Below are 57,671 nucleotides of genomic sequence, written 5' to 3' on the forward strand. Positions count from 1 at the left end.
GGCATCACCGGCTGGGCCCAAGTCAACGGCTACCGCGGTGAAACCCGGACGCTCGACAAGATGCAGGCGCGCATCGATCACGATCTCGACTATCTTCGTAACTGGTCGCTGCGGCTCGACCTGCACATCATCCTGAAAACCGTCATCGTGGTCTTCAAGGATCGGGCCGCGTACTGAGAGTTTCAAACTCTCTCCAATAGCTCCTATGGGCTATTGTATGTGACCAATACCTCCGTTACCTTCGTTGCGGCCAGGATGACGCCCTTTGCGGTTTATTCTTGCTTGGAAAGATAAAACTATCGATAAAAAATGTTGCTGCTGAATCTTTCCCATTATTATCGCCGTTGGCTGGCAATTGCCATCTTGATAATGCTACCGCTATTTGCCCGAAATGCCGAGGCTGATGCTAGAGACACGTTCAATCTGAATGTTGGTACAAATATTATGTACGACAGTAACGTTTTTCGTTTATCACCCGTTATCGATCCAGTTACTATTTTAGGCCAACCTACTAAATCCGATCAAATCATCACTTCCACGGCGGCACTCAGCCTGAACAAATTTTATGGATTGCAGCGTTTCGAGGCTAATGGCAGCATTGTCGATAATCGCTACCATAATTTTGATTTTCTGAATTTTATCGGAAAAAATTATTTAGCGGCGTGGCATTGGCAACTTACTCCTTATCTTCATGGTAAATTGAGTAGCGATTACAAAGAGTCACTTAACAACTTCGCCAACCTTACGGGATTCATCAACTCGACTAACCGCAATCTTCGTACTGACACTAATCAGCGTTTTGATGGCGTTTTCGAAATCAACCGCGCTTTACATGTTGTCGGCGGCGTTTCCGAAGCCAAACTAGAGAATAGCCAGCTTACGGTGCAGGATTTTGACAATAAAGTTCTTTCCGTCGAGGGAGGACTTCGTTACGTCTTCCCCTCCGGCAGCTCGCTTACCTATAAAACGAGAATCGGTGACGGGGATTTCTTTAAACGACCGCAGCCGATTACCTCCAGTCTCTTCGATACCGGTTTTAAGGAAACGGAACATGGACTCCAATTAATCTGGCCGGTTACTATCAAGACTTCCATTGATGCACGGATTGCACATTTAGATCGTAAACACGACCATTTTTCCCAGCGCAATTTCGCTGGTTTCATAGGTAATTTTGATTTCAACTGGAATGTCACCAGCAAAACCCGGCTTACCGCAAGTTGGACGCGTACTCTCTCCAATTTTCAGACCGCAGCGACCTTCCAGCTTACCCAATTCCAGCCTTTCTCCAGCAGCTATGCAGCAACTAATCGCCTCTCTCTGATGCCCGTCTGGCAGATTAGCGAAAAAACAACATTGCGTCTTCGCTACGATTATATAACCCGTGACTTCCTTGGTGCCGTCATTCCCATCCCTGGCGATCACCGCACCGACACGCAGCATACCGGCCTCATCGCGATGGACTGGCAACCATTGAACTCGCTCTTCGTTAGCGCCTCGCTACAAAGGGATCATCGCTCGTCCAATCTCGAAACCTACAAGTATGACAATACTATCGCCACTATTTCGGCTAGACTCAATTTTTGATAATCGGTTAGGCCAGATCCATCAATGATCGATCTGGTGGAAACTTCTAAGACCGTTACTTGATTTTCCTTTCCAAAACTCAAGTAGTACTTTGTAATCATTTGCTGGATAGTTTAATTCGTATATCGTAGTGACAATTATTTATATAATGAGTTTGCGACGTATGCCATACTGACCTGTCAGTCACGCTAACTGCTACACCCGGATGATAGATCACAAAATAGTCGCAATGGCGAATCATCCCATTAATTTAAATAGAATCGACTGGTTGCAACAAAAATCCTTACCAACCCGATCTAATTTTTCTCAAAGTACTCAGAGTATCTTTATTAAATTCTCAAATATTGCGTACAGACTACATTGACGGTTATTATTGTATCTCGGGTATATGTTCTTGTACCTTCTTGCATTTGCCAATTACCCACTGGCATCGCAACCAATGTTCTGTAAGCAACAGTCACGAGCACGTAACACTATAAACCTAAAATACCTAGTTAAACGTTTTCGAGCCTGGCTGGATAGTCCGATGCCTGGCCATGTAACCGATTAATAGAATTGTCAGGCGTATAATTTGAATTTTAAATATTGCGGACATCAACATCATTTCATTTAAGGTACACATGCAAGTCATTCGTCAAAAATTAATATTCCCAACACTATTTGTGTCACTTGCGCTTGGGCTTGCCGCCTGTAACAGCAAGGAGGCCGAAAAGCCCGCCAGCCAGATTGCGGCAAAAGTCAATTCGGGGGAAATCTCGGTACACCAGATCAATTACATACTTAGCCGCACGGGTGCCGGGGCGAGCACCCCTGAAATGGCGCCTAAGATGCGTCGGGAAGTTCTCGACAGGCTTGTGGATCAGGAACTGGCCGTCGAACAAGCTATTGAGAAAAAACTCGATCGCTCGCCTGACGTTCTCATGTCCATCGAAAATGCACGTCGGGAAATCCTTGCCCGTGCCTACGTTGAGCAGGTCGCCGCGGCGATGGACAAGCCAACTGTCGATGAAGCAAAGAAATACTACGCTGAGCATCCGCAGCTTTTTGCCGAGCGGCGCATTTACAATATCCAGGAAATTGTGCTTCCCGCAACACCCGGAATTGCGGACGAGTTACGTGAGATGCTCAATGGTGGCAAATCAATGGAGGATATTGCCAACTGGTTAAAAGGTAAAGACATAAAATTTGCGGGCGGGAGTGCCGCACGTTCAGCCGAGCAGATTCCGCTTGAATTGCTCCCCAAAATACACCCGCTCAAGGTTGGGCAAGGCTTACTTATGGAAGGTCCCCAATCCATTACGGTCATGCGACTTGCCGCTTCGCAGTCGGTTCCGATATCCGAAGATGCCGCACTACCGCGCATCCAACAGTTTCTCGGCAACCAGCGCACGGCGGAAGCGGCCAAGCAAGAGATCAAAGCGCTCAAGGCCAAAGCCAAAATTACCTATATGGGCGAATTCGCTGACGCGGGCGGCACCACATCTCAGGCAGCCGTTGCGCCAGCCGCTGCACCTGCTGCAGGCCCCGTCGCATCGAAGTCTGCTGTTGACATCAATGTTGAAAAAGGTGTCGCCGGTTTAAAATAAAACTTGTTAATTTACTGAATGCATAAGAAAGCATGACATTTATGACCCAGCTACTAATTCGAACACTAATTGTTTTTACCCTGTTAGCGGCAAACGTTTTTGCGGAGAATAATCTCGACTATCCACTCGGTCCGGGAGATGTGCTGCGTATCCAAGTTTTTCAGAATCCTGATCTTACGACTGAAACCCGTGTATCTGAAAATGGTTCCATCACTTTTCCGTTGATTGGTGCCGTTGAAGTGGGCAGTCTTTCTATTGCTGCTGCGGAAAAGAAGATTGCCGCCGCACTCAAAAACGGTGGTTTCGTTCAGCAGCCGCAAATTAACATTGTCGTATTACAAATGCGCGGTAACCAAGTGAGTGTACTTGGGCAGGTTAATCGGCCAGGGCGTTTTCCCCTTGAGACGCTGAGTCGAGTCAGCGACATGCTGGCGATGGCGGGGGGAGCCACGATGCTCGGAGATGACCACGCCATCATTACAGGCATACGGAATGGCAAGCCCTTCCGTAAAGTTATAGATATTCCCGCACTCTACCTCAAGGAAACATCGGACGAAGATATCTTTCTCGCCGGCGGGGATATTATCTACGTGCACCGTGCCCCGGTCTTTTATATATATGGTGAGGCCCAGCGGCCGGGCCCATATCGTATCGAACGTGGCATGACGGTAATGCAGGCACTGGCTCAAGGCGGCGGCCCCACCGCGCGCGGTAGCGAATGGCGATTGCGTCTCCACCGGAAGAATAACGAGGGCAAGGTCGAGAATATTTCGCCAGAGATGACCGATGAGGTGCAACCCAACGATATTATCTATGTACGCGAAAGCATTTTTTGACAGTCAATAAGTCATGACATTCCAGCAATTTCTGCTTATTCTCCGGGCACGCTACAAGGTAGTGGTCTTCACACTATTGATTATTGTGATCGCTACACTTGTGATCAGCCTGCTGTTGCCCAAGCAATATACTGCCAGCACCGCCGTAGTGGTTGATGTCAAGTCGCCTGATCCCCTGGCGGGAATGGTTTTACCCGGCCTCGCGGCCCCTGGCTATATGGCTACGCAGATAGATATCATTAATAGTGACCGCGTAGCTCAGCGCGTCGTCAAATTGCTTCGCATGGATGAGAGCCCTGTTATCCGCGAACAATGGATGGCAGCTACCAACGGTGAAGGCGAGTTAATCGTCTGGCTGGCCGCTCTGCTAAAGCAAAAACTTGACGTCAAACCTTCGCGCGAAAGCAATGTTATCAACATTGATTTCAGTGGCAGCGAACCTGGTTTTGCTGCGGCTGTGGCCAATGCCTTTGCGCAGGCCTACATCGACATCAATCTTGATCTTAAGGTCGAACCCGCCCGTCAATATGCTACGTGGTTTGAAGATCAGATCAAAATACTTCGCGATAAACTTGAAAAGGCTCAACAGGCGCTCTCCGCATATCAGCAAAAAACAGGTATCGTCGCTACCGATGAACGCCTTGATTATGAAGTCGCGAAACTCAATGAACTTTCAACGCAGCTAACCATCGTGCAAGGACAGACTTCCGACAGTAGCAGTAAGCGCAAATCCACAGGCAATCCCGAAACGCTGGCAGAGGTGATACAAAGTCCACTGATTAACACCATTAAATCGGACATCGCTCGTCTCGAGGCTAAGCTACAGGAAGGTAGTGTCAATCTTGGCAGGAATCACCCGCAAACCAAGCGTGCCCAATCCGAACTCGCATCGCTCAGGAGCAAGCTGGCTAGTGAGACACGGCACATTCATGACAGCATCGGGACTTCCTTCCAAGTTGGCAAGCACAAGGAAAAGGAGTTGCTTGAAGCAATGGAGGTGCAAAAAAAACGTGTACTTGAGCTGAACAGGCAGCGGGATCAGGTTAGTGTACTTCAGCGAGATGTCGAAGCTGCCCAACGCAACTTTGAAGGTGTCAGCCTCCGTTCCGCTCAAACCCGGCTTGAGAGTCATTCGGTCCAGACGAATATTTCAACACTCAATCCCGCCTCAATCCCCACCGAACATTCTCGACCCAGGATCCTTCTCAATGTACTGATTTCCATCTTTCTTGGCACGCTACTTGGAGTAGGCCTCGCGTTGATACTTGAACTCGGCAATCGTCGCGTGCGTTCAGTAGAAGATCTCGCCGAGATCATTGATCTGCCAGTACTGGCAATGGTCCCATCCGCAGTTTCACCGTCGACTTTGCGCAGATTTCCCAAGAAACTTTCCCGTCAGAAAGTGTCCAGGCAGGTACTCGGAATTAAGGCCTCCTGATATCAATCGGAATGACTATGAAACCAGTGAGTACCAGCTTCTCCACTCTCAAGCGAAATCAGGCCACGAATTCCGCTGACCCGCTTGTTTATGGAAAGACTCCGCCCATTGGTAGCGGTGGCAGTGCGATTGGAACCATCCTTATTGAAAGTGGACGTCTGTCCGCAGAAAACGCCGAGCGTATCTCGCGGCTGCAAAGCGATCAGGGCAAGCGTTTTGGCGACCTCGCAATCGAACTGGGCCTGCTGACGGATGACGATATACGATTTGCCCTTTCCCGCCAGTTTGATGATCTTTATCTCCCTGCGGATGACACCAGCCTGAATCATCAGGTGGTAGCCGCCTATAAACCATTCAGCCCTGTTGTCGAGAAGCTGCGAGCGTTACGCAGCCAACTTATGCTTCGCTGGTTCAACGCCGAGACGCATCACAACGCTCTTGCCATTATGAGTTCTAGCGTCGGAGAGGGGCGAAGCTTTATTGCCGCTAATCTGGCCGTCGTTTTCTCGCAGCTTGGCGAGCGTACTTTGCTTATTGACGCCGACTTGCGGACACCGTCCCAGCATGAACTATTCAAGCTCGGCAATACTATCGGCCTTTCAGGCATGCTTGCGGGTCGCATCGGTACCGAAGCGATTGCACGCATACCTACTCTACCGGAATTGTATGTGCTTCCAGCAGGGGCTGTGCCGCCGAATCCCCAAGAGTTGTTTGGCCGTGCTGGCTTTGCCGAACTGCTGAAATCACTGATCCGTGATTTTGATATTGTCATCCTGGATACACCGGCTGCAAATGAATACGCTGAAGCTCAAATGATCGCGGCCGGCTCCGGCTCGGCTCTCATACTCGCCCGTAAGAATCAAAGCTCGGTCTCGGAGATGATTAAATTAACCCGGAGCCTTCAGCAGACCCGTACTGCGTTGGTGGGTTCAGTACTTAATGATTTTTGAGCAAAGAAGAAGAATGGAATCGATGCCGGCGCCATATGTTCCGATAAATAATTTCAACCTGAATAGTGGCCCCGTGACGGCGTCGTTTACGGGCAGCTACGACGCTGGATTCACGAGATATCGCTCGTCGCCGAAACAACAATGAGTATGAATTCTCCAGCAACCTTTATCAGACAAGTGGGTCAGCCGAAAGGCTGGACCAATCCGCTGCTTGTCTGGCTACCGATTATTGCCGGATTAATAGTACTTTATTTACCCACCCTGGTTGATTTGTTTCGGGGAGTATGGGGTACCGATCAGCAAGCACACGGCCCCATTGTACTTGGTATTGCTTGTTGGCTTATATATCGCAAGTGGCCACAGATGTGGCAAGTCAGTGAAGGTCAGTCAGCTTCTGCAGCAGCCGGTTGGCCTGTCTTCATTTTTGGCCTGGTGCTTTATATTGTGGGTCGCTCACAAGATATTCTGGTTTTCGAGGTCGGTTCGGTCATCTGGCTGCTTGCCGCCATTCTCTTGTTCATGCGTGGCGTGGCTGCGCTTAAGGCGCTGTGGTTCCCGCTTTTCTTCATGCTTTTCATGGTTCCGCTGCCCGGTGCAGTAGTAGACGTATTGACTATGCCAATGAAAATGGCTGTCTCTTATGTAGCGGAAAATATTCTTTTCTGGGCGAATTATCCTGTTGCAAGGACTGGTGTCATTCTTCAGATCGGGCAGTATAAACTATTGGTGGCGGACGCCTGCGCGGGCCTGCATACCCTATTTACACTTGAAGCACTGGGACTTCTTTACCTTAACATTATTCGGCATGACTCGCTCTTCCGCAACATTGCCCTCGCTATCCTGATCGTGCCTATTTCCTTTACCGCCAACGTTATTCGTGTAATGGTATTGACATTGATTACCTATCACTTTGGCGATGAGGCCGGACAAGGCTTTTTGCACGGGTTTGCGGGCATGGTGCTATTTCTTAGTGCATTGTTATTGATTATTGGGGTGGACTCATTGCTGCAGTTGGGCGTCAAGCTGCGAAGTGCCCGTGATGGCGCGTTGAGAGGAGCGTGAAACGATGAATCTCTGGTTCAGAAATTTTGCTCTTCTGGTCTTGATGCTCGCCGCCTCCGGTCTCGCGCTGGCTCTGCGCCCAACCCACAAGATCGCTGAACAAGGACCGGCCATCGATCTGGAAACAATAATACCGCACCGCTTTGGTGAGTGGTACGAAGATCAGAAGCATTTAATTCAGATGGTTGATCCACAGCAAAAAGAACTCATAGATAAAATCTACACCCAGACCCTTAGCCGCACTTACGTGAATGCCAACGGCTATCGGATCATGCTTGCAATAGCCTATGGCGATAATCAGAGAGACTCCATGCAAATGCACTACCCTGAAGTGTGCTATCCCGCGCAAGGATTTTCGCTTCAGTCAAAGCAAACAGGCGGCCTGGCAACTTCGGCCGGTTCAATTCCAGTAACCCGGATCTTGACCAATCTGGGACAACGCAATGAGCCGGTTACGTATTGGACCACGGTAGGCGATCGTGTGTTTCGGGGGGGAATCCAGAAGAAACTAGCCGAGATGAGTTACGGCCTGAACGGAAAAATTCCCGATGGTATGCTGATTCGTATTTCTTCCATCGACGCTGAAGCTACTAATGCATATAAGATGCAGACTCAGTTTGCCGATCAAATGCTTAATGCTTTAACACCCGAGTACCGCAAAAAGCTAAACGGTAATCTTTCACTCAACTGATCCAATGAAGAAAACTGCACTTCTCACCGGCATAACTGGCCAGGATGGCGCTTATCTTGCTGATTTCCTTCTTAAGAAGGGTTACATCGTGCATGGTATCAAACGCCGTTCCTCGTTATTCAATACTGACCGGATCGACCACCTTTACCAAGATCCGCATGTTTCCCAACGCAACTTTGTTTTGCACTATGGCGATCTGACGGATTCGACGAATCTTATTCGCATTATCCAGCAGGTGCAGCCCGACGAAATTTATAATCTTGCTGCCATGAGTCATGTTGCGGTCAGCTTCGAGACTCCGGAATATACGGCCAATGCCGATGGTATCGGCACGTTGCGAGTTCTGGAGGCCATCCGTATTTTGGGGCTTGAAAAGAAAGTCCGCTTCTATCAGGCCAGCACGTCCGAACTATACGGCCTTGTGCAAGAGACTCCTCAGAAAGAAACAACCCCTTTCTATCCGCGCAGCCCTTATGCGGTTGCCAAGCTCTACGGCTACTGGATCACCGTCAATTACCGCGAGGCTTATGGCTTATACGCCTGCAACGGCATCCTTTTCAATCACGAGAGCCCTATTCGCGGTGAGACCTTTGTCACACGCAAGATTACCCGGGCGCTAACCCGCATCAAGCTTGGCTTGCAGGATTGCCTGTATCTCGGCAATCTGGATGCGCTGCGTGACTGGGGTCATGCTAGAGACTACGTTGAAGCACAATGGCTCATACTCCAGCAGGAAAAGCCTGAAGATTTTGTCATCGCCACCGGTGTGCAGCATACAGTTCGGGATTTCGTCAACCTCGCTGGCAGGGAGCTGGATATCAGCATCGACTGGCGAGGTCAGGGTGTCGGGGAAACCGGTACCGACCAACATGGCAAGGTCATCGTTAAAGTCGATCCGCGCTACTTCCGTCCTACCGAAGTGGAAACGCTCCTCGGCGATTCGACCAAGGCCAAAGAAAAACTTGGATGGGAGCCAAAAACCAGTTTTAAGGAGTTGGTTGCTGAGATGGTATGTGAGGACCTGAAAAGTGCCGAGCGAGATGAGCTGGTAAAGAAACATGGATTCGCTGCCTACGACTATCATGAGTAATAACCCGGTAGCCAGAAATGCCAGGATTTATATAGCCGGCCACCGTGGATTGGTTGGTTCTGCCATTGTTCGGAATCTTCAGGGCAAGGGCTACGATAACCTTCTCACCCGTACCCATACTGAGCTCGACCTGATTGATCCGGTCGCCACCGAGGCTTTTTTTGTACGGGAAAAACCCGATTATGTTTTTCTCGCCGCCGCCAAAGTGGGCGGTATTCTGGCTAACAATCTTTATCCGGCCAACTTCATTCGTGACAATCTCGTTATCCAGACCAACGTTATTCACGCCGCCTACAAAGCTCAGGTCAAGCGCCTCATGTTTTTAGGTTCAAGTTGCATTTACCCAAAACTGGCTCCGCAGCCGATGAAGGAGGAGTCCCTGCTGACTGGCCCGCTGGAGCCGACTAATCGGCCCTATGCTGTGGCCAAGATTGCGGGCATTGAAATGTGCTGGAGCTATAACCGGCAATACGGCACCAAATTTCTTGCCGTGATGCCGACAAACCTCTACGGACCCGGCGATAATTATGATCTGAATAATAGTCATGTAATTCCAGCATTGATTCGCAAATTCCATGAGGCCAAGCAGGCTGGCAGCAAGGAAGTGGTCGTATGGGGCACCGGAAATCCCAAAAGAGAATTTCTCTACAGTGATGATATGGCTGATGCGTGCGTCTTTCTCATGAATCTGCCGGATGAAGATTATGAAAGTCTTTTGGGTGATGATGAATCGAGGACGGGGAGATTTGAGCCGCCACTCGTGAATATCGGAGTGGGCGATGACCTCACCATCAAAACACTGGCTGAGATGGTGAAAGATACTGTGGGTTACACCGGCGAGATTGTGTTTGATACGAGTAAACCAGATGGAACGCCCAGGAAATTAATGGATGTTTCCCGATTACAACGTATTGGTTGGTCTAGCCAAACTTCTCTGGTTCAGGGACTAGGCCGTGCGTATGCAGATTTCCTTCGTGGCCAAAGCTCCGCTTGACCCTGTTAATAGGGATGATGCAACGATATCCCGGAGCACAGTTGCTCACCTTGCGCTCCGTGCTGCTAAGTGGAATTACATCGGTGTAGTATTTCGCGTTGTAATTCAATTGATTGCACAAATCGTGCTGGCACGGTTCCTGGGGCCAGCCGAATTTGGTTATTACGCTCTGTGTTTTATGGTGGTTGGAGTGGGTTATCTCCTCGCCGAAATGGGTTTGAGTTCAGCGTTAATCCAGACACGATCGCTGACCAACAACGACATTCAGCGTGTCTGGACACTGCTTGTGATAAGTGGTCTGCTGTGGGCAGGTTTGCTCGCCGCAGTCGCTGAGCAACTGGCGCTCCTGCTTGGCAACCCGGAAGCGGCGGCATATCTGAGATTTGCTGCCATTCCCCTTTTTCTTCAGGTTATTGCATCTGTTGCTCTTGCGTTATTGAGAAAATCACTCGATTTCAAACGTATTCAACTGGCGCAACTGACAGGAATGATTGTTGGCCAGGTTTTTGTCGGGTTTACCCTTGCCGTGATATTACATACCGCTTGGGCAATGCTTTGGGCCTGGCTAGTTCAGTTGTTGATTTCATGGATACTTATGTTCACTACAGTCAGGCATCGGCTTATCCCCGCTTGGCCCCAAGGCATAAATCATTTGTCCTGGTTTGGTGCGCGCGCCCTTACGACCAATATCGCTAACTGGCTGATAGAGAATCTCGACAATCTTTTGGTGGCGCGTTTCTTTGGTGCTCGTTCGCTGGGATTTTATGCCGTGAGCTACAACCTCGTCCGCTACCCAACCAATCATTTGGTAACGACCTTGCAATCGGTCCTTTTCCCCACCAGCGCCGCTATCCAGAATGATCCCAGTGCCTTGCGTGCGGCCTATCTTGCGACCCTGTCCCTCGTCGCCGTTGTCACGGTGCCTGTTTTTATTTCCGCTGCAATACTTGCAGAGCCTCTAATACTTGTCTTGTATGGTCAGGAATGGAAAGAGGCCATTGCAATGATGCAACCGCTCGCCCTAGCCATGCCTTTGCATGCGATGACAGCCGTATCCGGGCCCCTTTTGTGGGGGATGAACCGTGTGGGGACCGAATCCCTGCTTCAATGGTTCACAGTATTTTGTTTTCTTGGGTTGGTTATTGTTCTTGGTCTGGCTACACCTGTTCAGCTCGCCTGGGTGGTGTTTGGGGTCTACCTTATAAGGGCCTTTTTACTGGTGTTGGCTGTTATGCGTATACTCGATTTGCGGCTGGGTGAAGTGATAGGTTGTTTTCGTGGACCTTTAGTTCTGGCTTGTGTCGCTGCAGGCAGCGCCGTCCTGGCAGTAGCATTTGCTAATGCGCATTACGCTCTAATTCAGATTGGACTTGCTATAGTCATCGCGGGTTCGCTTTCCTTTGCGTTGTTTTGGCTGGCTCCCGGGTGGGTGCTGGCTCCAGGCCTCGCCAGGGTGTTGCGCCGGTTTTCCGGCCGCCTTCCGCAATCTGTTGCGTCACGCATAGAGGCCATTATGCGTGAGAACGAGCATCGGACAAACAGGGAACAGAGATGAGGATTGGTATTATCAGTCCAGTAGCAACAGCAGATGTACGGCATCTTCTTGATGTTGGCGACGTCATGCCCTTGCCACCGGGCTACCCTGGCGCACCTTTTATCGCTACACTTATCACCACATATCTGGGAATGGGTCACGACGTTGTTGCATTTACTTCGGACCGCAGCCTTCATCCATCGAATGATCCTCAATATCTGGATGGACCAGGTTTCCGCCTGTGGCTTTGTCCGGCCCGGCCAAATGGAACGTTTCCTCGCCACGGGCGACTGGGACGAATCTGTGATTTCTTCTCCCTCGAGCGTCAGAAACTGGCACTGGCGGTCGCGCAGGAAAAGATCGATATTCTCCATGCACACTGGACTTACGAATTTGCAATGGTAGCTCAAGAATCGGGTATTCCTGCCATTGCCACAATGCATGACGTGCCTGAAGACATTTTACGTTTTACCTTGAGTCCCTATTATTTCGGCCGCTACCTGATGGCTCGAAGAATACTGGCAAGAGGTCTTCCACTAACAGTTGTTTCCGGTTATCTGGCAGACAGGTTGGCACAAAAAGGTATCAGTCCGGCAGACGTGATTGCAAATCCTTTGCCAGTCTGGCTCAAGGATCTTGAACCGGTGCGGGGAGGATTTCCTGTCAATGGACGGTTCCCGGTTATATCAATGGTCGCAGGATATTGGAACGGGTTTAAAAATCCACTGCCGGGAATAAAAGCCTTTGCGAATATTCGACAAACAACCGGGCAAGCCCCCGAGCTGCATTTGTATGGCCCGGACTTTGGCCCTAATGGGAAGGCCGAGAAATATATACGGGCGGCGGGTGTGCGCCTCGATGGCATAAAATTACGGGGCGGCGTGCCACATCGCAAGCTGTTGGAAAAGTTGTCCGGCTCTGATGCATTAGTGCATACAGCTATTACTGAGTCGTTCGGCATGGCTGTGGCTGAAGCCATGGCGCTGGGAGTACCGATTATCGGCGGAATCCGGTCCGGCGCGATACCCTGGTTGCTGGAGCACGGCGCAGCAGGCCAATTGGTGGATGTGATGGATGTCGCTGCGGTCGAGGCAGCGATACTTCGAGTACTGCAAAGGCCCGATGAGATAAGAGTTCTTGCCAGTCATGCTCAAAAGCGGATATGGCAGATTGCCAGTCCCGAAGCAATAGCCGGGCAGTATCTCAATGCTTATCACCGCGTGCTCAATAACCTTATCCTGCCACATCAGGATACATATCAGGGGCTAGCGTAGTTTTCTGCCGCAGGGTGATTTCCCTCCAGACCTGCGGGCGTCTGTCCAAAAGCAATCATGGGGAAACAGTTATTGTGCAGCAATCTTGATTTATTGATGAGAATGACGGGAAATACGACATGGGATTAAAGCAAGAGCTCCGAAGTTTACTGCGGAAGGCGGGATATGACGTGTCCCGATTTGATCCGGCTTCCCATTCATTGGCACGGAGAAAAAAATTACTGGAGACCTATGCAATAGATACCGTCCTGGATGTGGGTGCCAATATCGGTCAGTTTGCCAGAGAGCTGAGAAGAGACTTGGAATTTTCCGGGAAGATCATATCCTTCGAGCCACAGAGTTCAGCGTTTGAAACGCTGAAGAAAAATGCGGTACGCGATTCAAGATGGGAGGTGAACAATTTTGCTCTAGGGGATGAAGATGGAACGGCGGATATTAATATTGCCGGGAATTCATACAGCAGTTCACTTTTTAATATGTTGCCTTCGCATCTGAAATCAGCCCCCAGTTCAGAGTATATCGGGCGCGAAACGATTTGCGTCAAGACTCTGGATTCCGTGATTGATAGCTATTGTTCATTGAAAAACAATATCTATCTCAAGATCGACACGCAAGGATTTGAGCATAAAGTAATAAAAGGGGCAGATAAGTCTCTCGACCGCATATGCATGATTCAATTGGAAATGTCCTTGGTTCCGCTATACCAGGGGCAGATACTTTTTAATGATTTGAATAGTCTTCTTACTGAAAAGGGTTATAAGCTCGTGTCTATAGAGCATGGGTTTTCAGATAGGGATTCCGGTCATCTGCTACAGGTTGACGGCGTTTATCATCGTAGCTGAAATCTCTCTGGCAGAAGATCGCAGCGAAATATTTAGCAGCATACGAACTGCCAGTTTGCTCCATCCAGATACATCAAGCCAAATTTTCCATCGAATGCCAGTATGGTTGAAACTATCCTGATTTTCTCAAGTTTCGTGCTCGCGGCAGGCTCGATTTTGAGTTTCTTTTCCCTGCAACGAGGGGTCGGATACCTCGGACGCACCCGCTTGGCCTATTTACTGGTTTGGATGATCGGTCTTGGCGGTACCTTCCTGTTTGCGGTTATTCGAATTGGCGGGGGGGAATATGATCCTGTGATTGGCGAAACGGGTGGAGGTGGATTCATTGCTATCGGGGCGATTTGGTTCAAGCGGATAGTGACGGCGCTTTCATTGGTGACGGCCGTTGGTGTGATCGCGCATTTTTCAACTGGAAAAGACCGAGTACTCAAAACCGGCACTGGTTTGATCAGTGCATACTTTATCTTTATCATCGCCAGTTTTGTACTGAGCTCACTCTTTGGCACAGTGCCGGCATTTGTTCCCCAGTTGTTTTACGGTCCCATAATGCTGTTGGCGTTATTCATGCTTAACGATATACCGCTCAAGGGATTCGTTTACCATGTAAAACTGGTGATTGGAGTTGTATTGGTGGGGAGCTTGCTGCTATGCGTAAAACTGGACTGGGCATTTTCTTATACCGCACAAGGGATCCTGATTCCAGGATTATCGGGGCGGCTTGCCGGGTTGACAGCGCATCCAAATCAGCTGGGACCGCTCGCTGTCATTTATTTGTTGCTTGAATGGTATCAACCATCTCGAGCCGGCATCCGTATCTTTTTTTTAGGAGCAGCTTTACTGACGCTACTGCTTGCGCAGTCCAAAACAGCCTGGATTGCCGCGATAGTAGCAGTAGGCGTTCTGGCCGCTTACTATCTGATTTCGTCACGTTTCCTGTCCGAGAAAGGCTCATCAGAAATGCGATTCCGGGCTGCATTAATATTGTCGGTAGCAGGCGTATTCTCCGTTATTGCGTTTGCCGGAGTGCTCTTCTCGGATGAGTTATTGATCAGATCGAGTTTCCGTTATTCCGCACTGGCATCGTTGTCTACCTTTACCGGAAGGACCGAGATTTGGGAGATAACGCTCCAGCTTTGGGAAAGGAACCCGTGGTTTGGTTATGGGCCCACTTTGTGGGGACAGGAGTTTAGAGCGAAGTTTCTGATGCTCTATGTGGGTCAAGCGCATAATCAGGTGATTCAAACGCTGGGTGATTCCGGTTTAGTGGGTCTTGCCGGTCTCCTCATCTATTTGGGTACCCTGGTTGTATATGCGATACGGACAGCGTCGTATACGCGAGGGATATCTCTTGCGCTGGTTTCCTTCTTGTTGCTCAGATGTGGAACCGAAACCCCTATTAGGACTCTCGCGGTTATTGATGCAACGTTTTTTATGCATTTCATGATTTTTGGATTTCTGCTTTTTGCCGCGAACGATTCCTTATCAGATTCCAGGCGTCGCTAAATTATGAAAGTCGCCGCAATACTCACTTGCCATAATCGCCGTGAAAGCACGCTAGCTTGTTTGGAAGCGCTTTATTCGCTGGATAAACCATCTGACTGGGAGCTGACCGTTTATCTTACGGACGATGGCAGCAGCGATGGCACGTATGAAATTGTTCAAGAGTTTTATCCAGAAGTTTTCATTACGCGAACTGACGGAAACGCATACTGGAACGGAGGCATGTATATATCGTTTGAAAAGGCCCTCCAAGGTGGTCATGATCGATTTCTGTGGCTTAACGACGATACGCATCTGGTAAAGGACACATTGCTCAGGCTTGAACACACGCTCAATACAAGGAGTGCAATAAGTGGTGAATATGCTATCGTCGTGGGAACTGTTCAAGATCGCAAGAGGGAAAAGGTAACCTATGGTGGGGTCGTGTTTTCTTCCTGGTGGAAACGCACGACCCCGCAACTGGTGTATTCAGAGACCGAAGCTGTTGCATGCGAGACGGTAAACGGCAATTGCGTATGGATTCCAGTGGCAGTTGCTTCCGTGGTGGGAAATCTGGACACCATATTCGTTCATGGACTTGGCGATTTTGACTATGGTCTTCGTGCCCGGAAGGCGGGTATTGCACTCTGGGTTGCACCTGGATTCGTCGGGGTCTGCGATAGAAATAGAATTGAAGGAACGTTTATGGATAGGAATTTACCTCTCAGAAAACGACTGAAGATTATTTTAGGCCCGAAAGGGCGGCCGCCCCACGCATGGGCGGTTTTTACACGTCGGCATTGCGGTCCTGCGTGGGTATTTTACTGGTTCTTTCCCTACGTCCGGGTTTTCGCGACGTGGAGCATTGCCTGGTTATCCCGGACATTATTTCGAAGGAGAACGATATGACACACCATGTAAATGGAAAATTCTGGCTAGCCGGATTCAAAGTCAAAGCGGCGTATATGATTCTCCTGATGGGTTTAGCTGGCGTTCTGTCATCAGGGGGTGCGGTTGCGGCAGAAAATACAGTTCCCGCAAAGGAAATTGATCGAAAATTTTTTGGGATGCATATCCATCATCTTGATGTGCCATATCCGAAGGGGCAGCGCTCAGGGTGGCCCTTCATACCTTTTGGCTCCTGGAGATTATGGTGGACCTATACGAATTGGTACGAGCTTGAACCAGCTAAAGGTAAATGGGATTTTTCTCGGCTCGATCGGTATGTCGAACTTGCGGAAAAACATGATGTTGACGTGATGCTGACTCTCGGGCGTACGCCTCAATGGGCTTCATCACGGCCAAAAGAGCCATGCGGGCAGGGTCTTGGTTGTGCCGCCGAGCCAAGTGATTTGAACGACTGGGCCAATTACGTTCGTACCGTAGCAAGCCGGTATAAGGGACGCATTTCCGCGTACGAAATCTGGAACGAACCCGCTTTCTCAGAAGTGGAGACAACATTCCGGGACGGAAGAGCCGCGCAATCCTACTCGGGTTCTGCAGCAAAGATGGTTGAACTGGCTAAAGTTGCCTACACAACGCTCAAAGAGGTTGATCCGGCAATTACGGTGGTTTCGCCTTCTGTCACAATTGAAGGCAATGGCTTGAAACGACTTGAAGCATTTCTCAAACTCGGGGGCGGACGGTGGGCCGATGCTATCGGATTCCACTTTTACGTAGCGCCTCCGGAAGTAATAGCTGATGTGGCTTCACGCCTGCGCACCTTGCTGAATACCTATGATTTGCCGAATAAGCCAATCTGGAATACAGAAATGGGCTACCAGTTTGCACGAGCGGACTTGGGTATTCAATCACAAGCGCCTAAAGGCCGCTGGCAGGATATTCTTGATCACGAGCAGGGAGCCGGTTATGTAGCGCGTGCGCTGATTCTTTCTGCGGGCAGCGGTATTCAGCGAGTGTACTGGTTCAATTGGGATGGGGAGCCGCCTCATCCGACAATGGGGCTGGCTGGATCTGCGGGACACAGCCCAACCACTATGAGCATCGCGTACAATAAAGTATTCAATTGGCTGGTGGGCAGCCGGCTCACCGGATGTACACGCAGTTCCCTGGAAGTATGGTCGTGCGGGATTGAACGAGGTTCCCGGCGTGGTGTGCTGGTTTGGTCGGAGAAAGTGGGAGGCGAGTGGAATCCTTCGCCCTTCCGGGCAGTGGCATTTGAGCAGATCGGCCGGGCCGATGCTGCGATTGATCCGGGCCAGAAAATTCCCATTGGCCCAGTCCCGATATTGGTCAAAGCTGAGACGGCGGCTTGGTAGAGTAGTCTTGGAGTTTTCCGGTTGTTGACTGCGGCGTTGAGCTTTACCTACTCGACGTCGCATTGATTCCATGAAGAAGCAGATCATGGTGCCGCAATGCACCTGTAAGATGTTACAGCTACTCATAAATAGCCCTTTGTTATTTAATGGTTAGCTGCATCCAGGGCTGAAAGGGAGCGGTTGAGTCCAGATAGTGGTAGTGGTGGGACACGCGGGCACCCACTCAAGTTTATGGCCCCTGAACCGCGGACAAGTGATCCAAACTTAGCGGTATATCGCCTACCGAATCGTAAATTAACGCGTTTTTGAATCGTCATCCCTGCAACAACAGTAAAAGTTCCTTAGGGATTTTTGACGTATTGCTCTCTTTTTATAGGATGTGGGTATGAAAAAAATTAAAGTAGTTGTTGCCAATCTTGTCTTAGTATTCTTTTGCGGACATGTTTCCGCAGATGTTGTCTTCGACGGCAGATTCAATGAAGGTAATTTTTCCCGCTATGCGGCGGTCGAAGCGAACGGTAAGGCCATTAATGCCGCTTTAACACCTTTTGGCATTCCGGGCCATTTAGAGCGTATGGTCGACCCGGAAGGATCCGGTAAAGTGGTGATGCGGGCAACACGGTGGTTCGGGGACGTATCGACGAGTGGCGGATTTCGCTCCGAAGTGAGCGCCCCGAAGGATCCAATGGGCTCGGAGCGCTGGTACTCATGGAGTTATTTTTTGCCTGATTCATTGCGAAGCGTCAAAAACGAGATCGTTATCGCACAGATCCAAAGCCTTGTCGATGCGGGGGAGAGCAATCTGCGGTACCCTACGCTATCCCTCATTGTCCAAGATGACAGGATAAAGCTTTCCAATTCATTTGATTACGATAGGATTACTTCTCCGCTGGGCACTTCTCCGAAACCGGGTATTGATTTTGAGCGCCGTGAGTTGGCGTCATGGACGCTTGATACAGAGAAATGGACTTCCCTGGATTTACATGTAAAGTGGGCTGCGGACAATACGGGTTTCCTTGAGTTCTGGAAGGATGGCGTGCTGCTTTTTCAGGAAGCGAATCATATCAATACCTTCAATGACGAGTTGGGGTTATGGTTTAAGACGGGTACCTATGTTTTTCCCACACAATCTACTTGGCCATCCGTCACGACATACTCCTCCGGGGTCAAGATCGGAGATGGAGGGGAATCGTTTCAATCCATGTCTATGTCCGTTGTTCCAGAGCCCAGTATCTATTTAATGATGATGGTCGGATTGTTCGGTGTCGGTCTCCGTGTATACGGCCGAGTTGGCCGGCAGGATAGGCTAGGCATATGAAAAGAATATATCTGGTTGCAGGGGCTCGTCCGAACTTTATGAAAATCGCTCCCATCGTGCGTGCTCTACAAGCGCATGGCGGCTTGGCGTTCAAGATAATCCATACCGGCCAGCACTATGATCGGGACATGAACGATGTATTTTTCGAGGAATTGGGCATTCCCCAACCGGATGTCTTCATGGCGGCTGGCGGCGGCAGTCACTCGCAGCAGACGAGTAAGATCATGATCGCATTTGAGGAACTATGCCAGATTGAGCGACCTGACGCTGTTTTGGTGGTAGGGGATGTGAATTCGACACTGGCTTGCTCGATTGCCGCCAAGAAGCTTGATATCCCGGTGGGTCATGTTGAAGCGGGTTTACGCAGCGGCGACATGACCATGCCGGAAGAAATTAACCGCTTGGTCACTGATAGTATTTCAGATTGGTTTTTTGTAACGGAGCCAAGTGGCATTGTACACCTAAAAAAAGAAGGCAAGTCGGACTCAGCGATTCATTATGTAGGGCATGTAATGGTCGATAACTTATTGTATCAAGCAGAAAAGCTGGTCAGTTCCGATGCCTTGAGTTTTGAAACAAGTGGCGTCAAGGTAGCGCATCGAATTAATGGTGGACGATATGGAGTGGTAACGCTACACCGGCCAGGCAATGTCGATAGCATTGAGGCCATGGCACGTATCGGAGAGGCGTTGAAGCAAATCGCCAATGAGCTGCCACTAATCTTTCCGGTACATCCGCGCACGCGAGGCAATCTGGAAAAGTTTGGAATCAATCTCGGGCCGAACATCACATTAATGGGACCACAAGCTTATATGGCCTTTCTCCATTTATGGAAGGACGCTGCCGTGGTGTTGACGGACAGCGGCGGCTTGCAGGAAGAAACCACCGCGCTTGGTGTGCCATGCATCACCATCCGTGAGAACACCGAGCGTCCCGTGACAGTGGAAGAGGGTTCCAACGTATTGGCCGGAACGGATCCCGCACGCATCGTTGTGGAAGTACGCAAGGTGCTGCGAGGCGAGGGCAAGCAAGGTCGTCGCCCGCATTTGTGGGATGGTAAAGCAGCAGAGCGGATTGTTGAGATACTCGCGAGGGAATTGTCATGAGCCGGCGTATCGAAATGATGGGTTGCCAAATCGATAATCTTTCGATGGAAGAAACGCTGCACACCATCGAGAAATTTATCCAAAGTGGGCGCCCTCATCAACATGTGGTGGTCAACGTCGACAAATTGGTTAAAGCCAGCCGCGATGTGGAGTTGCGCCGTATTATCAACGAGTGCCCTCTGATCAACGTGGATGGAATGCCGGTGGTATGGGCCTCGCGCTTGCTTGGCAAGCCGCTCAAAGAACGTGTAGCCGGGGTGGACTTGTTTGAGTCACTCATGAAGCGTTCGGCGGAGAAGGGTTGGCGCGTATATTTGCTTGGCGCCCGGGAGGAGGTAGTTTTGGGAGTAAAGCAGATTTATATGCGGAAATACCCTGGCTTGACCGTGGCTGGCTACCGCAATGGCTACTGGAAGCCGGAGGAGGAGGCCGAAGTGGTCGAGCAGATCAAGGCTGCACAAGCTGATCTATTGTTTGTTGCCATCAGTTCTCCAATGAAGGAACATTTTCTGGGGCGCTATCAGGCGGAGATGAAAATTCCTTTTGCCATGGGTGTCGGTGGAACTTTCGATGTAGCGGTTGGCAAGGTCAAGCGCGCACCGGTTTGGATGCAGGGGGCTGGACTTGAGTGGTTTTATCGATTTCTGCAGGAACCTCGCCGCATGTTCAAGCGCTATTTTGTTGATGATATGTTTTTTTTCTGGTTGTTGTTGAAGGAATACGTGCGTCGATAACATTTGCGCCTGTCAACCACAGATAGAAACAAGTTTTGAACGGCTGTAATTTTTAATCGGGATTTCCATGGTATTTGTTACCGGCGGAGCGGGTTATATCGGTTCGCATACCTGCGTGGAATTATTGAACGCGGGCTTCGATATCACGGTATTTGACAATTTCTGCAATAGTCATCCCGAGGCATTGGCGCGGGTGGAACGTATTACCGGCAAAAAATTGAATCTGGTGCAAGGCGACAGCCGGGACCGTGACGCACTGGTATCAGCCTTGCATGAGAGCGGCGCGAACGCGATCATTCACTTCGCCGGTCTCAAGGCAGTGGGGGAGTCGGTTAAGCAGCCGCTGGCATACTATGATAATAATGTTGTTGGCACCCTTCGTCTGCTGGAAGCAATGAACGAATGTGGTTTGCGAACCCTGGTATTTAGTTCTTCTGCTACGGTTTATGGTGATCCGCAATGGCTGCCGCTAACTGAAGACCACCCACTCTCCGCCACCAACCCATATGGGCGCACCAAGCTGATGGTCGAGGAAATTTTGCGCGACCTGCATCGCAGTGATCCCTCCTGGCGCTGCGGAATCCTGCGTTATTTCAACCCGGTGGGTGCACATGCGAGCGGCTTGATCGGAGAAGACCCGCAGGGTATTCCCGACAATTTGATGCCTTTCGTCGCCCAAGTGGCGGTGGGGCGAAGAGAATTCCTCAACGTATGGGGTGATGATTACCCAACGCCGGATGGTACCGGGGTACGGGATTATATCCATGTCGTGGATCTGGCATTAGGTCACATCAGGGCCCTGGAAGCTCTGGACGTTCTGGAGCGGCAAGGGCAGGGCGGGTGTATGACAGTAAATCTCGGCACGGGCACGGGATATAGTGTGTTGGATATGGTGCGCGCTTTTGAACAAGCAAGTGGACAACCGGTACCCTACAGGATCGCTTCCCGGCGTCCTGGCGATGTCGCCTCCTGTTACGCTGATCCGGCGCTTGCGTTGAATTTACTAGGTTGGCGGGCGGAGCTTGGATTGGATGCGATGTGCGCGGACGCCTGGCGCTGGCAGAAGGCTAATCCCGAAGGATATGGAAATTGAATCAAGGGCAAACAGGAGGGTCGGCGCGTGAGTTCTTGTACTCGACACACCGGGATTAAACCCCTCGAAAACTTGGTTGCATGGAAGAGATTTCTGATGAAGAAAAGATGAATTTAGCCGATAGCATATATTATTCAAACTGGGAATTTTTATGTCATTATTAATTCCGGTTGTGCTTTCCGGAGGTTCGGGCACACGCTTGTGGCCACTCTCACGTGAAAAATACCCCAAGCAGCTTTTGCCCCTGATTGGGGACGACTCCTTATTGCAGGCTACCGTGCGTCGTATGGAAGGATTGGCGGACATAGAACTCGGGGCGCCATTGGTGGTTTGCAATGAAGAATACCGCTTCGTAATCGCGGAGCAACTACGGTTGATAGGCAAGAAAGGTTCGATCCTGCTTGAGCCTGCGGGACGAAACACGGCACCTGCCCTGACTTTAGCTGCCCTGGCGGTAACGCGTGAAGGGGCTGATCCGATTTTGCTGGTCATGCCTGCCGATCATGTCATCGCGGATACAAAACGTTTTCAGTCGGCGGTCCGTAAAGGTGTGACGCTTGCCGATGAAGGCGCAGTGGTCACTTTTGGCATCAAGCCGGATTCTCCCGAAACGGGTTACGGCTATATCCAGTCCGGCGAGCCCATTGACCAGGATGGAATCTGTCGCATAGCGCGCTTCGTGGAGAAGCCCGACCTTGCCACGGCAGAGGCTTATCTTGATGCCGGGTTTTATTTCTGGAATAGCGGCTTATTCATGTTGCGAGCCTCGGTATGGCTCTCGGCCATCGGTTTCTGCCGGCCGGATATTCTGGCGGCGTGCCGTGCGGCCTGGGATCAGGGTGCAATCGATGGTGATTTTTTGCGTGTAAGCAGAGAGGAGTTTATGCAGTGCCCGAGTGATTCGATCGACTATGCGGTCATGGAGCGCATTGCTGCCGGTGATGGTTCGCTGCCTATCGGCGCGGTCATCCCGCTCTCGGCCGGCTGGTCCGATGTGGGCGCATGGGATTCCTTGTGGGAAGTACTGCCGAAAGACCAATGGGGCAATGTATCTCAAGGCGACGTGATGTTACATGACTGTCATAATATGCTGGTCATGTCGGGAGACCGGCTGGTGGCATGCGTGGGGGTGGACGATATGGTGGTCGTCGAAACGCCGGACGCCATCCTTGTTGCCCACATGAGCAGGACGCAGGATGTGAAGAAAATTGTCGATAACCTTAAACGCGAGGGACGGCCCGAGGGACAACTGCACCGCAAGGTATTTCGTCCATGGGGGTGGTATGATGGTGTGGATGCTGGCGAGCGTTTCCAGGTAAAGCGCATTGTCGTTAAACCGGGCGCCGCTCTATCACTGCAAATGCATCATCACCGCGCGGAACATTGGATCGTCGTGCGCGGCACGGCACAGGTGACACGCGGAGACACAAGCTACCTGGTATCGGAAAATGAGTCCACCTTCATTCCGCTGGGTACTCGCCACCGCTTGGAAAACCCCGGCTGTGTGCCTCTCGAGATGATCGAGGTGCAATCGGGTTCATATCTGGGCGAAGATGATATTGTGCGCTTTGAAGATGTTTACGGGCGGAAAGAAGGGTGACAGATAAGCTTCATCTGATGGAGGGCACCGAGTTAACCATTGTGCGTATGGTCGCATTTGAATGAAGATAGAAACCATAGCAGTGGACGCTGAGATACTGTTGGTGCTCCCCGGTAAACACCCCTGTCGCGCTCCTCCCAAAACCGCCATTCAGGCTTCCCACCTCCCCAGCATGTTGGTATGCGCGAGCACGCAATACAATAGCTTATAAAAACTGACACAGTGACATGAACGTACTATTCCAGATTTGGATAGCTGACCGCTTGGGATGGAATAACCATACCGCGTTGTTGCACCTTGCCTGTACCCGAAAACCACACACTAACTCCATCCAATCCATTCAACTGTCGGATTTAGGATTATAAGGCGCTTGCCTTAGACTCCCAAAGTCATGAACGCTGTCCAGGCTCCAGTTGGCAGCTAAATCCCAGGATTACTTTATTTGTCTTCTCACCACCTGAGAAGATGAGGCTCGGACGCCCCTGGTTTTTCTATTCCAGACTGCTTCAGAATGTTGTATCGCTGACGCCGGCTTCTCTCACTCGCCAGTCAAAGCAGGTTATATGCTTGTTTCAGCGCGAATGTGACTGGGTGGACGTTAGTCTTCTTTCGGGGTGGCATGATTCATGCTTGATATTCTTCATGAGATTAATTTCATCATCATCACTTGTCTTCCTTTCGGTAGCCCGATCGGTCTATTGGACGATCTCATTGTTTAGTGTAGCCTACCAAACATCGAGCTTCATCAATCCATTTTTCCCGGAGCTCGGTATTTATAATATAAAAATATCCAAAAATTATTCTGCATTTTGATTGCAAGAGGATTACTGTATAGATGAGCTATATGGATGAGTCTGGTATTAGGTATTAGGAAATATTTAGAACACAAACTAATAGGAGTCAGAAATATGATGAATTCTTCTTTGAAGCGAGCTGTTGCTGTGGCAATACTGGCGGGCGCCAGCATCGGGGCCAACGCTGCGACGGATCTTGGTACGGTATCCGCCATCGCACCTACGGGGTTTGCCGGCACCATATTGGGAGGCGGGAAGAGCTTTAGCGAGATCTTCACGTTTAATCTTTCGCAACCAAATGTAAGCTCGAGTTACACAGTGCAAGATGTTCCAGTAACTGTCTCTTCGGCAGTAACTTTTGACAGCCTACTCTCCGCGATATCCCTTTTCTCAGCTGGGGCCGACGGGAAGGTCGGAGGGGGCGATGATACGTTTCTGGCAACAGGGGGGATTCCGGGCGGAGACTCTCTCACCCTGGACTATGGTCAATCTCTCTCCGGCGCGGCGTATATCACCGTAAACGGGATATCCAACGGTTCTTCAGGTGCCATCTTTGCCGGCCAAATCGCCACGGTAGTTCCGGAACCCGAAACTTATGCCATGTTATTGGCTGGTTTGGGGCTGATGGGTGCGGTTGTTCGGCGCCGGAGTACGAGTAAAACTTCCTAGGGGATCCATGGGGGCTTTCTGCCCCGCTCAGGATTCATCCTTTACGGCCTCCGCTGGAGGCCGTTTCTTATTGAATCCGGCGCTTGATCGCTTATTTTTTAGGATGGGTGCTGTGATTCACCAATAGTGACTCAATTCCCACAATTCCGTGAGTCGCTACGAAGTGAACTGTGCGGTTTCGAAGTAACGGTTCGCAATGCATTGGTATGGGGCTCGCCACAAGGGATCGAATAGAGCCCCGCAAAGCGGGAAATTGGGTGGTGTGGAGAAGGTCCGCGATGACGTACATCCCTATATGACCCCACCTCCTGCTGCGGGAGTCAAGCCTCCTTGTGAAGAAGGTATTGCTCGCTCGCGGTTGTACCGTTCTGCTTCATCGCCTTGCCCTGTACGCAAGAAATCGCTGCCAGCGCGAATCCGCGCCCAACTATCTGGTGGCGAAATTCAACTGAAGAAGATGAGTGTGTTTTGGGCATGTGAACTCCCTAAAATCAAATATTAGGTGTCCACAAAAAAGTCAACTCACGGAGAGCTACTGACAGAATATCGGGAAATTGGTAGGCGCGATTGGACTCGAACCAACGACCCCCACCATGTCAAGGTGGTGCTCTAACCAGCTGAGCTACGCGCCTGGGAGGAACAGATTTTATCTGAAACAAGACAAGGGTTCAAACTATAATGCCAAGTTCTGGCAATATGCACACTGACGCAATCACATTTTTCATACAAAACATAATAGTGCTAAACGAATTTATGGAAAAAGTCAGACTGTCCAAACTCATGTCCCAGCAAGGGTTATGTTCGCGCAGAGAGGCGGATGGCTACATCGAACGCGGATGGGTGTTTGTGGATGGTGAGCGCATAACTGAGCTGGGTACGAAGATTTATCCCGCACAGAAAATAAAGCTTAACAACACGGCGCAAGCCCAGCAACAGGGTCAAGTTACCATATTGTTGAATAAGCCTATTGGCTACGTCTCCGGACAGCCGGAGCCGGGATACCAGCCGGCAATCAGCCTGATACGCCGGGAATCCCGTTTTCCTGGAGATCAAGCAGCACAACATTTCAGTCCACTGCACTTGAAAGGACTGGCTCCGGCCGGCCGGCTGGATATTGATTCCTCGGGATTGCTGGTATTCACGCAGGATGGCCGCATTGCCAGGCAACTGATTGGTGCGGAGTCACGTGTCGACAAAGAGTATCTGGTACGCGTGCAAGGGATGCTCTCGAAGCATGCATTAGGCCTGTTGAACCATGGTCTGAGCCTAGACGGCGAAGAATTAAAACATGCGGAGGTAAGCTGGCAGAATCAGGATCAACTACGCTTCATTTTACGTGAAGGCAAGAAACGTCAGATCCGTCGAATGTGCGAACTGGTCGGGTTGAAAGTAACCGGGTTGAAGCGCATTCGCATCGGCAAGGTAAAATTGGGTGATCTTCCGGCTGGAGAGTGGCGTTATTTGAGACACGGCGAAGTGTTTTAACCCAGATAATCCATTAGGCCGCAAACCGACCGCCAGCACTCGGGTAGGCTCTAATGGATTATTTGGGTTTAACTCAAGTGATGGAGAGTTAAGAGGCAAAGATATCGTGCAAATTGAAATCAATTGCAATTTATGCGACTCATGGAGAGTTGTCCTCATTACGAGGATACCTGTACACTCATCTCATATTGATAGCGGCGGAGTACGGTAGAATTATCAATGCGATACGGATTGCAAGGGAATAAATGATACTAGTTACGGGCGGTGCCGGATTCATTGGCGCAAATTTTGTACTGGATTGGTTGAGGCAATTCGACGAACCCATTATCAACCTCGACAGACTTACCTATGCGGGTAATCTGGAGAATCTTACCGCATTGGCGGCGGATGAGCGGCATACCTTCGTACAGGGCGATATCGGTGATTCTGCTCTGGTTACCAGTTTGTTGGAGCGACACCAACCCCGCGCCATCATCAATTTCGCCGCGGAAAGCCATGTGGACCGTTCCATCCATGGTCCGGAGGACTTTATCCAGACCAATATCGTGGGTACTTTCCGGCTGCTGGAGGCTGGCAGGGCTCACTGGAACGGGCTGGACGGAAAAGCAAAGCAGGATTTTCGTTTTCTCCACGTCTCGACTGACGAGGTCTACGGCTCCTTGGCCAGGGGCGAGCCAGCCTTTAATGAAACCCATCGCTACGAGCCCAATAGCCCCTACTCGGCCAGCAAAGCTGCCAGCGATCACCTGGTTCGCGCCTACCATCATACCTACGGCTTACCTACGCTTACCAGTAACTGTTCCAACAACTATGGACCCTATCAATTTCCGGAAAAACTCGTTCCATTGATAATCGTGAATGCGCTCGCGGGCAAATCATTGCCGGTGTATGGTGATGGCCAGCAGATCCGCGACTGGCTTTATGTTAAAGACCATTGCAGCGCCATCCGCCGGGTGCTGGAAGCGGGCACGCCTGGAGAAACCTATAATATAGGTGGCTGGAACGAGAAACCCAATATTGATATCGTACACGCTATATGTGCATTGCTAGATGCGCTCAGCCCGCTCACAATCGGACCCTACCGCAGTCTGATCGCATTCGTCACCGACCGTCCTGGTCATGATCGCCGCTATGCAATTGATGCGAGTAAAGTTGAGCGTGAGTTGGGCTGGAAGCCTGATGAAACTTTTGAAACCGGTATTCGTAAGACCGTGCAGTGGTATCTGGACAACCCGGCCTGGGTCGAAAATGTACAATCCGGCGCCTATCGCAACTGGGTTGAGAAGAATTACAAGAGACGTACTTGATGAAAATCCTGCTGTTCGGCAAAGGTGGCCAGGTCGGCTGGGAGCTACAACGGAGTCTAGCACCCCTGGGTGAATTGGTGGCGCTGGATTTCGACAGCCAGGAATTGTGCGGTGATTTTACCCGGCTTGATGGCATCGCCGAAACGGTTCGAACAATCGCTCCGGATGTGGTCGTGAATGCCGCTGCGCATACCGCGGTGGACAAGGCTGAAAGCGAGGCGGAGCGCGTCCGTGTCATTAATGCCCTGGCTCCCGCTACACTGGCTCGTGAATGCCATAAGCTTGGCACCTGGCTGGTCCATTACTCTACCGACTATGTATTTGATGGCAGTGGGAGTCAGCCCTGGGTAGAGACCGATCCTACGGGACCCTTGAATGTATACGGTTCCACCAAGCTGGAAGGCGAGGCAGCTATACTAGCCTCTGGCTGCAATCACTTGATCTTTCGTACCAGTTGGGTTTTTGCCGCACGTGGCGGCAACTTCGCAAAAACCATGTTGCGCCTTGCCCAGGAACGCGAGCGCCTCACTGTTATCGATGATCAGATCGGGGCGCCCACGGGTGGCGATTTGCTTGCGGATGTCACCGCCCATGCTATCCGCAGGGCGCAGCAGCAGCAAAGCGTATCCGGCCTCTATCATCTGGTTGCGGCGGGAGAGACCTCGTGGTACGGTTATGCCCGTTTCGTATTGAACTCGGCCCATCAAGCGGGAGTCAGACTCAAGGTCACACCGGAAAATATTCAGCCCATACCCGCCAGCGCATTTCCCTCACCGGCTCTTAGACCCGCAAATTCGCGTCTGGATACCAGAAAATTGCAGAGTACGTTCGATTTGAGTTTGCCATTATGGCAAACCGGCGTGGCACGCATGCTTACCGAAATTTTCGAGAATCGATTATCCTAGATCCGGCAGTTGACCGTTCAACCTTAGTTTAATTCTATGATAAAAAAAGACTATTTTTTAATCTTAATCATTCCACTCCATCCTGTTCAACTGCCGGACTCAGGTTCATGACCCAGCGCAAAGGCATCATTCTCGCCGGTGGCTCCGGCACGCGGCTATACCCCGTAACGAAGGCGGTATCCAAGCAACTATTGCCCATTTACGATAAGCCGATGATCTACTATCCGCTGAGTACACTCATGCTGGCGGGAATTCGTGACATTCTTATCATCTCCACCCCGCAAGACACGCCCCGTTTTGAACAACTCCTTGGCGATGGGAGCGACTGGGGGTTGAACTTGCAGTATGCCGTTCAACCCAGTCCGGACGGACTGGCCCATGCGTTCACCATTGGCAGAGATTTTGTTGGGAATAGTCCCAGTGCGCTAGTTCTAGGCGATAACATTTTCTATGGTCATGATTTGCATGTGCAACTCCAATGCGCCATCTCCAGGCCGGAAGGCGCCACCATATTTGCCTATCACGTACAAGATCCCGAGCGTTATGGTGTAGTCGCTTTTGATGCTTATAATCGGGTCACGTCACTGGAAGAGAAGCCCGCTCAGCCCAACAGCAATTATGCCGTTACCGGACTATACTTTTACGATAATCAGGTCATTGATATTGTTGAAAATCTCAAGCCTTCCGCGCGTGGCGAACTGGAAATAACCGATGTTAACCGCATCTATCTGGAACGCGGCCAACTCAGCGTTGAAATTATGGGCCGGGGTTATGCGTGGCTGGATACGGGTACCCACGAGAGCCTGATAGAAGCCAGCAACTTCATTGAAACCATCGAACACCGGCAAGGTCTTAAGGTAGCCTGCCCCGAGGAGATCGCCTACCGCCAGGGGTTCATCAGCGCCGCACAGCTTGAGAAACTTGCGCAACCACTGGCGAGAAATGGCTATGGCCAATATTTATTGCGTCTCTTGAAGGAGCGAATAGCTGTATGAAAGTGGTCCCCACCCCCATCCCTGACGTCCTGATTGTCGAACCGAAAGTCTTGGGTGACAGCCGGGGATTTTTCTTTGAAAGCTTCAATCTGAAGACTTTCAGCCACGCCACCGGGCTTGATGTTAATTTTGTGCAAGACAATCATAGCCGCTCGGTGAAAGGCGTGCTGCGTGGCTTGCACTACCAGATTCGGCAACCTCAGGGTAAGCTGGTGCGCGTAGTGCGTGGTGCGGTATTTGATGTCTCGGTAGACATCCGTAAGTCTTCTCCGAGCTTTGGCCGATGGGTCGGAGTGGAGCTCACCGAAGATAATTACCGCCAGGTATGGGTACCGCCGGGTTTCGCCCATGGTTTTTACGTGCTCAGCGATAGTGCCGATTTCTTGTACAAAACCACAGACTACTACGTTCCTGATTTTGAGCGCATCCTTGCGTGGAACGACCCAGAGGTCGCCATCGCCTGGCCAATCGATCATGATGAACAGCCGGTCATTTCAGCCAAAGATAAACAGGGAGCGGGTCTCGCTAATGCCGAGTTATTTGCATGAAGCCCCGCGTGTTAATTCGCTGGACTAGCCGCGATGAACGAAGCTGGCGGACGGATGTGGGCGAATGTCGTTATGAATCGGTGCTGGTAAATTAAATGGCAATAAATCAGATAACAGCTGTGCACAAGGTTAATGCGATCTACAATGAACGATCCGAGATGAGGGTCTGGAAATGATGGAAACAACAGCTGGCCGGGAATTCCCATTGCGGGAGGCACATGAGCTTGTCCGCGATCTGATGACGCCCAATCCCTGGATTTACTGGGGAGATTTTCTCTTTCATATCTCTCTGGGCTGGGTTTCCTTTGTAGCTGCCCTGTCGATGCCGCAGTTTTCCTCCTGGCAGATCATATCCGCGATTATTGCCACATTTGCTTTTTATCGCGCGGCCATTTTCGTTCACGAACTGGCCCATTTAAAAAAGGGCACGTTCGGACTGTTTCGTCTGGTATGGAATATCATTTGTGGTATACCGTTGCTGGTTCCCTCATTTACCTATGACGGTGTACACAACGATCATCATAAGCGCGACGTCTACGGGACCAGCAAGGATGGGGAATATATTCCCTTTGCTACCCAGAAACCGGTGGCAATGGTCGGTTATGTGATGCTGTCGTTTATGCTGCCTTTTTTCTTCATTGTCCGTTTTCTCATTCTTACGCCTCTGTCTTATCTGATTCCACCGCTGCGTAAATTTATTTGGGAGCGAGCTTCCTCGCTGACCATCGATATGACCTACAAGCGCGCACAGAATGCTATCCGTAACGATAAGCACTGGCGGCTGCAGGAGTTTGGTGCTTTCGTATTTGTAACAACAGCCGTAATTTGCATTGCGTTGGGAGTGCTGACCTACAAGGCCCTGGTTCTCTGGTATGTGATTGCAATGTTTATTTTCTTTGTGAACTCACTACGCACGCTTAGCGCCCATGCCTATCGTAATCCCGGTGATCATCAGATGGAGTTTACCGAGCAATTTCTCGATTCCATCAATGTTCCGGGTAATTTGTTTCTTACCGCCCTATGGGCTCCTGTTGGCCTGCGCTATCATGCGACGCATCATCTCTTCATGAGCTTGCCCTATCATAATCTTGGCAAGGCCCAACGGCGGCTGGTGAACGGTTTGAGTGATAACACCCTCTACTTGAAGACCATGCGTACTGGCATGTGGGATGCACTGCGGCGCATCTGGGATGAGGCTTCGGCGTCGACTTCGGCCTCGGCCTCGAGACGTGATGCGCCCCTACCCGGCGCTGCCTTGAATGATACAGTCAGGCAAAAGAACGCGTAAGCCGGGTTCTTGGTATGAAATCAGGATGGCTTTTTGCCGGTTGGCAGGACGCGAACTAACCCCGCAGGGCAAGCGAAGCGGGGAGCGCAAATAATGACCGGCGGCTCAAAGCTCATACGCACCGCGAAGTAACCGAAAGCATGACAAGTTCCCGGATTCTATAACCCGGCTTTCTGCTTCTCCCAAAGCGGCACGGGAGGGTTCCAGATTCTGTCTCGTAGCTGACCTTGGCGCTTTTATATCTGCTGCAGCAGGGTTCTTGCCTTGTTGATATCCGGAAAGTCCTTTCCTGTCGCCAGCAATTGTTCAAGTTCTTTCCGGGCTTTAGCCTTGTCACCCGCTTTGACCAGTCCGAGCACAAAGTGATAGCGAATCTCCGTCAAGTCTGGCGCCAGCGAGACTGCTTTCTGCAAGAGCGGCAGGCCGCGCGTAGTATTGCCTTGCTCTACCAATATCCATCCGAGAGTATCCAGTATTGCCGGGCTTTCCGGGGCCAATTTATAGGCCTTTTCGGCATATTCCAGGGCCAGCGGGTCCTTCTCCTGCTGGTATGCCGTCGCAAGGTTGTTCAACGCAGGCACATAGTCGGGACTTTCCCGCAGGATGATTCGATATTGTTCTATGGCGGATTTCATCTGCTGGTCCGCGAGGTAGATCCCAGCAAGGTACATGCGGGCTGATGCATCGTCAGGCCGTTCCTTCAGCCATTGGAGTAAACGGATGTTTGCTTCCTTGCCTTTTCCGGCCCGGCTAAGCGACGCATGCAATTTGATCATTAACGCTGGATCTTTATTGAGCACCCACGCTTGCTCATAAGCCTTTGCGGCGAGGGCGGGATTCTTCTGTCTCATCTGCAGATCCCCTTCCGCCGCGTAGCCTACGGGTGATTTTGCATGCTGTTTTTGAATCTCACGGGAAAGTGCGATAGCTGTATCATTATTTCCTTTGCGGGTCTCAAGCATGATCTGCGCCAATTTCGCGTCCAGATAATCCGGTTTCAGCGCCAGCGTTTTTTTGAGTGCGTCGGATGCGGCAGGCAAGTTCTCCATTGCGATGTGAAGAGAAGCGATACGGAATTGTGCGAGAGGAGAATCCGGTAGCATGGCAGCAAGTTTATTATAACTCTCCAGGGCACCGGCCTTGTCATCGTTGGCAAATTGGGCTTGTGCCAGCAAGTCCAGAACATCCGCATTGTTCGGGTGCGTGGCTTGCAGTTTTTTCACAAAATTCAGAGATTTTTGTTTTTCTCCGATACGTAAATAGTGAGCTGCCAGAACCATGGCGGGCTGGAGCGCGTCAGGATTCTCCTGACTGGCTCTTTCCAGCCAGGCCGTCGCCTCCTTATTCTGTCCTTGATTGAGAGCAATGCCGGAAAGCGCGGTCATGGCCTGAATATTCTTTTTATCTTTCTGCAGAATGGCTTCAAAACGCTTCTTGGCAGCATCCGGTTTTTTATCTTGTAGATCAAGCTGAGCAAGATTTGCCACAGCAGGAAAATAGGTTGGCTGAAGAGAAAGCGCCTTCTCAAAACTTGCACGTGCGTTAGGCGTATCTTTTTTGCTGAGGTAGATCCCTCCTTTTAAATTTTGAATAAAGGGGTTGTCTGGATGTTCCTTTTCAAGAGTCCTCGCCGTGGCGAGCGCCTTGTCGAATTCCTTGAGGCGAAGGTGGGTCATGACTAGCAGAATGCCTGCTTGAGCCGACTTGGGGTCCAGTTTTGTTGCCTTCTCCAGCTCGGCTACGGCACGAGAGTTATCGCCCTCTCCCAGCTTGCTCATGCTTAGCGCGGTATGGAGCATCGCATTTTCCGGCGAGATACGACTGGCTGCTTCAAAATACTCCGTTGCCTTGACAAAATCTTTGGCTTGCATATAGGATTCACCCGCAAGGGCGAGTAATTGGGGATCTTGCTGCACGTTCTTGAGTGCGGGATTCAGCAGGGCAATCGCGCGCTGTGGCTGGCGGTTTTTCAGCAAAACTGAAACCATCAATTTGCGTGCGTAGAGATTTCCCGGATCTCTGTCCAGATAAAATTTCAGATGTTGCTCTGCTTGTGGTATTGATCCCAGCTCAAGTTGAACTGCCCCTGCAAGCAATACGCTGGGCAAGTGTTCCGGTGATTTGCTGAGCACCTGTTGCAAGGATTCCAACGCGGCGGTATATTTTTTCTGAGAAAAATCCAGCAGCGCCTGGGTATAAAAAGCCATCAGGTTCCCGGGCGCAACCTTGCGTGCCGCGTCGATATCCGCCTTGGCGGCTTCAAATTTTCCAGTATTAATCTCTATGAAGGCTTTGTTGATTAACGCGGAGGCGTTACTTGGCCTTAACTTTACAACCTGATCGTAAGCCGCAAGGGCCAGATCAGTTTTTCCCTGGACGCGTAGCAGGTCGCCTCTAAAAAACCATGCGTCCGCATCCTCCGGATTTTGGGTTACTGCTTGCTCCGAAAAGCGCGTTGCCGCCTCGATATCCTTTCCGACAAGCGAATATCGCGCCATTCCGATTAACGCATCGGAGTAGCCCGGTTTGTCCTGAAGCGCCTGCTCGAACAATTCTTTGCCTTCCTTGGTTTTACCCAAGGCCAGAAAAGCGTTTCCTCGCAATGTCAAAATTTCAGCAGAACTCTTGCTCTCGGAAAGTTGTTTCGTTTCATCCAGAATCTGCTGAAATTGACCTAGATTCAGCAATGTTCGACCTAAATCCGGCAATACCTTGGCGGGACTCATTCCCAGGTTCAAAGCCCTGCGGAGTTCCTTCTCGGCTGATTGTAACTCGCCGGTTTTGTTATAAATCGTACCCAGGAGATAACGGGCTTCGGCATCATCCGGATTTTTCTGTAATACGTTTTTAAGCTGGATAATGGCAGCCTTGTCATCTCCCTTTTGCTGATATTGTCTGGCATCAGACATTAGCTTCTGGGCATCCTCGGTTTTGCCACAGCCGGCAATGCCAGTTCCAATCAGTGTAATCGAAGTCACAAGCGTCAATAAGTTTTTGGTTGCGGTCGCGACGCTTAGGTTACGCATAAATCTTCCCTTTCCATTAGCGATTGTATTCATATTAAACGCTGCTTAAAAAACCTGATGTCCGCAAATGCAGTAGTAGCACAACGGATTGTATTGTATAGGAAGTGTCGAGCCTGGCAGTTGAAAATCATGCGTGTATGCCCTGATCATTCATGGATGAACTCGATGAGAAGACTTCATTCATTGTAAAGGTTTGTAGTAATGCCCACGTTTTTATTTGTAGTATGGATAGCCTCTGCGCAGCAGGTCTATCTTGATTGGCATTATCGGGAAACGCGCTTTCGCCAGTCATCTTATCACCATCATTACCCGGTATGATATGCTGGTATCTGCCAGGTCCGGAATTGGCCTTTAGTACAGGTTACTTTATGGGGATTCGGGCCGATAATTCAGAATGACGCAGCGATTATTTATGTTTGCCATGAACAATAATGGAGATAACTATGAGTGTGGTAGCTGTGGTGGGATTGGGCTACGTAGGATTGCCCCTGGCGGTCGAATTCGGCAAAAAACAGCGGACGATAGGTTACGATCTCTCTGCCAGCAAAGTCGAGAGTTATAAGCGTTGCGTAGACCCTACCGGCGAAGTGCCGTTTGATGATTTTCAGGCCGCCAGTCAACTCTCCGTCACCACGGACCCTTCCGAGTTAGCGCAGGCTGACTATATCGTGGTGGCCGTGCCAACGCCGGTGGATCTTGCCCATCAGCCGGATTTTGCATCGCTTGCCGGCGCAAGTCAGACCGTAGCGAAGCATATGAAGCAAGGAGCGATTGTCATATACGAATCCACGGTGTATCCGGGTGCCACGGAGGAAATCTGCATTCCAGTACTGGAGAAACATTCCGGTATGAAATGGAAAAATGATTTTCACGTCGGCTTTTCTCCGGAACGCATCAATCCCGGTGATAAACAGCATAGGCTGACCACTATTTTGAAGGTCGTGTCGGGAGATGACGACGATACACTGGAGAAAATTGCGGTGCTTTATGAAAGCGTGGTTACCGCTGGTGTACATCGCGCATCCAGTATCAAGGTCGCAGAAGCCGCGAAAGTGATTGAGAATACACAGCGTGACCTGAATATTGCATTAATGAATGAGCTGGCCATCATTTTCGATAAGCTGGGAATTGACACGCTGGAAGTTCTCCAGGCGGCAGGTACCAAATGGAATTTTCTCCCTTTTCGTCCTGGTTTGGTAGGGGGGCATTGTATTGGCGTGGATCCTTATTATCTTACCCACAAGGCGGAGATGATCGGGTATATCCCCCAGGTTATTCTGGCTGGGCGCCGTATCAATGACAGTATGGCAAAATTTGTTGCGGAACAAACAATCAAACAAATTATCAAGGCCGACATTAACGTCCGGGGTGCGCGAGTGAATGTTCTGGGATTATCTTTCAAGGAAAACTGCCCCGACCTGAGAAACTCTAAAGTTGCCGACTTGATTAATGAACTTAAGTCCTACGGGGTTGAGATCCACATCCATGATCCTGTCGCGGACCCTGAGGAAGCTCGGCATGAATATGGTCTGGAGCTTGAGTCATGGGAAAATCTGCCGTGCGCGGACGCGATAATCGTGGCGGTTTCACATCGGGAATTTACCGGCAGACCCTTGACTGATTTTCAATCCAAAGTTACCGATAAAGGATGTTTTATTGATGTTAAATCCCAGCTCGACCCAACAGCGCTAAGGGCGGCTGGTTTTAACGTCTGGCGACTTTAAGCCCAGTCGGGTGGTTGAGCGTTCATTTTTTGCTTTTTTTCAGTTTTGCCTATGATCCACCAAGACTTTCCGCATCATTTGACCTTGCCTCCTTTGATGATCTCGTTACCGGGCGGATTTAGCTTGCAAAAGCAGGTTGGCCAGGTATGACAAGCTATCAGGATGTCCTGCAGCATCTGAAGAATCATCAATATCGTTGGTTGGTTACGGGCGTTGCCGGCTTTATCGGATCTAATTTGTTGGAGGCTTTGCTCAAGCTGAACCAGAAGGTGGTTGGGTTGGACAATTTTTCGACTGGCCATCCGCATAATCTTGAGCAGATAAAAGAGCTAGTTGGAGAAGAGGCGTGGCTGAATTTCAGTTTGATTGAGGGGGACATCTGCCAACTTGAAGCTTGCAGGGATGCATGCAAAGGCGTGGATTACGTGTTACATGAAGCGGCCCTTGGATCCGTGCCGCGTTCCATTCAGGACCCCATCCGCACAAACGAGAGCAACATTTCGGGTTTCCTGAATTTACTGGTGGCATCACGTGACGCCCCTGTAAAGCGTTTTATATACGCGGCATCCAGTTCCACCTATGGCGATCATCCCGATTTACCGAAAATTGAATCCGTGATTGGCCGGCCACTCTCACCTTATGCCGTGACCAAGTATGTTAACGAACTTTACGCCGAAGTATTTGCGCGTTGTTATGGTATGGGCACCATAGGCTTGCGCTATTTTAATGTCTTTGGTCCCAGGCAGGACCCGAGTGGCGCTTATGCGGCAGTGATTCCTCAATGGATCGCCGCGCTTATCAGGAACAAGACGCTGTATATCAATGGGGATGGCGAAACCAGCCGGGATTTTTGTTTTATTGAGAATGTTATTCAAATCAACCTTCTGGCGGCATTGACCGAGAATCCCGATGCGGTCAATCAAATTTACAACGTGGCAATCAATGAACGTACCAGCCTTAATCAACTCTACGAAATGATACGCGTGTTACTACTGGAAAAATTTCCTCATCTCCAGCATCATAAACCGGAATACGTGGATTTTCGCAAGGGCGATGTACGGCATTCGCAGGCCGATATTTCCAAGGCTGTCAGGATGCTGGGTTTTGCGCCGACCCATCGGATCAATGAAGGGCTCAAGCAGGCGCTGGATTGGTATATTGCCGATCTTGCACCCGAGAAGAATGGCGACGTAAAATAAACAATAGATGGTCGAAGTCCTTGTGGGGCAAGTTACCCTCGCTTCAGACTAATCCTCCCATTTTCCAGCTTCTACCAGCTTATTCTTGAGGCCGGGCAGTGGAAAGCCGAGTTCATAGGCTTTCTTTGCATAAGTTCTGGCCTGTTCATAATCTTTTTTCTGAACATAGAGCAAGCCGAGATTGTAGTTAATGGTGGGGTCTTCCGGCTGAAGGTTGCTGGCCTCTTTTAGCTGCGCAAAGGCTTCATCGTTTTTTCCCATTTTCATCAAATAGTTACTGTATATCATGCGAACTGTGCCGTCACTTGGCTTGAACCGGATGGCGCGATCGAATGCGCACCCCACGGAAAAATGTGCACCCCTCGGTTTCGCAGTCTTATCTCTAAGGCCAAGCTTTGCAAATGACGCTAATGCACGGTGATGGTTTGGAAAACGTTCAAGCGTATATGTCAAGTCTGCCCCCAAGTGTCCCGAAGCCCCTCCGGTCAGGTTTTCAACGTTTGGAGTAAAGTGGAATTTTTCAACGATGGGCAATTTTTTTTGCCTGTCATCACTATTTGTGTAGTCGCCACCCGTTGCCCCGTAGGCTTCGGTTAGCTCTCCGCAGTAAGGTTCTGCCTGAAGGTTTAACGAGACCGCAGAAATTATTAATGCGATCAGGTAAGATGCTAATTTCATAAAAGTCTCCTTCCAGGTAAATAATCCGGTCCGGACAATCGGTAAAGGTTCAAGATCAGGCTCGTTGCGCCACGCTATCAAGGAGATTGCTCAACTCCTTTGTTCTTGATCTACGCGAGCCTGCAAGCGCATTTTCCATCGATGCGATGGGAGCCTCATTTCCTTTGATCAATGCCAGAAAACGTAGCAGTTCCCGCATGATATCATTCCTGGAATCCAGGGGTGCCATCGTGTCGACTCCCACGCTGATTAATGCCGCGGCGGTATTTCCAACCGGGTCTGTCAGAGCCAGGATGGGACGGCGAGCACGTAGATACTCATAGAGTTTCGCTGGAATCTGGTTGTTGCAATTAGATGCCTGAAGAATTAGCAGACCGTCCGCAGCCAGCATTTCGGATAAAGCCTCGCGATAGGAAATGGGGGGCGCGAGCGAAACAATATCGCCAATCTTGTATTGATCTATCAGTTGAAGAAGATATTCATCGTGAGCGGTGGCCCGCAGGATCACGTGAAGGCTGGTGTGAGAAATCAACCCTTGCTGGGCGAGAGCCGCCAGGGCTTCAAAGAATTGCGTTGGGTCGCGTTCAGAAGGATAAATAATCCCGCTATGTATCAGAACGAGCCGAGCGTTTTTTTTTTGTTCCGTTATCCGGCTAGCCTCAGCCGCGGCAAAACTTTCTTCATCGTATCCATTCTCGATGAGATGGAAGCGCGAAGCGGGTGTTTGCGGAAACCTTTCTTTATAGTCATCAACCGCTCCGGGGGTAGTGAGAACCGCCTTGGTGCAACAGGTGACTGACTTTTTTTCGATCCACTGATACATTTGACGAGTAAGCCGATCGGGTGGATAGTCGACATCGGTCATTGGATCCCTGAAATCTGCAACCCATGGCAGTCTGGTCAATCGACTCAAAGTGAGTCCGATCAAATGCGCTGTCGCGATTGGATAAGTTGACCAGATGACATCGGGCCGGTATTTCCGGATCAGGTATAAACCCATGGGTATGGCTCCAAGCGACCAGGAGACCCAACGGTCTGGCAGTGCCAGCAGGCCGGGGTACCGTCTCATAAATGACAAGTGCCTGGACGTATCGAAACCAAATGCCCGATACACCGCTACCCGGTCCGAAATTGCTGCGACCTGATCGTTACTGGTACTGGCATAGGTTCTGGGATGAGCTGTCAGTATGATGGGTTCCCAATCAAATTCCGGGAGGTACCTGGAGAATTTGAGGGTTCGCAGAATGCCACTACTCCCGCGCATGGGAGGAAAGTGGAATGCGATCATTAAAACCCTTTTTACCATGATTCAATCCATTCCCTTGTCCAGACCGCGACCTGGTCACGCCACTCGCGCCGTGAAAAGGTATGGGTGGCCTCAGGTAAATTGAGCCGGGATACGCGCGGAGAGGCCAGCAGTTTTTGCCACTCGGGTGAACCGTTCACCACGTCCAGAAACTCCTGAGCCGTGAGATCATTGCCGCTGGTAATCAGGAGTAGTCTTCCTCCAAAACGGTTGAGTCCGGTGAACATCCGCTCCGGCAGGGGGGCACGATCGCAAGATTTGATCCCATCCATATTCGTGATTGCCACCGTACTTTTTTTTTGTTTTAAGACTGCGCCGACAGTCTTCGAAAATGATCGAATCGCCTCCGAATAATTAAAGCGTCCCTGTAATATCTTGCTCCATAAGCGTAGCTCAAATAGTCGGGCAATATAATAATGTTTCAGATAGACTTTAGCAGCTCCTTCATTCGTCCGTGCCCACGGATTAAGCAGTACCAGCCCCGTTACACGTTTATCCTGATGAGCATAGAAAAGCGCAGCCGACGCGGCGTCACATAATCCCCAAATCACCAGTTCATTGAGAGACGGAACTTCGTTCAGAAAGCTATCAATCGCGCAGTGCAGATCGTCATGCAAATCTTCGAATGTTCTCACATCTCCTTCGCTATCCCCCATTCCCCGGTAATCAAAACGCAGAACAGGCACACCATGAGCGGCAAGGTGGCGGGCAAGCAATGTGAATTGACGGTGGCTTCCAGCCCGGTATTGTGGTCCGCCCACTACGATCAGCACGCCTCTGGAAACGGAGGACTCGGGCAAGCTCAAAACTCCGTATAACCAGTTGCCGTTACATGAAAAGGTGAGTGCACGTTCCTCGAAATTCATGGAGCGCCATCGGCAAAAACGTTTGTCGTAGCCGATACCAATTCAGCGCATTCCGAAATCTCCTGGGTTGCCCAGAACGGCAGGCACGGCACAAGGTGCACATGCAAATCGACTCCATCCTGTTTCCACGTGCTTACAACCCTGGCTCCAGCGGGGGTCATGGGACGGTCCGGCTCGGCCACGATCTCGAACCAGTGCACGGAACTTCGCGTTACGATGAGTTCAGCCGCTTTCAGCGCATCAATAGCGGCAGCCAGATCCGGCGCAAGTTCGTAGCCAGCCACCTCAAGTGTTTCCCCACTTGCAAGGGTACTGCGCATCGCATGTGTCCCGGATGCTTTTTGGGTACCCTCGCCACTCGAGATCATTTCGTTAGCCAGCCGCAGGCGCAGAAACTGGGTGAGGAAGGATTCTCCGCTAATGATTGGTTGCCACAGGATGATCTTGTCAAGCGCATTTTCCAGATTCCTCGCGAAATCTAATGCCAGCAGCGCACCCAAACGCAAACCCCAAAGGCTGATGGGGGCAGTCACCCTGTTTTCCAGCCAGTTTCTCGCAAGGATCAGGTCTTGACTCCAAATATTCCAGCGAGCATCCGCAAATTCGCCGCTACTGTCACCACAGCCAAAAAGATCGATTTGCAATACACCAAGTCCCATCGCGGAAAATGCCCTTGCCTGTATCGCAGCCATCCGGCGGGATTTGTTCATCTCATCGCCAAATGGATGAACATAAATCAGTGCGCCACGGCATTCCTTGTCGGGGTGGGGGCCGTGATAAAGACAAAACCGCTCCCCGGAGCCGGTCTTCAGAAAAAAAGACTCGGCGGGGAGAGTACCCCGCAATTCCCTCATTCAGCCGATTTCTGCTCGACGAAGCGGGTCAGGCTGCCAAGAGTCTCAAAAGTGCTCGCACTGATCTCGTCATCGTCCACGGTGATGCCAAAGTGCTCTTCCAACGCAGTGATGACATTCACAACTGCCATCGAATCCAATTCAGGGAGGCTGCCCAGCAGGATTGAATCCTCCTTGAGAGAGTTTTTTCGCTCACCGAGGCTCAATACATCGGACAAAATGTTTTTTACTTCTTCAAGGTGCTGCATTGCTCACTCCATAGTTGGTTTGTCGTGGTCGGCAAATGAGTTTTTCCCGAGCCCCTGAGTGTTTAAACAAAATTCCGGAAAGGACTCTGGATTTAAAGATAGATGAAAATAAGGAGATATCGAGGCGAACGTGATTTGCCACCGTCCTGCACAAAAAAAAATGCAGCTGCCCAACGATACCGTGCCAAGGCGGGCATGGGCACCCAGCGAGCCGATATTGAATGCGGAAATGCGGCTACATGACCACAGAATATCGTTTTCACTCAAGACGCGGTTTGCTTCATCCCATAGCCGCGGAAAAGTTAACCCTAAACGGGAGTCTGGCGCCACATACACATCGAAATCCCACGCCGCCTGTTTTGCGGGCAGCGGAGTATAGCGTGCACGCACTTCATCCTCCTGGTAGCTCCCCAATAATAGCCACAGGAACCCAATAAACTGTTCCTCCTTAACCGCAACCAGGCATTTTGCACCCTGCTCGAATCGAGCCTCGATCGCTACTGCTGGCCTGGGGAATTGCCGGGTAATTTCGTCATGTGGCTGAATCACTCGAATTTCTATTTTCTTGCCTCTGCCCGGTGGAAGCAGGCTTGTCTTTGCCACCGGCTGCGCGATCAAGTAATACCTGTATAATCGCAGGTTCCCCTTGGAGATCATGACCAAAACTCTATTGAGCACGAAAAGACTGACATTGAACCAGCCCCATTGCTGCAACATCTGGTGAAACTCGTTCTTTCGGGCTGTTATTGATACCATAGTGCTCGCAACACATTGATGAGCCCGCTCATCTAATCTAATACGGGCGACCATCGAGGTTTAGTAGTTTTAATCTGCCATGCCGGTTACTGCGGTTATTGAACAGGTAGGTCGAATGCGGGATCGAGCGAGGGCTCTTCCAGCTGACTTTTCCCGTACATTCCGGTAAATTCCGCCGTTTCGGTACTTGGAGTAACGCCGCTTTTATCCGGAAACACCTGCGATTATTTCGCTAGAAATTAGATTTTGCCCTGTTCTGATTTTGGTGCGCGCTTGGCACATTAATAAAATTTACTAATAGTACTATAAGTCGTATGAAGTATTAAGTAAAAGTGAAAAGTGACTTCACTTTCCAGCGCATTATGGGCGGATCGTTTCAGTATTTTTACTTTCCGTGTCGAATTCCATTCCTTGTTTTCGTGGCTGAGAGTGTTGGGAATTAAAATCGCTATCACCTGCCTTTCTGGATTCAACTACCCAAATACGGAACGCTGTTAGCTGTGGCGTTCTCTGGACGGCGAGAATATCACCCAAGTGGAGTTCGAGGCCGAGCTATCCGGTTTTCTTGAACCTATGCGGAAGCTTCGGTGGAGCATGTGGGCACAGGCAAAGCAGGTAACGATTGTCACATAGTGTTATGTTATATTAACAAACTAACGCTTGGTTATGACGTTATTCCTCAGATCGAATGACAGCAATCATCAGTGGTATCCGATTAGAGCCACATTCGATCAGTTGATCCCGTATTCTGGTGTTACCCAAGTCCAAGTGTAACGGAGTGAATCGTCTTAACCATAGGCTGCGCAAACTTCCAGGATTCAAACCCGTGTTTGAAATATGCTTTGGGAACACGGTTCTTACATCAAACTACCGTTAATTGTCGTAGTTCAAACCCCAATCCACGAACTAAAAAATTGACCCTTATGGCGCAGACCCTATGGCGAATCTGAACGTAGTGATGATTTTGCCGACGTATAACGAGCGAGATAACATCGGTAATATAATCGATGCATTACAAGTGCAGTTTCGACATATGCCACATGACATGCACATTCTGGTGGTAGACGACACTTCGCCGGACGGAACCGCGGATGTCGTGCGGGAGAAACAAGTGACTTATTCTAACGTGCATTTGTTGATGGGGCAGAAGGCTGGGCTTGGAGCGGCTTATATCCGTGGGATGATTCATGCAATGGATAAGCTCCAGGCCGATGTCGTGTTCGAGATGGATGCAGATTTTTCTCACAAACCGGAAGATGTGCCTCGATTAATGGCCGCTCTTGATCAGGGAGCCGATTTTGTAATCGGAAGCCGCTATGTGAAAGGTGGATCGATCCCGAAGGAATGGGGGGTGCTGCGCCGCATGAATTCCCTGGGGGGAAATATCGTTGGGCGTTATATTGCGGGCGTCTACAAGATTCGCGATTGTACCGCGGGATTTCGGGCGATCAAGACCTCACTGTTAAGGAGAATCATATTTGAGGATCTTCGTGTCCAGGGCTACGCCTTTCAGGTGGCATTGCTTCATAAGGCTGTGTCGCTAGGTGCGATTGTTAAAGAAGTTCCGGTGGATTTTGTTGACCGGACCGAAGGGGAATCCAAACTTGGAATCTCGGACATTATCGAGTTTATCCTGAATGCCTGGTGGATCCGGTTGCATAGCTCGAAAACTTTCATCAAGTTTGCCATAGTGGGATTGTCCGGCGTAATTGTGAATCTTGGTGTGTTCACGCTGCTCCTTCAGGCGAACGTCAACAAGTATCTTGCTTCACCTATCTCGATCGAGGCGTCGATCATCACGAATTTCTTGCTAAATAATTACTGGACCTTTCGTCAGCGCAAATCCCGCGACCACTTACGCATAAAGGGTCTGAAATTCAATATGGTATCTCTCGTATCTCTGGTGGTAAGCTATTCAACGTTCGTGGTGCTATCAATACTGTTTCCCGCGACACCCCCAGAGATTCACCAGCTTGTGGGCATTGCCCCCGCGATGTTCATCAATTATTTCCTGAATTCTTATTGGACATTCAAGCATGCCCCCGACTCCCGGAATTGAAACAGCGGCATACTTGAAGCGCGCCCCTTGAAAATGGATGCCAGAGCTTACGGCAGTGAATGAAGGTGTGCACCAAGGGATATGAGTGGCTTCCGGCCGAAAGCTATAGTGCAAAAATAACGGATGCTGGCCATTGCTGGACGATTTTCCGCGGAGCAGGCTGTGAAGGCCGGACAATTAACAAAGTATGTTGCCTGATCTGATTGCCGCTCAGCTGCGGAATAGGATATAGCGACGAAGTAAAACTCACCGCCCGAAGGGCGCGCGCAGAAGTTTCTACGACGACGTCGATACTGATTCGGCGTTTCAAAGCAAATGGTCTGCTGTGTATAGCTATCACTGTTTCCGACAAGTTGTCGACAATCGGTTCGCGCTGAACACGGACATTGTGGCGCAAGGCGGAAATATGCGGATAAACCGACGCGGGCATCTTGCCGGCGTTGACTATTTCGAAATTTCAAGCGCGAAGTTGAGTCATCCTCACGGAAATTTTGTCACCGGCGTTTTTGGCACGTGGCATTATGACGAAGCACTCGGTGCTTTTGTTGCCTTGGACGAGATATCCAACGAGGGTGGAGGCGTATGAGATGCCGGTGTATGGCTATACAAACTGATAATGGCAATAGTTTCTGAATCAGAAACATATACATTGCTGCTTGCAGGGCTTGGTCTTATTGAATGGAGTGCACGCAGACAGTGCGTAAAGACTGGCGGGAGCATAATCACGGTTGAAGAAGGTCGGAATTTTACCGAGTAGATGTGCGGACGCCAGATACGGCGCAGGGTTGACCGCATTCATGGACTTAACACATATCACTGAATCCAACAGTTAGGCTCTTGCAATGACCATACAGGATGACTCAACCCGGATGCACATACAGCAACGCGAAACAGTTTTTGCGAGTTAACCCCCTGTTCCATGTCGTTTGCGCGCTCCTTCTACAAGCTTAGCCGCCTCAGCAAACAGCTCCGGATAGATTCGCATACATTCAGAGCGTTCGAAATAGACGCGCTGCTGATTTAGAGCCCGATTTGACTCATCTAGTTGAAATCCGAATACCTCCCAAGTATCTTGTTCACCATACGCCGCGTGTACAAAGTTGGCTGGGGAGAATGCCACATTCAGCATTACGGTACCCAGTTCCTTTTTGAAGTGCCCCGCTTCCCAATACCAGCGGGTAGGAGATTTACGATCTCCTTTCTCCGGAATTTTTTCGCAATTGTAGCTGCCGTAGCCGCTAAAATCGAACAAGTTGACACGTACCGTGGGATGACGTTGCCGTGCGGCGGATACCTCGCGGGTCATCAAGCTTTTCCATTCCTCGAATGCAGGCCACAATCCTGCTTCCTCAAAAAGAGCGAGTATTTGAGCATGATAGGGATAGATGATTAATTTAACGTCGCTGTGGGACTCGGCTGCCGTGTCGAGAATGGCGCGCAGATGATCAAAATCAGCAAGACTGAGCGAACCTTTCGCTTTTTTGAGATAGGTTTCCGTATTTTCTAGCGCTCTCTGCTGAAACAACGCATAGTGGCCTTCTTTGCGAACCATCGATCCATATTCATTCAGCGGATTGAACCCTCTAGGGGTTATCGTTTCCGTTTCATTATTATGCTGGATGAACAACGTATGAAAGGCGTCCTTCACGGAAGCTAGGGAGAATAAAGTATCGAAACGCCAGAACCAGCGGGTGATCGGATGTCGATCATCTATTCGGCGAGCCTGCGGTACGGCGAACGTCGATTTTTGCGGTACCGTCATGAAATCAAGAAATTCCACACCAAGGACAATAACCTTGGGTTTGATACCAATTTGGTGCAAGTATTCCACTTGTTCGTGGGCGTTACCAATGCCAGTCCCCGGTATCGCGAGGTTATATGCTGACATGCCATGTTGACCGAACACGGGTTCACCTGGATCGAAACCCACTTCAGCACGGGAGTGACCCAGTATGAACGCATCAGGGCGCATTGCGGCGGCTTGCGTAAGCTTGATTTCGTTCTGATAACGCGTAAGTCCGGGCTTGATAAGGTTGAAACCAGCACGAACCACGATGCGGTATTGATTATATGGGTCCACGATTACTACCAAAGCCACGGCAATCGTAATGCCAATCAAGACGTAAATCGCGAGATAGCGTAGAAAGAGCAGCGCATGGGGTGACTTTGGCATTGTTGCTCGCGCGTCAGAATTGGAAGTAAAGGAATTCGTTCGGACGATTCAACGATAGCAGACTGAGCAGCGTCAGGAGGCCGAGAAAAAACGCCCAGCGGGGTGATGGTGACCAGGTCAGCCAGCGTGTCAGGTGTCCGTTGGTGATTTCCGAAGATGCCTTGAAATCGAGGGCCGGCTCAAACCGGTGAATGAGTTCCTGCGTATTGGGCAGGAAAAACGCGATCCCCGCAGCGAAAATAATCCATCCCCACGTTTCAATGAAGCGCGAGCCTCCGCCTAAATAGAAGCTGACTCCAAAGTTCTGGAGAGTTGATGCTAATGTTCCAATTCGATTCCCAATGGCTTCCGGCAATGCAACACCGAAGCCGCCTGTCATGCCTCGAACAATTTCCCAAGAGGTCGCGAGGTCGGGTGAGCGAAAAAATACCCACGCAAAACATACTGCAACAAAGGTCATAATAGTAGCGATCAGCTTCCATGCCACCGATTCAGAAGGAAAATTCAAGCGTTTCGAAATCGCAACCCAAGTGTGATGAATAACTAGAAAGAGACCATGGAGGCCACCCCAAATGATAAAATTCCAGCCGGCACCGTGCCACATGCCACCCAGAAGCATGACAGACATCAGATTGCGGTAACGGTTGAACGAACCAGATCGACTCCCCCCAAGCGGAAAGTATAAATAATCGCGAAGGAAACGCGACAGTGTCATATGCCATCTCCGCCAAAACTCGCTGATATTGGCTGCTTTGTATGGGGAATTGAAATTGAGAGGAAGCTTGACTCCAAACAAACGCGACAAGCCAATGGCCATATCCGAGTATGCCGAGAAGTCGAAGTAAAGTTGAAAGGTATAAGCAAGCACCCCACCCCACGCAAGCAATAATGAGGGTGAACCCGTGTTTTCGAACAAAGGGCTCGCATACGGGGCGAGATTATCGGCGATCAGTACCTTCTTGGCGAGGCCGATGCAAAATATTGTGAAGCCCACAGCAAAGTTGGTGGGTGAAGGCCTGTATATTCTTTCATCGGCGAATTGTGGCATCATTTCCTTGTGATGCAGCACCGGCCCGGCGATGAGATGAGGAAAGTAGGTAACAAACAATAGGTAATGGACGAATCGATATTCGTTTACCTTACCCTCGTACGTGTCAACGAGGAAAGCGATCTGGGTGAATGTATAAAACGATATGCCAATTGGGAGAACAATATCCAGCGTTTGGAAATCGGCTCCATTTAGAATGTTGATTGCGTCCAGAAAGAAATTGGCGTATTTGAAGTAGACAAGCAAAAGTAGATTGAATGTAACTGAAAAGACCAGCCAGTACTTCCGAACAGGTTTAAGTGCTTGTGCAATGCGTAGACCGGCACAATAATTGAACCCGATTGAAGCAAGAAGCAGGGGGATATACCGGTAATCCCAATACCCGTAAAAAAATAGAGACGCTAAAGCAAGCCATCCCGCCGCCCATGTATGGTTACGGCGGCCCAGCCAGAAGAAAACTACAACTATGACTGGCAGATAGATAAAAATGAAAATAAAGGAATTAAACAGCATAGGTTAAGAAGTGCCGGTTACGGTTACGTGAGGCAGTGCAGCAGTATGGCATTATAAAACGCATAAATGTCTTTCGGAACCGGCCTTTGGTACAGTTATATTACGGTAACCTTGATATATATTTTCACTCTCCAAGCCTCAGCAAGGTCGCGCCGTGGTCCAATATAGATCGGGTAACGTTTGATGTAGAGGAAGCTTCGCGGATGGCTCAGCCCGGCTCACCGGGGAAAACAGTGGGCCTCTAAGCTATTTCCCTTCTTAAAATTCTTCTCATAAAATGGGCTTGAGATGGAAAATAACTATTAAGAGGTTGATTTGCAATGTATTAACGGAAAATAATATTAATGCGAATTCTTCATATACTTGATCACTCCCTTCCACTGCATAGCGGCTATACTTTCCGCACCTTGTCTATTCTGAAGGAGCAACGTGCTCTGGGGTGGGAAACCTTCCATCTGACGGGGCCGAAGCAGGGAAATTGCGGAGTGCTTGAAGAGGATGTCGATGGATGGCATTTTTATCGCACCCTACCCGCGATCGGTCTCACGTCTAAACTACCCATCGTGAACCAGACCGCCGTCATCGATCGCCTGACTCACCGGTTGAATGAGGTAGCTGAAGTCGTCAAGCCGGATATTCTGCACGCTCACTCCCCTGTCCTGAATGCCATACCCGCTTTGCGGGTGGGTCGGCGCAGGAGTATTCCAGTCGTCTATGAGATCAGGGCTTTCTGGGAAGACGCTGCAGTGGACCACGGTACCAGCCGCGAATGGGGCATTCGATATCGCCTTACCAGAGGATTGGAGAGTTACGCGCTGAGGCATGTTGATGCTGTCACCACCATCTGCGAAGGGCTGCGAAGCGACATCCTTGGGCGGGGTATCGCGCCGGGAAAGGTTACTGTCATACCCAATGCCGTAAATATTGAAAATTTTAGCCTGAACGATTCTCCCGATTTGCAACTCGCCAAAGACCTCGGCCTTGATGGCAAGCTGCTGCTTGGTTTCATCGGCTCGTTCTACGCATATGAAGGCTTGAGTATCCTGCTGCAGGCACTTCCGGAGATGCTTTCCAGCAATCCGGACATTCGCGTCCTGCTGGTTGGCGGCGGTCCCCAGGAACAGGAATTGAAGGCGCTTGCCATGCAACTGGGTCTGGAAGACAAGGTGATCTTTACCGGCCGTGTTCCTCATGATCAGGTGCAGCGCTATTACAATCTGATCAATGTACTCGTCTACCCACGGCTTAGGATGCGGCTCACTGATCTTGTAACACCGCTCAAGCCGCTTGAAGCCATGGCGCAAGGCCGGCTTGTCGTGGCTTCGGATGTGGGGGGGCATCTCGAACTGATCGAAGACGGAAAAACCGGCATTCTTTTTAAGGCAGGCACCCCTCACGCCTTAGCAGCCAAGGTTTTGGACCTTCTTGCCAGACCGGACCTGTGGCCCGGTCTCCGGGCCGCGGCCCGAAACTTTGTGGAAACACAGCGAACCTGGCAGGGCAGCGTCGCTCGCTACAAAAACGTATACGGTTCACTTGTTCGCAAGGACTCGGAGTGATGGCATCGGGCATGCGCATCGGACTGGTGGGACCTCTGCCTCCGCCTTCCGGAGGGATGGCGAATCAAACATTGCAATTGGCAAAATTGTTGCGCGCAGAAGGCGCCACGGTGGAAGTGGTTCAGGTTAACCGTCCTTATCGCCCACATTGGGTTGGCGGACTCAAGGGGATCCGGGCGGCGTTCCGGCTTATACCTTATCTGGCTCATTTATGGCAATCCGCGGCTAATGTGCGGTTATTTCATGTGATGGCGAATTCGGGGTGGTCATGGCACCTCTTTGCCGCCCCCGCAATCTGGATAGCCAGGATCAGGGGGATACCGGTCATCGTTAATTACCGGGGAGGCGAAGCGGATGCTTTCTTTGACAAATCCTTTGCCTGGATCAAACCCAGCCTGCGCCGGACAGATGCGATCATTGTTCCTTCGGGTTTTCTCGAAACTGTGTTTGGGAAGCGCGGTTTTCAGACCCGCATCGTACCCAACATTATCGACCTCAGCCGCTTTTCCGCTGAGACCGGTATGGCCGCTCTCTTGAGGACAGATGCCCCGCATATCATCGTTACCCGCAATCTGGAGTTAATCTACGACAATGCCACGGTGTTGCGTGCCTTCAGTATCGTCAGACAAACATTTTCCACGGCGACACTTACCATTGCCGGCACCGGTCCGGAGCGGCAGGCACTTGAGAAGCTCGCGGCCGAGCTCGGTATGGCGGATGCGATAACTTTTACGGGCCGAATTGACAATGAAGGCATGGCCGATCTTTATCGTAGCGCTGATATCATGGTGAATCCCAGCCTCGCCGATAATATGCCTATTTCGATATTGGAAGCATTGGCTAGCGGTGTCCCGGTTGTCAGCACGGATGTAGGAGGCGTACCCTACCTGGTGGAGCATGGAGAAACCGCTTTGCTGGTGCCTGTAAAAGATCCGGTAGCCATGGCTGGAGCCATTCTTACGTTGCTTAACGAACCAGCCAGAGCCAGGAAAATCCGTGAGGCGGGCATCGCGTCGGTGCAGCAGTATACCTGGCCGAACGTGCGTGACCGATTGCTGGCGGTTTACGAGCATGTGCTGGCAAAAACAAACAAGCCGTTAGTGGATGGTGAAGGCTGATTAAGTTATGGGCTTATACACATCATTGATCTCGGGGCTGTTTTTCCCCCTCCACGAGCGTTTCAAGAAGCACAGCAGTGTAGTGGTGCGTGAGCAGATGGAAGTCTCCCAGTGGTGGGAAGACAAGCGCCTGAAAGCGCTGCAGCTTTCCAGGCTGTGCCAGCTGCTTACGCACGTCGAGACACACGTACCCTACTATCGCGAGCTCTTCACGAAGATTGGCTTTAAAGCGCGAGATGTCCATTCGCTATCCGATCTTGCCCACCTGCCGCTTCTCGACAAAACCATCATTCGCCACAATGTCGGGGCGCTCAAGTCGGAGAATGCCCGGCACCTTGCCCGTTTCAATACGGGCGGCTCCAGCGGCGATCCGCTGATCTTTTACATTGGCAAAGAACGTGTGAGTCACGATGTCGCGGCGAAATGGCGTGCCACCCGCTGGTGGGGAGTGGATATCGGCGACCCGGAGATCGTGGTCTGGGGTTCGCCCATCGAACTCGGCGCGCAGGATGGGGTACGTGCCCTGCGCGACCGGCTGCTCAGGACAAGGCTACTTCCTGCCTTCGAGATGTCGGCGCAAAAACTTGATCAATTCCTCGATGAGATTCGGAGCGTGCGGCCAAGAATGCTCTTTGGTTACCCCTCCGCCCTATCTCATATCGCCCGTCATGCCGCGGCAAAGGGACAGCGTATGGATGACCTGGGCATCCGCGTTGCGTTTGTGACGTCGGAACGGCTCTACGATGAACAGCGTCAACAGATCGGTAATATTTTTGGTTGCCCGGTGGCGAACGGCTATGGCGGCCGCGATGCGGGTTTTATCGCACATGAATGTCCTCAGGGCGGGATGCATATCACTGCCGAGGACATTATCGTCGAGATCGTGGATCAACAGGGCGCACCTTTACCTTATGGCGAGGCGGGGGAAATAGTCGTGACCCACCTTGCCACCCGAGACTTCCCTTTCATTCGCTATCGTACTGGCGACATCGGTGTATTGGATAGTAAGCCCTGCACCTGTGGGCGGGGGCTTCCTTTACTCAGGGAAATCCAGGGCCGTAGTACTGATTTTCTGGTTGCCCAGAATGGTACAGTGATGCATGGTCTGGCCCTGATTTATATCCTACGCGATTTGCCGCAGATTCTGGCCTTTAAGATCATTCAGGAAAGCCTGGATTCTACCCGCGTACTAACGGTTTCCGAGGAGGAGCTCTCCCCGGAACTTGTCGAGAAAATCAAGGTAGGGTTCAAAGCTCGGCTCGGACAAGGGGTGAGGATAGCAGTCGAGGAAGTCACGGAAATTCCGGCAGAAAAATCAGGTAAGTTCCGCTATGTGGTGAGCATGGTTGCTCCGGGTTAATGAAAAATGTCTCTTCCATGACATCCTATGGGCTAATAGTCTATTAGTGCATAGGGTCTCATGGGAGGCTTGCAATAGAAAGCATCGCATGGTTCAGATAGTGGATGGAATTGGTAATCCTGAATGGTCGAGCGATTCGAAGGGGACCGTAGCTGACTTGCTGACTCATTTAGTCCGAAATCAATATGGAACGTGCGGTTAGAGAGTTCTCTTTGCCATTAATGTATCGCGAGCGTTTCCGATAGCCTGGACTGCCCAGCGGTCGAAAATATAGTGTTTTAGGGACGACCTTGGAATGAGCTCGTGATTCTTGGCGTCCAGGTAAAGGGTTTCAATATGATCGGGCAGCACCGATAAGCCTGACGGCTTTATGCGTGCCCTGATCAACTGGTTCTGAAAATGTCTCAGACTGTAGCGTCTTAATCGGCGAATATAAAACATTGGGTCAAAAACTGAAGCCCACATTATGGATTCATAACGAAAAGTTGCGGTTGGGACAACCCGTGCAAGATCATGATTCCACCCCTTGCTCGGGTCAAGATTCCATAATGCTAAAGCCCCTATCAGGCTGTCATCTCCAATCAAGCCTTGAGGGAGTCGGATGCGTTGCGCCCGCAGCCGGCTAACAAAGTCTTGAGAGAGTGCGTACAAGTTACCCGCAAATCCACCATGCATGATAATGTCGTGCCGAAAAATACCGAGTGATATATTGTGATGGCTCGGGACGCCGGAGGCCGCGTTGACATTTTTGTCGCTCAAGAGCGATTCTTCAAGCTGTTGCAGCGATCCATTTTCGACCTGACAGTCTCCATCCGTAAAAAAATAGCTTTCGGCTTCAGGAGCAATCTCGTGGACAAAGTGATTCCATGCGTTCGCCTTATCACCGACTTCCAATACAATGACCCTTACCCATGGCGCCTTCAGTGCGTATTCAGTCACGTGAGCAACTGTATCATCGTTGCAACCATTTGCGATTACATAGCAGGTTGTGTTGGGAAGTAGAGGGGAAAGACGCAAGGCCTCAAGGCATCCAAGAATCTTGCGGGATTCATTGTGAGCGAAGACAGCAATTGCTCGTCGCCTTGACGCATCAGTGAAAGCGGTTGGGTCCAAGTGCATTAAATGGCAATCCCAAGATCAGTGTGGATAATCCAATTAAAAATACTATCGGTCGTGTTCGCCGCTATTGCAGTTAACCAATAATAATAGCTACGCAATAAACCTTTCAAGACGAGTCATCATGCAATCGTATTCCAATATGCTGCCATGCTTTCCCCGGTTGACGACAAATAGATTCATGAGAGAAAAACCAAGTGACTCAAAATACATCAAAGACTTTGTATAATGCGGACTTTCTTCATATATTGGTGTTACAGATAATTCCGCCTGTAGACCAATAATGTCATCAATACGATTTCCAATACCTTGAACTACCTCTATGTCATAGCCTTGAGTATCTGTTTTCAGAAAAACGCGAGGATTCTCAATCCCGGATACAAGTTCCGGAAATATTGAGTCCAAGCGTTTGACTTCAATCATTTCGACGTTTTTTTTTGCTTGGAACTTTGGCTCTAGAAAAGAGCTGAAAACGGTACCAGATTGTTCAATAATGTTAAATGGTTTTCTTGAATGTTCGTTGCCTAACGCAAAATTAAAAGTCTTCCAACGGGCATCTTCTTGAGATAAACGAGATAATTCAAGATAATCCTTCTGAATAGGTTCAAAAGAAAAGATATACCCCTCGTAGCCCATCATTCTAAGATGGTGCGCATATTTCCCATTATTTGCGCCTACATCGAAAACGCAATTTATTCCCCACTTCAAAAGGTAATCACATAAATATTGTTGCTCGTAAAGTCGCCTGACGGGTTGAGCCTCAGGGATTCTGATTCCAATTTTTAACGCCGCATGCGCCATAACTGTAAAGGCATCTTCAGTCAAATTAATCTCCTGAGTAATCGGATAACCTTGAGTAACGCATGCTCATTTGTGCGAGTATACGAACTGTCTATGTGTATAGGTCTAAGGCGGCTAGCTCGTTGAAATCGATATTGGTTAACCCGATGCCGGTTTTTTACGGGTTGCCACATCAAGTGCATCTGCAATTTCTCGGGGCGAACGACCTGCTGCCTGGTTATGAGCATAAGCGAATAGAATTGGCATAGCAAATTTGTCATCCTTCAGGCTCTCAATAAAAACCGATCTGAAGCAACCCGAGAGCTCCTTTTTTAAGCTATCTTTCGTGAACTTGATAACGTGACTCGGTTCGTCTATTGGACCCAGGCAGTTGTCGGGAACAAATAACATCAAAGTCCCCGAAGGCTTAAGGATTCGGCGTAACCCGTTTAGAAATCTCTGTCTCCGGATTATGTGCTCAAGCACTTGCGACGCTATGACGATATCGAATTGTTGATCGGGCAGGGGTAGATTGGGCAGTCGGGCGTGATGCATGGTAATCCCATGCCCGCTTAGAACCTCAACGGCACGACGGGAAACCTCAAGTCCCTCAAGATTTACATAGCCATGTTCCTTCAAGTATCGAAGGAGAGTACCGGTGCCACAACCGACATCGAGAATGCGGTCTGTGGTCGACGAAAGACTTCGCACCAGGTGATTCTTGGTCGGCCATTCGCGGGTGCCAGCCTGCCAGCTTATGTCAAAGGCCGCGTCCCAATACTCTTCCGATTCGTGCCGCGTATGAATGTTTGCCAGTAAATGGTAGCCGAGCGGAAAGTGTTCGGAAAAGAAATTTTTTATACGCCACGGTATCATATCATTACTCCTTTATCGGCTAGCCTCGAAGAATACTGTCCGGAAGTCGGCCCATAAACTCGCTACCCTCTTGCTAAACTTAATATGCGCATTAAGGCCGGCCGACTTACCGTAACCAGCAATACGGCATATATGACAATACCGATCATCACCGACAGGTACAACCGGTGAATGGGCTCAACACCATCCAGAATAGTCAATTTTGCAGCCATGACGCCAGCGTACATGCCAAACGCCATAAGCGCTGCCGGCGCCATGATCCTCCCAAACTCTACCGGATTAGTATTTAGCACAGGCAGAAAACGCCTGAGATTAAGGTAATAAGCCAGCAAGAACCCTGCGATCCAGCCAAAGCATACCCCGGTCAATCCCCAGAGGCTTCCAATAGCAATTGCGGTGGGAACGCATACTGCATTTGTCACAAGGCTGGCTAGAAAAAGATCCGCACGACCGATGCCGAGCAAAGCTGGCCTTACCAAAGGCCCCGTCATCTGCAAGGGGATGATGAATGTGATCAGTTGCAGAACAATAGTTGCGGAAAGCCATTTTGTTCCCAGCAAGACCATGACAAAGTCGTCGGCTACACTCGATAAACCCCATAGGACGGGAAAAAAAACCAGGCTGTTCGCTTCAATAGTGAAAAGAAATTTTGATTTGACTTCAGAAATGTCATTCTTGATCCGGGCATAGGCGGGGAACCCTACAGACGATAACATTCCCGAGATTTTGCTCATCGGTAGCGTCGCCAGATTGTAGGCAACCGTATAAAAGCCCAAGGTGGTGGTGCCAAGCATTTTTCCGATAATGACCACATCTGCCCGGGTATAAAAATAGTGCAGAACATCGGCACCAAAAATTCGGCTGCTGTAAGAGGCCAGTGCGCCAATTTTCTTGAAGCGGAAGGATGGGACTTTGGCATAGGGTTGGCCGGCCATAAAGCCCACCGTAGTGGTCAGGGTCGCCGCGAAATTTCCTGCGATTAGCGACCAGACGCCAAAACCCGCGTAGGCCATTCCCAGAGTAACGAGACTGGCGGCTATCGAGGCCATCGCACGTACTATTGATATCCATTTGAACCGCATCGCACGGACCATTAGTGCGTTAGGAATGACCAGGAATATGAGGATCAATAATTGGAGCGCAGATACGCGTATGATATCGACAAGACTCTCCTCGTTGAAGAAATTGGCTACCAAGGGGGCAATAAAATAAGTCAGCAAGAAAAGGAATAGATGAACAACGATGACCAACCCGAATATTGACCGGAGTTCTTCTTCGTGAATATCGTCGCGTTGTATGATCGCCGCTCCCAACCCAAGCTCTCGCAGGAGTTCCGAGAATCCGATTACAAGTGAGGCTATCGCGATCAAAGCGTAATCCTCGGGTGTCAGCAGTCGGATTACGATGATAGTCGCCGCCCAAGCTGCCGCCTGGCCTACGATCCGGCCGATAGCAGACCATCGCAGTGCTGAAATAACGTTAGTCCGAAGATCCATAGATAGGTGTTTTAGGGGTCAGATCTGGGTAAATTGGTGGAGCGGTGATGAACTTATTTTGCTTCTGCCGAGAGCAGGAAGTGACTCTTGATTCCCCAATTAGAAATACCACGGCAGAGTGCAACGGTGTTTCCAGGTCATGCGTTGTGAAATTTAGCTCATGTTTCCTGATAACGGCGATAATAAATACTCTTGCTCGATGATGCAGGAATGCGTATGTAGGTGACCCGACCCAATACCTTTAGCCCGGCTTTAATGATTCCGCGTTGAGAAGCTTCGTTTTTACAGTTGGCCATCATGTAAACGCGTTTAACCCCATTCTGGAACTGAAGATTTGACAGAAACTGGATCATGTAAGGATAAATTCCCAGGCCACGGCATTTATCCAATGTAAAACAATTAACAATTTCCACTTCACCCTCCTCCAGAACCAACCGCGGAAACGGTTCCTTCGCGTATTCAGCGGCGGTGTACACCCAGCTCATATGAACCAGTTCTTCATTTAAATAAACGCCGTAGGCAGTGTCAATTCCCCGTTTCACGTGATACAGCCTCGCTTGATCCGCAAATCTTCCGCTGCCATACGCAAGTGCCGATAAATCCTCTGCTGCCATCTTCCTTGTATCTAGATCTGTACGAAATTTGAAGGGCGGTATTTCCCCAGGGGTGCAGCCAAACAAAACCAGCCTGTTGAGATCAATAAGGGAACTCATTGAAATTCGATCGAACGGGAGCAGGCGCTTTAGATTAGCCTTGGCGAATGCAATAGCCGTTATTCGAGGTTTCTCCATGGGTGGCATGGGTTATTTAATGAAAATTAATCCCGCGTACAAAGTCGATCGTCGCATACCACTACTCAAATTATTGCGTTTCTTTTCGCGAATCAGAGTTATACGGACCGTTCCGGTTCCGGGCAACCGCGAGATCGACCCATTCCATGCCTAAATCGAACTGGTGGCGGAATTCAGGTTTGATATTTGATTCCCACCCAATAACCCTGAGCGTCCTGCCATGTTTCTCCAGAAGCGGTGCTTTCCGTAATATTGCACGACCGGCATTGGAAGCAATTTTGAAGTCTGCGCCAACAAATCCCCCTACACCTTGGAGCTCTTCTGAAACAGACTGAGTCTGAGGCATGCTAATCTTAGCTTTCCATCGAAGCTTGGCATTGAGCGGTCCATCATTGATAAATGGGATGCTTGATCCCAGGTTGATCCTTTTAAATCCCGCGCTTCTCGCCCAGTCGATGGTCTTAACCAATATGGCTGTGACCACACCCTCTCTCAATAGCTTTTCATCCCCGTTCTTCCACCCGACGACAGCGAGACGCAGTTCGTCGAGTCCCTCCGGGCATACTATACGGCCTGCGATCCATTCTGTATCTCGATATAAACCGAAAAAGCGTCCCTCCTGCAACAGGCTCTTCAGCGACTCC

51 protein-coding genes and 1 tRNA gene (1 of these 52 running past the window's edge) are annotated in these 57,671 nt (G+C 50.2%); 35 read left to right on the plus strand and 17 right to left on the minus strand.

Translation table 11 applies throughout. The annotated features are described in order from the left end of the window. The 22 genes from BLO43_RS08640 to BLO43_RS08745 form a co-directional block, all read left to right on the plus strand. Positions 1-177 (plus strand): sugar transferase (locus tag BLO43_RS08640; RefSeq protein WP_175443906.1); only part of this gene is annotated, 177 nt, incomplete at its 5' end. Between the two features lie 132 nt (positions 178-309). Continuing rightward, a complete protein-coding gene (gene epsL / locus BLO43_RS08645) occupies positions 310-1,584 on the plus strand; it encodes an XrtB/PEP-CTERM-associated polysaccharide biosynthesis outer membrane protein EpsL (protein WP_090906735.1) in 1,275 nt (424 codons plus the stop codon). Positions 1,585-2,204: 620 nt separating this feature from the next. Next, positions 2,205-3,170, plus strand: a complete 966-nt coding sequence (locus BLO43_RS08650) for an EpsD family peptidyl-prolyl cis-trans isomerase (protein WP_254773400.1) — start codon at positions 2,205-2,207, stop codon at positions 3,168-3,170. A 41-nt stretch (positions 3,171-3,211) separates the two neighbouring features. Beyond that, complete coding sequence (gene epsE, locus BLO43_RS08655; RefSeq protein WP_090906870.1) at positions 3,212-4,006, plus strand: polysaccharide export protein EpsE; 795 nt, start codon at positions 3,212-3,214, stop codon at positions 4,004-4,006. Between the two features lie 13 nt (positions 4,007-4,019). Further along, positions 4,020-5,444, plus strand: coding sequence for a chain length determinant protein EpsF (gene epsF / locus BLO43_RS08660; RefSeq protein WP_090906737.1), 1,425 nt, complete (start codon positions 4,020-4,022; stop codon positions 5,442-5,444). A gap of 17 nt (positions 5,445-5,461) precedes the next feature. Further along, positions 5,462-6,394, plus strand: coding sequence for a chain length determinant protein tyrosine kinase EpsG (gene epsG / locus BLO43_RS08665; protein ID WP_217628053.1), 933 nt, complete (start codon positions 5,462-5,464; stop codon positions 6,392-6,394). A 147-nt stretch (positions 6,395-6,541) separates the two neighbouring features. Further along, the gene (xrtB, locus tag BLO43_RS08670; RefSeq protein WP_074634069.1) at positions 6,542-7,456 is read left to right on the plus strand and encodes an exosortase B; all 915 of its coding nucleotides are present in this window, start codon (positions 6,542-6,544) and stop codon (positions 7,454-7,456) included. A 4-nt stretch (positions 7,457-7,460) separates the two neighbouring features. Further along, positions 7,461-8,147 carry an exosortase-associated protein EpsI, B-type gene (gene epsI / locus BLO43_RS08675; protein WP_074630482.1) on the plus strand — a complete coding sequence of 229 codons (687 nt, stop codon included), beginning with the start codon at positions 7,461-7,463 and terminating at the stop codon, positions 8,145-8,147. 4 nt (positions 8,148-8,151) lie between these two features. Further along, on the plus strand, positions 8,152-9,237 hold the full coding sequence (gene gmd, locus BLO43_RS08680) for a GDP-mannose 4,6-dehydratase (RefSeq protein ID WP_074630481.1): 1,086 nt from the start codon (positions 8,152-8,154) through the stop codon (positions 9,235-9,237). After that, complete coding sequence (locus tag BLO43_RS08685) at positions 9,230-10,231, plus strand: GDP-L-fucose synthase family protein (RefSeq protein WP_090906738.1); 1,002 nt, start codon at positions 9,230-9,232, stop codon at positions 10,229-10,231. Before gmd ends, BLO43_RS08685 begins: the two co-directional genes overlap by 8 nt. Next, entirely contained in the window at positions 10,197-11,786 is a 1,590-nt protein-coding gene (locus BLO43_RS08690) for an oligosaccharide flippase family protein (protein ID WP_090906739.1), read from the plus strand. Before BLO43_RS08685 ends, BLO43_RS08690 begins: the two co-directional genes overlap by 35 nt. Further along, positions 11,783-13,039: a glycosyltransferase family 4 protein gene (locus tag BLO43_RS08695; protein ID WP_090906740.1), complete on the plus strand. Its 1,257-nt coding sequence runs from the start codon at positions 11,783-11,785 to the stop codon at positions 13,037-13,039. Before BLO43_RS08690 ends, BLO43_RS08695 begins: the two co-directional genes overlap by 4 nt. A 170-nt stretch (positions 13,040-13,209) precedes the next feature. Further along, positions 13,210-13,881: an FkbM family methyltransferase gene (locus tag BLO43_RS08700; protein WP_254773401.1), complete on the plus strand. Its 672-nt coding sequence runs from the start codon at positions 13,210-13,212 to the stop codon at positions 13,879-13,881. Positions 13,882-13,983: 102 nt separating this feature from the next. Next, positions 13,984-15,384 carry an O-antigen ligase family protein gene (locus BLO43_RS08705; RefSeq protein WP_090906742.1) on the plus strand — a complete coding sequence of 467 codons (1,401 nt, stop codon included), beginning with the start codon at positions 13,984-13,986 and terminating at the stop codon, positions 15,382-15,384. Between the two features lie 3 nt (positions 15,385-15,387). Further along, positions 15,388-16,269: a glycosyltransferase family 2 protein gene (locus BLO43_RS08710; RefSeq protein ID WP_217628054.1), complete on the plus strand. Its 882-nt coding sequence runs from the start codon at positions 15,388-15,390 to the stop codon at positions 16,267-16,269. Beyond that, entirely contained in the window at positions 16,266-17,639 is a 1,374-nt protein-coding gene (locus tag BLO43_RS08715) for an endo-1,4-beta-xylanase (protein ID WP_090906743.1), read from the plus strand. The genes BLO43_RS08710 and BLO43_RS08715 overlap by 4 nt, the downstream gene beginning before the upstream one ends. A 385-nt stretch (positions 17,640-18,024) precedes the next feature. Next, a complete protein-coding gene (locus BLO43_RS08720) occupies positions 18,025-18,957 on the plus strand; it encodes a heparin lyase I family protein (RefSeq protein ID WP_090906744.1) in 933 nt (310 codons plus the stop codon). Beyond that, positions 18,954-20,063: a non-hydrolyzing UDP-N-acetylglucosamine 2-epimerase gene (gene wecB, locus BLO43_RS08725; RefSeq protein ID WP_090906745.1), complete on the plus strand. Its 1,110-nt coding sequence runs from the start codon at positions 18,954-18,956 to the stop codon at positions 20,061-20,063. The genes BLO43_RS08720 and wecB overlap by 4 nt, the downstream gene beginning before the upstream one ends. Next, positions 20,060-20,797, plus strand: a complete 738-nt coding sequence (locus tag BLO43_RS08730) for a WecB/TagA/CpsF family glycosyltransferase (protein WP_074630471.1) — start codon at positions 20,060-20,062, stop codon at positions 20,795-20,797. Before wecB ends, BLO43_RS08730 begins: the two co-directional genes overlap by 4 nt. A 67-nt stretch (positions 20,798-20,864) precedes the next feature. After that, positions 20,865-21,890: a UDP-glucose 4-epimerase GalE gene (gene galE, locus BLO43_RS08735; RefSeq protein WP_090906746.1), complete on the plus strand. Its 1,026-nt coding sequence runs from the start codon at positions 20,865-20,867 to the stop codon at positions 21,888-21,890. Between the two features lie 151 nt (positions 21,891-22,041). Then, complete coding sequence (locus tag BLO43_RS08740; protein ID WP_090906747.1) at positions 22,042-23,490, plus strand: mannose-1-phosphate guanylyltransferase/mannose-6-phosphate isomerase; 1,449 nt, start codon at positions 22,042-22,044, stop codon at positions 23,488-23,490. 908 nt (positions 23,491-24,398) lie between these two features. Beyond that, positions 24,399-24,953, plus strand: coding sequence for an FxDxF family PEP-CTERM protein (locus tag BLO43_RS08745; protein WP_175443907.1), 555 nt, complete (start codon positions 24,399-24,401; stop codon positions 24,951-24,953). Positions 24,954-25,273: 320 nt separating this feature from the next. On the opposite strand, the gene BLO43_RS16765 is transcribed toward BLO43_RS08745, so the two are convergent. Together BLO43_RS16765 and BLO43_RS08750 are read right to left on the minus strand one after the other, a co-directional pair. Next, positions 25,274-25,429: a hypothetical protein gene (locus tag BLO43_RS16765; protein WP_175443908.1), complete on the minus strand. Its 156-nt coding sequence runs from the start codon at positions 25,427-25,429 to the stop codon at positions 25,274-25,276. A gap of 79 nt (positions 25,430-25,508) precedes the next feature. Next, positions 25,509-25,585: transfer RNA gene (locus BLO43_RS08750), tRNA-Val, on the minus strand. Between the two features lie 121 nt (positions 25,586-25,706). Here BLO43_RS08750 and BLO43_RS08755 point away from each other — a divergent pair. The 6 genes from BLO43_RS08755 to BLO43_RS08780 all read left to right on the plus strand — a co-directional run bounded on the left by BLO43_RS08755 (position 25,707) and on the right by BLO43_RS08780 (position 31,481). Beyond that, a complete protein-coding gene (locus BLO43_RS08755) occupies positions 25,707-26,438 on the plus strand; it encodes a pseudouridine synthase (RefSeq protein WP_090906871.1) in 732 nt (243 codons plus the stop codon). A gap of 245 nt (positions 26,439-26,683) precedes the next feature. Then, a complete protein-coding gene (rfbB, locus tag BLO43_RS08760; protein WP_090906749.1) occupies positions 26,684-27,745 on the plus strand; it encodes a dTDP-glucose 4,6-dehydratase in 1,062 nt (353 codons plus the stop codon). Then, positions 27,745-28,650: a dTDP-4-dehydrorhamnose reductase gene (gene rfbD, locus BLO43_RS08765; RefSeq protein WP_090906750.1), complete on the plus strand. Its 906-nt coding sequence runs from the start codon at positions 27,745-27,747 to the stop codon at positions 28,648-28,650. The genes rfbB and rfbD overlap by 1 nt, the downstream gene beginning before the upstream one ends. A 107-nt stretch (positions 28,651-28,757) precedes the next feature. Next, positions 28,758-29,645 (plus strand): glucose-1-phosphate thymidylyltransferase RfbA, encoded by an 888-nt coding sequence (gene rfbA, locus BLO43_RS08770; RefSeq protein ID WP_090906751.1) that lies wholly within the window; start codon positions 28,758-28,760, stop codon positions 29,643-29,645. Further along, complete coding sequence (gene rfbC / locus BLO43_RS08775; RefSeq protein WP_090906752.1) at positions 29,642-30,193, plus strand: dTDP-4-dehydrorhamnose 3,5-epimerase; 552 nt, start codon at positions 29,642-29,644, stop codon at positions 30,191-30,193. Before rfbA ends, rfbC begins: the two co-directional genes overlap by 4 nt. Positions 30,194-30,365: 172 nt before the next feature. Beyond that, positions 30,366-31,481, plus strand: a complete 1,116-nt coding sequence (locus BLO43_RS08780) for a fatty acid desaturase family protein (protein ID WP_090906753.1) — start codon at positions 30,366-30,368, stop codon at positions 31,479-31,481. A gap of 236 nt (positions 31,482-31,717) precedes the next feature. On the opposite strand, the gene prsT is transcribed toward BLO43_RS08780, so the two are convergent. Then, positions 31,718-34,507, minus strand: a complete 2,790-nt coding sequence (gene prsT, locus BLO43_RS08785; protein ID WP_175443909.1) for an XrtA/PEP-CTERM system TPR-repeat protein PrsT — start codon at positions 34,505-34,507, stop codon at positions 31,718-31,720. Positions 34,508-34,950: 443 nt separating this feature from the next. On the opposite strand from prsT, the gene BLO43_RS08790 reads away from it, so the two are divergent. Then, positions 34,951-36,231 (plus strand): nucleotide sugar dehydrogenase, encoded by a 1,281-nt coding sequence (locus BLO43_RS08790; RefSeq protein WP_090906754.1) that lies wholly within the window; start codon positions 34,951-34,953, stop codon positions 36,229-36,231. Between the two features lie 146 nt (positions 36,232-36,377). Beyond that, entirely contained in the window at positions 36,378-37,430 is a 1,053-nt protein-coding gene (locus BLO43_RS08795) for an NAD-dependent epimerase/dehydratase family protein (protein ID WP_090906755.1), read from the plus strand. 48 nt (positions 37,431-37,478) lie between these two features. Here the strand turns inward: BLO43_RS08795 and BLO43_RS08800 are convergent, their stop codons facing one another. The 6 genes from BLO43_RS08800 to BLO43_RS08825 are packed head-to-tail and all read right to left on the minus strand — an operon-like array spanning position 37,479 to position 42,138. Further along, positions 37,479-38,108: a tetratricopeptide repeat protein gene (locus BLO43_RS08800; protein ID WP_090906756.1), complete on the minus strand. Its 630-nt coding sequence runs from the start codon at positions 38,106-38,108 to the stop codon at positions 37,479-37,481. A gap of 55 nt (positions 38,109-38,163) precedes the next feature. Continuing rightward, positions 38,164-39,414, minus strand: coding sequence for a glycosyltransferase (locus BLO43_RS08805; protein ID WP_090906757.1), 1,251 nt, complete (start codon positions 39,412-39,414; stop codon positions 38,164-38,166). Next, a complete protein-coding gene (locus tag BLO43_RS08810) occupies positions 39,408-40,280 on the minus strand; it encodes a hydrolase 1, exosortase A system-associated (protein WP_090906758.1) in 873 nt (290 codons plus the stop codon). Before BLO43_RS08810 ends, BLO43_RS08805 begins: the two co-directional genes overlap by 7 nt. Continuing rightward, the gene (locus BLO43_RS08815; RefSeq protein WP_090906759.1) at positions 40,277-41,134 is read right to left on the minus strand and encodes a hydrolase 2, exosortase A system-associated; all 858 of its coding nucleotides are present in this window, start codon (positions 41,132-41,134) and stop codon (positions 40,277-40,279) included. The genes BLO43_RS08810 and BLO43_RS08815 overlap by 4 nt, the downstream gene beginning before the upstream one ends. Next, complete coding sequence (locus BLO43_RS08820; protein WP_074630455.1) at positions 41,131-41,382, minus strand: acyl carrier protein; 252 nt, start codon at positions 41,380-41,382, stop codon at positions 41,131-41,133. The genes BLO43_RS08815 and BLO43_RS08820 overlap by 4 nt, the downstream gene beginning before the upstream one ends. A gap of 3 nt (positions 41,383-41,385) precedes the next feature. Further along, complete coding sequence (locus BLO43_RS08825; RefSeq protein WP_139149259.1) at positions 41,386-42,138, minus strand: GNAT family N-acetyltransferase; 753 nt, start codon at positions 42,136-42,138, stop codon at positions 41,386-41,388. A 937-nt stretch (positions 42,139-43,075) separates the two neighbouring features. Between BLO43_RS08825 and BLO43_RS08830 the strand changes: the two genes are divergently transcribed. Both BLO43_RS08830 and BLO43_RS08835 read left to right on the plus strand, forming a co-directional pair. Beyond that, the gene (locus BLO43_RS08830) at positions 43,076-44,197 is read left to right on the plus strand and encodes a GtrA family protein (protein ID WP_090906761.1); all 1,122 of its coding nucleotides are present in this window, start codon (positions 43,076-43,078) and stop codon (positions 44,195-44,197) included. Between the two features lie 406 nt (positions 44,198-44,603). Then, entirely contained in the window at positions 44,604-44,783 is a 180-nt protein-coding gene (locus tag BLO43_RS08835; protein ID WP_090906762.1) for a hypothetical protein, read from the plus strand. A 318-nt stretch (positions 44,784-45,101) separates the two neighbouring features. Here the strand turns inward: BLO43_RS08835 and BLO43_RS08840 are convergent, their stop codons facing one another. Together BLO43_RS08840 and BLO43_RS08845 are read right to left on the minus strand one after the other, a co-directional pair. Next, a complete protein-coding gene (locus tag BLO43_RS08840; RefSeq protein ID WP_090906763.1) occupies positions 45,102-46,370 on the minus strand; it encodes a hypothetical protein in 1,269 nt (422 codons plus the stop codon). 13 nt (positions 46,371-46,383) lie between these two features. Then, positions 46,384-47,931: an MBOAT family O-acyltransferase gene (locus BLO43_RS08845; protein ID WP_090906764.1), complete on the minus strand. Its 1,548-nt coding sequence runs from the start codon at positions 47,929-47,931 to the stop codon at positions 46,384-46,386. A 344-nt stretch (positions 47,932-48,275) separates the two neighbouring features. Here BLO43_RS08845 and BLO43_RS08850 point away from each other — a divergent pair, with 344 nt between their 5' ends. The 3 genes from BLO43_RS08850 to BLO43_RS08860 are packed head-to-tail and all read left to right on the plus strand — an operon-like array spanning position 48,276 to position 51,968. Further along, complete coding sequence (locus BLO43_RS08850) at positions 48,276-49,490, plus strand: TIGR04063 family PEP-CTERM/XrtA system glycosyltransferase (RefSeq protein WP_090906765.1); 1,215 nt, start codon at positions 48,276-48,278, stop codon at positions 49,488-49,490. Then, a complete protein-coding gene (locus BLO43_RS08855; protein WP_090906766.1) occupies positions 49,490-50,608 on the plus strand; it encodes a glycosyltransferase family 4 protein in 1,119 nt (372 codons plus the stop codon). The genes BLO43_RS08850 and BLO43_RS08855 overlap by 1 nt, the downstream gene beginning before the upstream one ends. A 7-nt stretch (positions 50,609-50,615) precedes the next feature. Continuing rightward, positions 50,616-51,968, plus strand: coding sequence for a phenylacetate--CoA ligase family protein (locus BLO43_RS08860; protein WP_090906767.1), 1,353 nt, complete (start codon positions 50,616-50,618; stop codon positions 51,966-51,968). A gap of 198 nt (positions 51,969-52,166) precedes the next feature. On the opposite strand, the gene BLO43_RS08865 is transcribed toward BLO43_RS08860, so the two are convergent. The 6 genes from BLO43_RS08865 to BLO43_RS08890 form a co-directional block, all read right to left on the minus strand. Next, positions 52,167-53,087, minus strand: coding sequence for a glycosyltransferase (locus BLO43_RS08865; protein ID WP_090906768.1), 921 nt, complete (start codon positions 53,085-53,087; stop codon positions 52,167-52,169). Between the two features lie 90 nt (positions 53,088-53,177). Then, entirely contained in the window at positions 53,178-53,909 is a 732-nt protein-coding gene (locus BLO43_RS08870; protein WP_090906769.1) for an FkbM family methyltransferase, read from the minus strand. Between the two features lie 114 nt (positions 53,910-54,023). Further along, entirely contained in the window at positions 54,024-54,740 is a 717-nt protein-coding gene (locus BLO43_RS08875) for a class I SAM-dependent methyltransferase (protein ID WP_090906770.1), read from the minus strand. A 62-nt stretch (positions 54,741-54,802) separates the two neighbouring features. Then, positions 54,803-56,236, minus strand: a complete 1,434-nt coding sequence (locus BLO43_RS08880; RefSeq protein WP_090906771.1) for a lipopolysaccharide biosynthesis protein — start codon at positions 56,234-56,236, stop codon at positions 54,803-54,805. A 158-nt stretch (positions 56,237-56,394) separates the two neighbouring features. Further along, positions 56,395-57,036 carry a hypothetical protein gene (locus tag BLO43_RS08885; protein WP_175443910.1) on the minus strand — a complete coding sequence of 214 codons (642 nt, stop codon included), beginning with the start codon at positions 57,034-57,036 and terminating at the stop codon, positions 56,395-56,397. Between the two features lie 61 nt (positions 57,037-57,097). Continuing rightward, on the minus strand, positions 57,098-57,671 hold the end of the coding sequence (locus BLO43_RS08890; protein ID WP_139149261.1) for a hypothetical protein. The gene runs 647 nt beyond the window's last position; the window shows 574 of its 1,221 coding nt (coding positions 648-1,221); the start codon falls outside the window, past its right edge; its stop codon occupies positions 57,098-57,100.

It is taken from the genome of Nitrosospira sp. Nsp13 (assembly GCF_900101945.1).
GTDB lineage: Bacteria > Pseudomonadota > Gammaproteobacteria > Burkholderiales > Nitrosomonadaceae > Nitrosospira > Nitrosospira multiformis_D.

Bases quoted from the DNA above. Each gene is read 5' to 3' on its own strand.
- BLO43_RS08835 (WP_090906762.1), top strand. From the start codon at position 44,604: ATGCGGATAAACCGACGCGGGCATCTTGCCGGCGTTGACTATTTCGAA.
- rfbD (WP_090906750.1), top strand. From the start codon at position 27,745: ATGAAAATCCTGCTGTTCGGCAAAGGTGGCCAGGTCGGCTGGGAGCTA.
- BLO43_RS08650 (WP_254773400.1), top strand. From the start codon at position 2,205: ATGCAAGTCATTCGTCAAAAATTAATATTCCCAACACTATTTGTGTCA.
- wecB (WP_090906745.1), top strand. From the start codon at position 18,954: ATGAAAAGAATATATCTGGTTGCAGGGGCTCGTCCGAACTTTATGAAA.
- BLO43_RS08695 (WP_090906740.1), top strand. From the start codon at position 11,783: ATGAGGATTGGTATTATCAGTCCAGTAGCAACAGCAGATGTACGGCAT.
- BLO43_RS08780 (WP_090906753.1), top strand. From the start codon at position 30,366: ATGATGGAAACAACAGCTGGCCGGGAATTCCCATTGCGGGAGGCACAT.
- prsT (WP_175443909.1), bottom strand. From the start codon at position 34,507: ATGCGTAACCTAAGCGTCGCGACCGCAACCAAAAACTTATTGACGCTT.
- BLO43_RS08755 (WP_090906871.1), top strand. From the start codon at position 25,707: ATGGAAAAAGTCAGACTGTCCAAACTCATGTCCCAGCAAGGGTTATGT.
- epsF (WP_090906737.1), top strand. From the start codon at position 4,020: ATGACATTCCAGCAATTTCTGCTTATTCTCCGGGCACGCTACAAGGTA.
- BLO43_RS08745 (WP_175443907.1), top strand. From the start codon at position 24,399: ATGATGAATTCTTCTTTGAAGCGAGCTGTTGCTGTGGCAATACTGGCG.
- BLO43_RS08840 (WP_090906763.1), bottom strand. From the start codon at position 46,370: ATGCCAAAGTCACCCCATGCGCTGCTCTTTCTACGCTATCTCGCGATT.
- epsL (WP_090906735.1), top strand. From the start codon at position 310: ATGTTGCTGCTGAATCTTTCCCATTATTATCGCCGTTGGCTGGCAATT.
- BLO43_RS08710 (WP_217628054.1), top strand. From the start codon at position 15,388: ATGAAAGTCGCCGCAATACTCACTTGCCATAATCGCCGTGAAAGCACG.
- BLO43_RS08865 (WP_090906768.1), bottom strand. From the start codon at position 53,087: ATGCACTTGGACCCAACCGCTTTCACTGATGCGTCAAGGCGACGAGCA.
- BLO43_RS16765 (WP_175443908.1), bottom strand. From the start codon at position 25,429: ATGCCCAAAACACACTCATCTTCTTCAGTTGAATTTCGCCACCAGATA.
- rfbA (WP_090906751.1), top strand. From the start codon at position 28,758: ATGACCCAGCGCAAAGGCATCATTCTCGCCGGTGGCTCCGGCACGCGG.
- epsG (WP_217628053.1), top strand. From the start codon at position 5,462: ATGAAACCAGTGAGTACCAGCTTCTCCACTCTCAAGCGAAATCAGGCC.
- rfbC (WP_090906752.1), top strand. From the start codon at position 29,642: ATGAAAGTGGTCCCCACCCCCATCCCTGACGTCCTGATTGTCGAACCG.
- BLO43_RS08810 (WP_090906758.1), bottom strand. From the start codon at position 40,280: ATGAATTTCGAGGAACGTGCACTCACCTTTTCATGTAACGGCAACTGG.
- BLO43_RS08850 (WP_090906765.1), top strand. From the start codon at position 48,276: ATGCGAATTCTTCATATACTTGATCACTCCCTTCCACTGCATAGCGGC.
- BLO43_RS08715 (WP_090906743.1), top strand. From the start codon at position 16,266: ATGACACACCATGTAAATGGAAAATTCTGGCTAGCCGGATTCAAAGTC.
- BLO43_RS08830 (WP_090906761.1), top strand. From the start codon at position 43,076: ATGGCGAATCTGAACGTAGTGATGATTTTGCCGACGTATAACGAGCGA.
- BLO43_RS08855 (WP_090906766.1), top strand. From the start codon at position 49,490: ATGGCATCGGGCATGCGCATCGGACTGGTGGGACCTCTGCCTCCGCCT.
- BLO43_RS08740 (WP_090906747.1), top strand. From the start codon at position 22,042: ATGTCATTATTAATTCCGGTTGTGCTTTCCGGAGGTTCGGGCACACGC.
- epsE (WP_090906870.1), top strand. From the start codon at position 3,212: ATGACCCAGCTACTAATTCGAACACTAATTGTTTTTACCCTGTTAGCG.
- BLO43_RS08825 (WP_139149259.1), bottom strand. From the start codon at position 42,138: ATGGTATCAATAACAGCCCGAAAGAACGAGTTTCACCAGATGTTGCAG.
- BLO43_RS08730 (WP_074630471.1), top strand. From the start codon at position 20,060: ATGAGCCGGCGTATCGAAATGATGGGTTGCCAAATCGATAATCTTTCG.
- BLO43_RS08885 (WP_175443910.1), bottom strand. From the start codon at position 57,036: ATGCCACCCATGGAGAAACCTCGAATAACGGCTATTGCATTCGCCAAG.
- BLO43_RS08800 (WP_090906756.1), bottom strand. From the start codon at position 38,108: ATGAAATTAGCATCTTACCTGATCGCATTAATAATTTCTGCGGTCTCG.
- BLO43_RS08860 (WP_090906767.1), top strand. From the start codon at position 50,616: ATGGGCTTATACACATCATTGATCTCGGGGCTGTTTTTCCCCCTCCAC.
- BLO43_RS08805 (WP_090906757.1), bottom strand. From the start codon at position 39,414: ATGGTAAAAAGGGTTTTAATGATCGCATTCCACTTTCCTCCCATGCGC.
- BLO43_RS08795 (WP_090906755.1), top strand. From the start codon at position 36,378: ATGACAAGCTATCAGGATGTCCTGCAGCATCTGAAGAATCATCAATAT.
- rfbB (WP_090906749.1), top strand. From the start codon at position 26,684: ATGATACTAGTTACGGGCGGTGCCGGATTCATTGGCGCAAATTTTGTA.
- xrtB (WP_074634069.1), top strand. From the start codon at position 6,542: ATGAATTCTCCAGCAACCTTTATCAGACAAGTGGGTCAGCCGAAAGGC.
- BLO43_RS08705 (WP_090906742.1), top strand. From the start codon at position 13,984: ATGGTTGAAACTATCCTGATTTTCTCAAGTTTCGTGCTCGCGGCAGGC.
- galE (WP_090906746.1), top strand. From the start codon at position 20,865: ATGGTATTTGTTACCGGCGGAGCGGGTTATATCGGTTCGCATACCTGC.
- BLO43_RS08880 (WP_090906771.1), bottom strand. From the start codon at position 56,236: ATGGATCTTCGGACTAACGTTATTTCAGCACTGCGATGGTCTGCTATC.
- BLO43_RS08845 (WP_090906764.1), bottom strand. From the start codon at position 47,931: ATGCTGTTTAATTCCTTTATTTTCATTTTTATCTATCTGCCAGTCATA.
- epsI (WP_074630482.1), top strand. From the start codon at position 7,461: ATGAATCTCTGGTTCAGAAATTTTGCTCTTCTGGTCTTGATGCTCGCC.
- gmd (WP_074630481.1), top strand. From the start codon at position 8,152: ATGAAGAAAACTGCACTTCTCACCGGCATAACTGGCCAGGATGGCGCT.
- BLO43_RS08820 (WP_074630455.1), bottom strand. From the start codon at position 41,382: ATGCAGCACCTTGAAGAAGTAAAAAACATTTTGTCCGATGTATTGAGC.
- BLO43_RS08875 (WP_090906770.1), bottom strand. From the start codon at position 54,740: ATGATACCGTGGCGTATAAAAAATTTCTTTTCCGAACACTTTCCGCTC.
- BLO43_RS08790 (WP_090906754.1), top strand. From the start codon at position 34,951: ATGAGTGTGGTAGCTGTGGTGGGATTGGGCTACGTAGGATTGCCCCTG.
- BLO43_RS08815 (WP_090906759.1), bottom strand. From the start codon at position 41,134: ATGAGGGAATTGCGGGGTACTCTCCCCGCCGAGTCTTTTTTTCTGAAG.
- BLO43_RS08685 (WP_090906738.1), top strand. From the start codon at position 9,230: ATGAGTAATAACCCGGTAGCCAGAAATGCCAGGATTTATATAGCCGGC.
- BLO43_RS08690 (WP_090906739.1), top strand. From the start codon at position 10,197: ATGCAGATTTCCTTCGTGGCCAAAGCTCCGCTTGACCCTGTTAATAGG.
- BLO43_RS08720 (WP_090906744.1), top strand. From the start codon at position 18,025: ATGAAAAAAATTAAAGTAGTTGTTGCCAATCTTGTCTTAGTATTCTTT.